Here is a 57,671-nt window from a genome sequence, read left to right as displayed (position 1 = left end):
CAGGCAACAGAACACGTTCGTGTAGGCGATCGAATCGATGCCGTTGTGCAGGTACTCGGCGTAAGACCAGCGTCCCGCCCCTGCCGCCTGCGCGTGTCCGGCGCGCAGCGCCGCGCAGTAGCACCGGGTATCGTCGAGAAGCTGAGCATAGTCGCGACGATCGTAGGCGAGCGCGGCCAGCGAAGCGCGCAGCACAGCGCAGCCCTCGAATCCTGGGAGCGCGCACGGCACGCCCTGCCCCAGTGCCTGCTCCACCGCGGCGAGCTGCTCCGGCGCGATCAGACCAAGGTCGTTGCAATCGTCAAGCCAGAACAGCAGCGCCAGTTCGCGATAGAACGCCACGGTCAGTGTTTCGTCCTGCGGATCGCGGCCGGTGCGGGCGCTGATGTCGTGCAGGCTCGGGTGGATGCGCTGCAGGATGTACTGGCCGCCCCTGACCGCTTCCACGGCGTGCTCATCGGCGAACCCGGTCAGGGAACGACCCCACTCCAGCACCTGCTGCAGCGCGCGTTCGGTCTGAATCATGGTGCCGCTCCTGCTCCCTCGGCCAGGACGCGCCGCCCCCAAAAAAGCGCCAGCCACAACCCTGCGAGTTCGGCCACGCGCACGACCCGGGTGGGGCAATACAGTTCCTTGCCGATCCACAGCGGAGTCTGCGGCAATGCGTGCGCCGCATGGCGGGCGAGCATCCACTCCAGCGCACGCGCCACCGCCTGCGCAATGCGCCGCCGCCCTGTCGGCTCTTCGCTCCCGTCCATCACGTGCAACGCGAACAGCGCATAGGCAGTTTCCTCGAATGTGGACGCGCGACCGGCGCCCCAGCCGCCGTCGTCGCGCTGCGCCTGCAGCAGCGCCGCCAGCGCGCGCTCGTCGCGCCACCGGGGCTTGCCTTGCGCCAGCGCTGCGACCGCATGCGCGGTGGGATACAGCCACGAAACGTGCCATTTTTCGTTGTCCCAGAGACCGTGCGGGTTGCGATTGTCCTCGACGTAGGCGCTGGTGCCGGCGGCGGGCTTTCCCAACAGTCGCAGCGCATGCAGGGCATGGATGTTGGTCGACACCGAAGCATTGCGCTCGCCGGGGAAGGTGACGAACAGCTCGCCGATTTCGAAATGGCGCAACGCATCGACCGCCCGGGCCCGGCCTGCAAGGCGCAGGACACACAACGCAACGGCGGTGTCGTCCGCATCTGCCGCAAAGTGCACGGCCGGGCCCAGACCTCGCACGCCCAGGCGGGCGTCGAGCTGCGCGACGATCACGCGCACCGCCCCGGCGAGCGCGGGATGCGCGAACAGACCGGCTAGATGCAAGGTGTACAGCGACCAGCATGGCTCGAACACATTGATCGGCCAGACGTTGGGAACGACACCTTCGATGCCGCTGCGCGTCGCTCGCGCTGCCGCCTGCAGATACGCGTCGGCGCGCCCGACTTGCGGCGTGCTCCCCTGTTTCACGGCCTGCGCACGCCACGCGGCGGTGGACGCCGGACTGATGCCGATGCTGCCGTCATCATCTGGCCATGCGGTGGTCGGCGACGTCCCCCAGGCTTCCCAGGAGTGCAGCAACGGATGGCCGCTCGGCAACGTTGCCACGGCCGCCAACTTGACCCGCGCTTGCCGCAACGGCAACAGCGCCGGGTGGCGCGGAAACGCCACGCCGCCAGGCAAGAATGCGGCCTCGTCGCAAAACCGCGGCAGGATCAGCTCCGCGCCGATCGGCGCGTCGTCCGGCACCGCATGCGCATAGGGATCGGGCTGACGCTGGAGGAACCGCGTTGCAGCCTGGACAGCGTCGGCAGCGCCGGGAAGAGCGTCGACACGCTGCAATGCCAGCAACGCCGCCCATGTCGGCACATGACGGAACAGGGGGAAGTCCGCACTTCCCCATCCGCCATCGGCCTGTTGCTGCGCGATGAGCCACGCGTATGCGTCCTGCCGCCCGGCAACGTTGCCGTGGAACTGCAGAGCTCGCGCCGTGTCGTAGACGGATGGACCGACGCTGCCGCCATCGCGCATCTCGCTCAGCAGGTGGCGCAATTCGGAAAGGATCTGTTCAGCCAGCGCGTTCACGCGGGATGTTCCTTCTGCAGTCGGTTGACGGGAACCAGGATCGGGCGGACGCCGCGTACGTCGCCGCAGGCCCGTCGCGGCCGTGCTGGGCAATCGCTGCGATCGGCGCCGCGGACTCGGACACAGTGCAGCATGCACCGCTACCGCCGCCCGATCGCAGCGGCACAGGGGCGACTCCATGCGGACGGGCGCTCTTATGCGCATGGCGCGTGCTTGAACAGATACGCGTTGGCCCGTTGCAGGATCTGCGCCAACCGTTCCCCACCCGGTCCCAACGGGGCGACGGCCTCCCCGGCGTCGCGCAACAGATCCAGCACGAACTGGCGCGCTGCCTGCAGCCCCATGATGGACGCGCAGGTCGGCTTCCGGGCCGCCGCGTCCTTGCCGGGGGTCTTGCCCAGCGTCGCGGCATCCGCTGTCGCGTCGAGAATGTCGTCGATCACCTGCAACGCCAGGCCGAAACAGGCGCTGTAGCGATCGAGCGCACAATACAGCGCAGCGTGCGCGGCATCCTCCGCGATGGCGCATAGCGCGCCCATGCGAACGGATGCGCGCACGAGCGCTCCGCACTTCATCCGGTGCATCACCAGGATCCTGTCCAGCTCGACGTGCTTTCCAACCAGCGACAGATCCATGGCCTGCCCGCCCGCGGCACCCTCGGCGGACACCGCCTGCGCCAGTTCGCGCACGAGCGCGATACGGTTGTCGCCCGGCGCATCCAGGCTCGCCAGGGTCAGGAAGGCGTGCGCCTGCAGCGCATCACCGACCAGGATCGCGGTGGCTTCGCCGAACTTGACGTGCACGGTCGGAAGGCCGCGGCGAAGCACGTCGTCGTCCATCGCGGGCAGATCGTCGTGGACCAACGTACAGGCGTGCATCATCTCGATGGCGGCACCGACGTCGTCGAGGATGTGCGCCGGCGTGTCCGCCAGTGCGCCGGCAGCCAAACAGAGCAAGGCGCGGGTGCGCTTGCCGCCATGCAAGGTGGCGTAGCGCATCGCCGCCATCAGCTCGGTCTCACCGTCGTCTTCGGCGCAGAGAAGACGCGCCAGCGCCTGTTCGACCCGCTTTGCGCCGTCCTGCATCCAGATCTCGGGCAGCAGCCTGCCCGATGCGCCGCGCGCCTGTGCGTCCAATCCGCCGTTCGCGGAAACGCCAGCTCCGTCTTCGTGTGGCGTGGAACCGGTCTGCATGTTGTTCATGTCCTTGTACCTGCCAGGAGACCGCCCCGGCGAGCGGCGAGCCGCGGTGTAGCCGGCCTCGCACCGAGCGCGCGCGCCGAGTGCAGCAATGCCGCGCGTCGCTGGCGCCGCTGCCTCACCACGCGGGGCATGCGATGCCAGCTCATGAGAATCCGATGCGGACAGTCATGGACGGATGTGCGGTCGGGTAATAGCGCCGGCCTTTTTCGACGCCGCTCAGCAACCGCGGCCGCACCCCAGCCTCGTGCATGGTCAGCGCCAAGGCGATACAGAACTGCACCAGTTCCAGCCATGCCAGGTGGTAGCCCATGCAGACGTGTGGGCCTGTACCGAACTGCAGCATGTCCACCGGCCGGATCGGCTGGGTGCGTTGCAGCCACCGCGCCAGCCGAAACTGATCAGGCGCCTCGTGCAGCAGCGCCGAGGTCGAGAAATGCAGCAGCGGGATGCACAGATCGGTACCCGTAGGAATGCGCAGTTGGCCGAGTCGCAATTCACGCACTGCGCGACGCACTAGGAGCGGCGTCGCCGGATGCAGGCGCAGCGTCTCGCGGAACAGCGCCTCGGCGACCGGACACTGCGCCAGGTCCGCGTGCCGGGTCGGCACCGCGCCTACGCGTTGCGCCTCCTCAACCAGGGTTTCCCACAGCCCAGGCTGCCGCGCTAGCTCGATCACCATCCAGGCCATCGTCGAGGCGGTGGTGTCATGACCACCAAGCAGCAGCAAGCGGATATTGGCGACCAGGACGTCGTCGGAAAGCGCATCGTCGCTGCGATCGAAGGCGCTCACCATGTCGTTGATCAACCCGGTGCGCGAGGCATGTTCGCGAGCGGCGCGGACGAACTCGCGCAACCGCGCATCGATCCAGTCGCGGGCGGCGCGGCCGCGCCGCAAGGGCAGTCCGGGCAGGTCGACCGGAGGCGCGACGATCAACTGCAGCAGTTGCCGGTACTTGCGATGCCATCCCGGCAGGTCCTGTGCGGGGATTCCCATGAGACTGAAGATGAGCTTGAGCATCAGATCGCCGGTTTCGCGCAGGATGGTGACGTCGCCCCGGTCGCGCCACCTCTGCACGCGCGTCCGGATGACGGGCGCGAACAGCTCGCCGATGCCGGCCTCGGTCAGCCCCTTGGGCAGAAGCGCCGCCTGGATCGCATCGCGCGCCTGCCGGTGCGCGATGCCGTCCTGGGCGACCAGCGTTCCGCCGAACAATTCGGGCGCGATGTCTTCGATCAGCGCCGAGGACACGTCCTTGTGCCGGAGCAGTGCGAGAGCATCCGGATCAAGACTGGTCATCAGGTGTCCGGCAGGGCCGAAATCCAGCCAGAAGTGGCTGCCCAACGTCCGTTCCGCGCGCCGCAGCAGGCGCGGCAGGTCGCAGACGACGGCGGGAAGATGCCCGACCAAGGGAAAAGCGCCGGGCAGGACCGGGATGTCGTGCCGCAGCCGATGCCGACGGTTCAGCGGGTTGAGCAGCATGTCCATCAGCAGCGCGGCGCCGCGTCCGCTTCGGCGGCCTTGCCGGCAGGCCGCGCGGCGCGGCTGTTGCCACCGTCGGCGTATGTCGGCACATGCGCCAGCATGCCTCCGTCGATGCACACGACCTGGCCGGTGATGAATGCAGCATCGTCGGAGAGCAGGAACGCCACCAGCGCGGCCACGTCGTCGGGGCGGCCGACGCGCGGCAGGAGCTGGTGCCGGCGCAGATGGGTTTGCATGCGCGCGTCTAGCTTGGCGAGGAGACGCTCGGTCATGATGAGACCGGGCGCAACCGCATTGCAGCGGATCTGCGCATGACCGTACTGGGTGGCGAGCGAGGCCGACAGCATGTTCATCGCGGCCTTCGATGCGGCGCAGGATGTCAGCGCGGTGTCCCCGCTGAGCCCCTGGCACGACGACATGTTGACGATCGCGCCACCGCCGCGGGCCATCATCCGTGGGATGGCCTGCCGGCAGCAGAGCAGCGTGCCACGCAGATTGGTGGCCATGGTCTGATCCCAGACCGCCAGGTCCAGCTCGAGGATCGCGCGGTCGCGCGGAGTGAGATGCATCGCGCTCGCGTTGTTCACCAGCAGGTCGACCCCACCGAAGTGCCGCTCCGCCGTCTCGAACAGCGCTACCACCGCCTGCGCATCGGCGATGTCGATCGCCAGGGTTAGCGCGTGGCCCGCTTCGGCCGCGATCTGCGCGGTGCAGGCGATAGCCGCCGAGCCATCAATGTCGGCCACCACCACTCTGCCGCCCTCGCGGGCGATGACCAGGGCGCATGCCTTGCCGATGCCGGCGCCGGCGCCGGTCACCACGGCCACTTTGCCTTCAAACCGTCCCATCGTGTCATCCTAGATTGTGTTGGTCTTTCGCGGCATGCCGCTCGGCGTCCGCTGGAGAAGGCGCAGGGTCGGCGCTGGCGCGCTCGCCATCGCAGCGTCGCTTTCGATGACCCGAATGGCGGCGACTGGGCACTGGCTCGCCGCGAGCCTCACGGCGGCGTGCAGCGCCTGCGGGACCGTCGCCACGCACACTTCGGCCACGCCGTCCAGCTCGCGCTGGCGAAAGGTACCCGGCAGCGTCAGCACGCACTGCCCGCTGGTTCCGCACAGATCCTGGTCGACCATGACGCGCATCTCAGCTCCCCTGGGTATGCAGCCGCACCGGCAGCGCGCGGAACGTCCGCAGGAACGCCGAGGGCTCCCGGGGCGGCTGCTCGGCCAATGCCAGCGTGGGGAAGCGGTCCTGGATCCGCGGCAGGCTCTCGGCCAACTGCACCCGGGCCAGTTGCGCACCGAGGCAGAAGTGAATGCCATGGCCGAAGCTCAGCATGATCTTCCCGTCCGTCGACATGCCTGGACTGGTGCCGTAGAACCGCGCGGGATCGAAGCGATCGGGATCGGCGAAGGCGTCCGGATCGCGATTGCCGGACGCGATCAGCACGCGCACGTCTGCGTTCTTCGGGATCACCGTGCCGCCCAGTTCGATGTCGCGCTGGGCGATACGCGGAATGGAGCTGAACATCGCGGGCGCGTCGTAGCGCAGGACTTCTTCGACGAATGCCTTCACCACCACAGCGTCTCCCTGCAGCCAGTGCCGCTGTTGGGGATACGCCAGCATCGCCAGGACCGCATGGTCGATGGTCGCAGCAGTGGTAGCGAAGCCGCCCAGCAGCATGCCCCACAACATGCTGATCAACTCGGTATCCGACAGCGTGTCGGCATCATCGTCATGTGCGCCGACCAGCATCGACACAATGTCGTGGCGGGGATCGGTGCGCTTGCGCTGTATGAGGCAGCTGAAGTAGGCCTTCACTTTGGCACTGGCCGCGTCCGCCGCGGCGAGCTGGGAATCGCTGGCGTGCGGGCTCAGGCCTTCCAGAATGCCGCCGATGCCGGCGGCGAGCCCGAAAATGTCGTCCTGGGGCATGCCAAAAAGTTCGGCGAAGACCAGCATGGGCAAGGTCAGCGCGAATTCCCGATGCAGGTCCACCGCCTCCCCGCGCTCCAGCGCGGGCGCCATGTCGTCCAGTCGCGCAGCGACAATGCGCGCGATGCTCGGCCGCAGGTTGTCGATCTGGCGCATGGTGAAATCGCGCGAGATGAGCCGGCGCAGACGCGTATGCGTCGGTGGGTCCTTCATGGCCAGCGTGGACGCCAGCAGATTGAGCGACAAGCTTCGCGCCGCACGCGGGAAATAGCGCGCCAGTTCGCCCGGCGCCGGTCCCCGAAACGCATCGCCCGTGGCCTTGAACGCCCAGGAGATATCGGCGTGGCGGCTCAACAGAAAGAGGCCCGACGCCGCGCGATGCACCGGATCGTGCTCGCGCAACCACCTCATGAACGGGTACGGGTCGTGGATGCAGGTTGGCGACGCCAGTTCGGCGAAGGCGTCCCGGCATGCTGCCGTGGTTTCTTGCACGTCGATGGTTACCTGTTGGTTGGCTGATCTGACGGGCGTGCGCCAGGCGCGCTGGCAGTTGCGGAGAAGATCGCGATCCCCCGGCGGCGTCCGCGCCTCACCAGAGCACCGGCAACTCCTCGAACCCACCGGTGATGATCTCCTTGCGCAACTTCAATTCTTCGGGCGAGACGGCCAGGCGCAGCGCGGGAAAGCGCTGGAAGATCGAACCGAACACCACCTTGAGTTCCAGCCTGGCCAGCGCCGCGCCGATGCAGGAGTGCGACCCGGAAGAGAACGCCAGGTGCGCCTCTTCGTCGCGTCCGATGTCGAAGATTTCCGGGTCGACGAAATGGCGCGTATCGAACGACGTCGCCGGCAGGCCGACCAGCACCTTGCTTTCCGGGGGAATATGCACGCCCGCGATGGTCACGTCGGTCCTCGGATAGCGCATGATGCCGTCCCAGCCCGCGCCCGGCGGGTACATACGCAGGATTTCCTCCACCGCCTTGTCCACCAGGGATGGATCGCCGACCAGGCGTTCGCGCTGTTGCGGATGGCGGAACAAGGCCAGCAGGCCGAATTCGATCTGCGCGACGGTGCTCTCGTGGCCCGCCACCAGCATGCCCGCCGCAAGGCCGATCGCCTCTTCCTCGGTCGCCTTGCCCTGGTCAACCGCCGCGAGCAGATCCGTTAGCAGGTTGTCGCCCGGATCCTGGCGCTTGCCCCGCATCTTGCCGCGAATGTAGGCGCGCAGTTCTTCCCAAGCCAGGCGCGACGCGGTGCGCGGGCCGCTTTCATGCTGGTGCGTCATCACCTCGTCGGACAGCCCGGCGAAAAAGGCGTGATCCTCGTAGAGCACGCCCATCAGCACGCTGATGACCCTGGCCGGAAGGGGAAATGAGAGATGGCGCCGCAGGTCGGCGGGCTGGGGCTGGGCCGCCAACGTCTTGAACAACTGCGCGGCGATCGCCTCGACCTGCCGGGCGAGCGGCTTCACCCTGTGGTTGCCGAAGGCCGGCGCCACGATCGTGCGTAACCGGGCATGCTCGCAACCCTCGTGCGAGACCAGCCAGCCCGGCGAACCCAGAATCACCGAATCGGGGGTGAATGCCGCCGGCGGCATTCCCGCGGGCCGGAACGCCGCGTCAGACAGCACCGCCTTGGCCTCGTCGTAGCCTGTCACCCACCAACCTTCGTGCCCGGACGGGAAGCGCACGCGGTGGATCGGACCGTTGGCGCGTAGCACCAACATCTCGGGCGAGGGCTCGATGTGATCGACGCGCCACATCGGCAGCATCGGCAAGGGTTGCTCGGACATGGTGGCACTTCACTCTCTAAGCGATGGAAGGGCGGAAGGTGACCAGCGCGCGCTGCGGGCAGCGAATGACGTAAGACGGCATGTAGACGACGTCCTCCGTGGCGATGGTCAGCGCTAGATCCTCCAGCCGCACGGACAGCGCGGGGAAGGCGCATCGCAATTGCAGGAGCGCCAGCGCAGCGCCCAAGCAGAAATGCCGCCCTTGGCCAATCGACAGGTTCGGGTTGTGCCGGGTGACATCGAACCTGTCGGCATCGCCATAGGTCGACTGACCGGTGAAGGAGGTTCGACCGTACCTGTCCGCCAATATAGCCTCCGGACCAGTCCCATACCGCCGGTGGCAGTTTCAATCCTGGCTCAAGGTTCGCCGTTTTGGTTGCACCGCTCGCGACGGGCGCAATTGTTGTGGCTCCCAAAAGAAGCACTCTAGATCGCATCCAACACTTGCCTACATTTTCTCGGTCAACACCGAGCGCCAAGTCACTTCCACAGCAAACCGTCGGAGGGGACCAGACGCGAACGCGGCGGTCCGTCCCGAAGACCATCGCAGTGCGATTGACGACGATGCCGTGAACGGAGCAAATCGCGTGCCGAAGTGAATTTGCAGGCTCAGCAGACACTTCGTAGCGACGCGTAGTGTCAGGTTTCTGGCATTGAGTCTTAATGTCGACAAGCGGCGCAGCAAGTACCCGACAAAGGCCTACTCTCGTGCTTAGTTTGTGGGGCAGCCCTTGCGCAATCGTTCAAGCATTCGGATTGGCTGCAGCAAGTGTGGTTCGCCGGAAACCACTCCGATGTCGGCGGTAGCTACTGAAAACGAAGCCCGCCTCTCCTCGCGCTAGCCGTTGCGCTGCGCCAGCCGCTCGGGATTCTTCTCGCGGTAGGCCGCTCCGGTTTGGCCTTCCACTTCCAGCTCCAAGTCGCTGGGCGGCAAAGCGATCATCTCGCCCCCAGCTGTTTCCGGGATGGCATCTCCGCTTGCGCGAAGAGCGCCGCCGACGGCCGCCGCGCAAGTGATGCTTCGCATCATTGAGACCACCGCGGCCGAGCATGATGTCGCGTTGTTCCGCCGTTTCGAAATTCATGCGCTACTGGCATGTCAAACGTGGTATCCCGATCGATCAGATGATCCGTCATTTCGACGAGGCTGCATCAGAATGATTGGAGCTACAACTGCATAGCTCAAGCCCTCTGTGTGATGGCTTGGCCGAAGCGGCGGTCCGCGGTCTATCTGCAGGCAATACATACCCCTCCTATCCTTGGGATGCTCGACGTCGACAAGCTGATGAACCTTTGCACGGCTACAGCCAAAGCGATTTGACACAAATCCGCGCCATCGCGGAAGAGATCAGCGCCGAACCGGTCGCATCGAAAGTCAGCGCGCCCTCGGCAACGCCCCGCCCGTCCCATGATTAGGATAGCGCGAAGCGCTCGCCGGCGTGATCAATCTGAGGCGGAGCCGGCCGGGTCAGTTCTCAGATCAGTGCGAAGCCCTCGTTATGGCCATACTGCGCCAGCGGATCTTGGCGGCCCTCGAAATAGGACGAGGTCACGTCATAAAGCACCAGCATGCCGTTCTTGAGATGCCGCTTGGCCAAGCCGTTCTCTATCCGGGCCTGGCGCGCAAGGAGCCAATCCAGCGCCTCGTAGGCCTCGCGGTCCTTGACATGGCCAAGACCTAACACATCGCCCAGGCTCGTCGCCGCCCTCTCCTGATCCACCGCACGCACAAAGCCCAGCTTCGAGTGCGGCGCGATCAGCCGGTCGACGATCATCGCCACGATAAGATCGCAACAGCGGCGCGCTTCGGCATCCTTCGACGTGCTCTGGATCAGCTGGTCGAGCGAATCTTGCGGATCATCCCCAAGACCGCCGCGACATGACCGTGCGGCAAAGACCGCCCGATTGATAGCTCCCTTGGCTCCCCACGCAGCAACGTCCCACCTTTGAGCAGCGTCTTCAGCGCCTCGATCACCTCCCAAGGCAACTTGCTTAGATTAGCAAATGTTCGCTTCTGCGGCCGCCCCCGCTCGTCGCGATAGACCTCCCGCAGCAAGACCGCGGGCGGAGACTCTCGGTTTGGCACGAGGTCAATGAACATTGACGCATCGAATCACACCGATCGACTTGGGAATCCCCTTAGACGGATACGAACGGGATGGCCAATCGCGGCTAACCCCTTGGCGCGATTCGCTCTTCAAGTAACGCTAAATGAAAGCTTCGGTTTAACGCGCACGGGTTTCTTACCGCACGCCGAGAAACTTATGCGTCTGAATGCTGACACGCCAGTCGCGCAGTCGTCTCCTGAATGCAAAGCTTCGTCGCCTTCGGGCTTTGGCTCAAGGGCTGCGGCTATATCATCGGCATTAACTCGCGCGGGATGTTGAGGGCCAGGAGCTTCTCGATGTCAGCAGGCTTGCCACGAAACGTTTGATCTCGTTGCCACGCAGCAGTGCTTCATCCTAAATAACGAGCCCGCCGGGCATGCCAACTTTCGGGCTGATGGTCACCCACGTGCAGGGGTGCACCTGAATGGCATGGATGCCCGATGTCTCCACCTGCACCGAGAAGCCAGACTTGAGAAGTAGCGCCGTCAATGGCTGAAGGTCGTACGCTGCGGGTTCGCCACCTGTGATCACGACATGCCGAGCCCCAACACTCCTGCACGGCGAGCAGTATTTCCTCCGGCAACATCATAGGCCAGGTGTTGGCGAAACTTGTCCGTGATCTCGGCTATCGACACTTGGCGTGCTGGATCTGCGACCCAGGTGTGCTTGCTGTCGCACCAGGGCCAACCAACTGGGGCAGGCCTGTAGCCGCAGGAACACGGACGGCGTGCCGCTCTTGCAGCCTTCGCCCTGGATACTTTCAAAGATCTCGTTGACCGGCAGCACGGCTCGTTCCCCGATAGATCGCGCTGTTCGCACCGTGCTCTTTGACTTCGACAGATGCAAGCCGGCAACGCGGAGCAAGTCGCTCTGTCAGCAGCCACTTGCTCGCGATGCCGTAGACGTGCTCGGCAAACTTTTCGCAGCCGACAGCAGGTAGCACAACGATATCCGCCACGCCGCGTCGCGCCGCTTCGTGGAACCATTCAAGCTCCGGATCGTCCGCAGCTACGACCGTCTTATGGTCAAACGTGTCTTCAAGGATCGCTTTCAGCTCTTTGAGGCCGCCAAAATCGACGACCCAATTCTTGTCGTCTAGGGAGTCGGCCTCGAACTCGAAGCGAAATGACAACGAGTAACCGTGCAGCAGACGACAGTGTGATAGCGCGCGCCACTGGCGAAATGTAGTAGATAGTCCGATTTCATGACCGTATGTCTTCGTCGATAGGTACGTCACGGTTGGTCCTTGATCAGTGCCATAAATTCGCTGCGCAATGTCCTGTCGTCGCGGAAAGCGCCGCGCATGATGCTGGTTATCATGATGGTGTCAGTCTCGCGAACACCACGCCAGACCATGCATTGGTGCTGCGCCCTAACGATAACGGCCAATCCCTTCGGCAGGATACGGCGTTCCAGTTCGTCCGCCAGCATAACAGCGGCCTCCTCCTGGATGTGCGGGCGCGACATGATCCAGTTGGCGAGGCGCACAAATTTGCTGATACCGATCACTTTTTCGCCGGGCACCACGCCAACCCATATGCGGCCAGTCATGGGTGCGAGGTGATGCGAGCACGTCGAGCGCACGGTAATTGGACCCAACGTGTAGAGTTCGTCCAGGCCGCTCGCGTTCGGGAAGTCCGCAACCTCGGGCCCGCGCTCAAAGCGCCCGGCAAAAACCTCGCGCACGTACATCCTGGCAATGCGCTTCGCGGTCGCTTTGGTGTTGTGGTCGCGGCTGGTGTCGATAACCAGGGCTTCAAGCACAGCCTGCACGTGCTGCTCGACCTCGGCTTGGATCACCTCAATGTCACCAGGCTGCAGGTATTCTGCGATATTGTCGTTTGCCGCAAACGACGCGCCGGCGTCGCGCAGGCGCTCACGAATTGCTTGCGTTGAGCTCATCAAAACTCCTGTGTCGGGAGCTTCGCTTTTAGTTTGCGTGAACGACATGATCCGCGGTGGTCGTGAAAACGATGGGGGACCCGCGATAAGCCAAGCTTCGATTGGGGAAGTGCTTTACCAGGGGCAGTGTTTGGTATCAATTTGCATACGATCGAGAACTTTCATCTCTCCTGCGCCATTGACCGAGAGACCACGATTGTCGAAAAGGCCCTTGATCGTCGCATTGCAATCAGCATGCCGCAAAAGTATCTGTGCGAGACTTGCTTGAGGAAGAGAAAATCAATGCACTGTGCCGCGCCCGCCGATCATTTGCGCCTTCGTGTCGGGATTTAGACATACACGCCGACAAGCGGACACAATTGAAGCGCCAGAAAAAGCAGCCAAATCTTGCCCGCCCCGAAGTCATCGGACAGTTAACCGACCCGGCGATCGGCGCGAAGAACCGAAGAACGGGATACCCGAACGCATCAAGGTTTTTGTCGCCTCACGCGAGAACAAGAGATCTATACAGGCGTTGCAGCACGCCAGCAGCTGCTCTCGCCAAATCGAGAAGGTCGTGGCCGGACCGCTTCTTTGTTGACGCGGTACATACCGCCGAGGATGTCGGTGTCAAAGCGACCCGACCGGCAAGCCGAGATCATCGTCGAAAATTCCCACACGGTCGAGCAACGCTTGATCGGCGCGGCGTAATGGCCTGACGGCAAAGCTCCGACGCGTGCTGCGAACCTGTGCGCGGGCCTTTTTTGTAGCAAGAGCGCACCAAGCGAGGCGATTCCGGTGCAAATCGACTTTGCCGCGGAGCTAAGGAGTGATTTTCGCGCAGAGCGCGCGGGCAAGGCGTACTGCAAATGGGGGGGATTTGCAGATTTCATTTGTTCGAGCGGGCTTACTGGGCATTCTAATCTCGGCGACTCGCTTGCTGTGCTGACGCATGGTATATTCGGTGCCGGATCCGTGGTGACCGGCTTGTTGCTGGCCTGTCCTGTGACGCTCCTGGTCGCGCTGGGTGAGGGACACGTTGTTGGCTCGTTCAACCTGTGCGATGGGCTGTTCGTCGCCTTTATGGTGACGGTTGGCGTGTCGCTTTTTATCAATGGTCATGGAAGCGACCTCGAGGAGCTGGCGCTTCTGGTGATCACGCTGGGCGGCTACCTCGCGAGGCGCCTTTGCGGCGAGCGCGAGACCCGGCGGAGAGATGATTATCAGGTCCGCGGCGATGGCGGCCGCCGCGCTGGCGACGTTGGTTGCCTTAGTCGAGCAGTGGTTGGCAACGGTGAAATGCGAATAGGGATTTATCGTCTCGAGAGCCGATCGCTCGAGGACCGAGAGGATCCTGTCATTGGCTGTCGAATCCTAGCGGTCCTTCTGGCTGAGGGATTCATGGCTACCATTCCTGAGAGCTAGTCTCCAAACACGTGGCTGGTAAAGGGTTCAGCACCGAGGAAGGAGATGGCAAATATCTATAGACTGCGATCAGAGAGAGATTGAGCTCGGTTCCCGAGCGTCAAAATGCGGTAAGTGCATACACGTCTGAACGGTTTCCTTCTATGTACCGACATCCATCGGCTTTTGGCCTGGAATACGTGATCATCTGATCGGATTGTCGACTCAAGGTCAGCGGCCGCTCGAAGGACCGTTCGACAACGAAGTTCGCGATGATCATGGTCCTATCTTGGAGAGGCGAGCTTTAGCTTCGTGATGAAATGCGACGTGAAAGCCAACGAATGCATCGAAATTCAGTTGTGGACGCTGATTGACAGCTGATATCGCGGGTCATCAGGCGTTTTCATACAACCAAGACCCTCAGCAGAGATCAGCTGATTGGAAAGTGCTCCAATCGGCTCTGGTTCGAGATGTTCGGGAACCTTAGCTAGCCTTGTCTCGGTCTAGCGGATCACTAATGTCACGACGACGCTCGTGGCGCAGAGTGTTTCAATTCCGATACGGAGCAGACAGGAAAGAAAGATGCCGGTCATATCCACACGCCGCGCTGAAGTCACAGATGCCGGAACCGTAGCCCGCTTCGTTCATGCTCTCCAAGTCGAGCTCTTGGGCCGGATGGCCCCGGGGATCGAAATCGTCACGCAAAGCGCGGCGACAGTTCTTGTGGATGTCAGCGTCGTCGCGGTGATCGCCTGCGGAGACAATGAGCCGGTTGGCGTCATGGTTCTAAACGAATGCACTGCGATCTACGCGGGCGGCAAGTTCGGAGAAATTTCGGAGCTCTATGTTCGTCCCGACATGAGATCGCAGGGCATTGCGCCTCATCTGATCGCGGTCGCTCTGTCCGAAGGACGCGAGCGAGGATGGAAGCGGCTGGAGGTCGGAGCCCCGTGGCAGCCGAAATGGAAGCGCACCCTCGACTTCTATCTGCGCAACGGCTTCGAGGAAGTCGGCCCCAGGCTTTGCCGCATGATATGAGCCGGTGGGGTCAACTTAGAATAGTCGTCCCGGAATGACCAAGAAGCTGAGCGGATCAATCATCCAAACGACTCCCGCCTCGGGAAGCGAATCGGCGCTAGCTTGGAACCCAATGTTCTTCGTTAGGGCATTGACCGGAACGAGTAATTGTCTGCGCGTTCTAGACCTATGTTTATATTTTTGTAATGGGCTAATGGCACTGCTATATTTGCCTGTGAGAACGAGGACACTGTCTCTGGTGTGTTCCGTCGGGTAACTGGCATTACAGTTGCAACTTTTGCCTGAGCTGGGCTTTGCGCGTTGGCCCGATGAGCCCTGCGCAACGACTACCATGCGAGAACTTAGGCGTGCGAGATGCGCCGCTGGGCAGCCTTCATGGGATGCGGCGGATTTCCTTGGTCGACAAGCGGATCAAGAACGATGCTTCGGTCGAGGCCGCGGTCGCGTTTTTTTGAGCGACGTCCAGATAGCGAAGGCCAGCATGACGAGTGAGACATGGCGATGCCAGCCAATCGCCATGGTAGTTCTCCTTGATCTCTTTGTTTCCGAGGCCGGACCTTGTTTCGCGAGGGATGACGGCGCAGCCGGCGGGGGATGAAAGTTGCGAGGCCGCTGTTGCCATAGGCGGTCGAGGCTTCTTAGCCGGCCTTCGACCTGATCCATCCATCGAAGAGGCCGTTCGTGCGCTCGATCCGAAACAGAGTTGTCATCAACGAGAACGTGGCGATCCTCGCGTCCCGCAAAGACCGGCGAGCGAATTCAACGGAGACCGGATCTCGGCCGCGTGGCTACGACGGATCAAAACCTCCGCGACCGCACTCGAGCAATACGCCCGCCAACTCGAGTCGGCCGCATTTGTGATCCGCCGCTATTCGGTCGATCGCTCACGACATTCGCCACGTATCTGCCTCACTGCGGTCGAACCGCTACGCTTGCACTGCCCTGAATGTCACCCCAAAAGACGCTGACGGCGTGCGCTCCGGCTGCGTGGTCACGTCAACCTCACGCGACGTGACGTTATCAGCCCATCGCCAAGCCTTGCCCTGCTGGTTCGGACGCGGTCAGTCGCCGGCCTCTGCATGGACAAATCCGTCCACAGCTCGGCTGTCTCGATCATGCAGCTGCCTGGCGCGCGATCACCGTGCGAAACAGGCAATTTCCTGTGGCTGCGCCACATACGCATCCTGTCAGAATACAAGCGCGCTTCATGTCCGAAATCAGCCTCCACCTGTTTTCGAAAGTCACATTGCGCCAAAGGACGCGAGCGTGCCCGTTCTACAGTGCTGGCCCAAATCCTGCACCGCCTCTCCACGTCAGGGCGGCGGCAGCAAGATGGGAGTCGTGTTTGGGCCTCGATCTGTCAATCGACAATGTGGTGGCCGCACCGGAGGTCGCCTGTCTGCACCCCTCTCGGGGAACGGAAGACGCTCCTGCTTGCCACGCCTCGCGCGGATGACGGTTGCTTGCTCACGCTGAAGAGAGGCGTCAATACATGGTCGATGAATTGGATCTGCGAACCTTCACGCCACATCCGCAACGCGATGCCGTGCTCGGCGAAGTGCACGCGCGCCCTTTCACGCGCCTTGTTTCGCCATTCAGCGTGATCCACTTGGCTTTTCTTGCGCAGGGTGAGGCGGCCACAGGCGATCGCTGCCGTTTTATCGATTTTTGTCTCGAGCGCAATCTTCCGCCGCCCGAGCAATCGGCGAAACTTCATCAGATTGTCATCGGGCCCGCTACGCTACGCTGGGAGCAGCATTCGGAATTCACAACATTCACTTGGATCTGGAGTAACACAAATGGTTCTGCCGCAGACCGATTCGACAAAGTTGATAGTACCGTCCGATCGCTGATCCGCGCGTTGCGTCAAACCGGACAGTTGCTGGTCGCGATCCGGCTAGAAGTGGAGCAGGACGCCTCGCCGACCAGGCGCGCCGAACAGGTTTTTGACAAGAACAGCCTGGCCATGGTTGCCACAAAGAGCGGCGCAGGCGTTGCCGCCTCAGACTTCCGCGTAGACGAAAAAGGCTTTACGAAAATCCTCGTCTGCGACCTCGGATTGACGTCGCACGATCTCGGAGCGCTGGTGCAACGGCTCCTGGAGATCGAGACCTATCGTCCACTGGCGCTGCTTGGCCTGTCGGCGGCCCTTGAGCTTGCACCTTCCGTTGATCGTATCGACCGCCGTCTTGTTGAGGCGCTCGAAAAAATGCAAAGCGGTGAGGGGCTGCAGTTCAACAACCATCTGCTTGCCGAGTTGACGGCGCTGGCCGCCTCCTTCGAAAAAGGCGCGACCGGCAGCCTGTTTCGCTTCGGCGCCAGCAGGGCCTACAACGAGCTGGTTCAATCGCGACTGTCCATCATTGAAGGCAACGATGTCTCGGGCTATCCAACCTGGTCGTCGTTTCTGGCGCGCCGCATGGCGCCCGCAATGCGGACCTGCGCGACCGTAGAGGATCGTCAGGCGGCTCTGTCGGTCAAGCTCGCGCGTGCCGCCGATCTGTTGCGAACCCGTGTCGACGTCGAAATCGAACGACAACATCGTGACTTGTTGCAGGCTATCAACGAGCGCGCGAGACAGCAACTTCGGCTGCAGTGCACGGTAGAAGGATTGTCGGTCGGGGCGATAGGATATTATGTGGTCAGCTTGTTTAGCTATCTTGCCAAGGGCGCGCATGATGTTGGACTGCAAGTTGAGCCCTCGTTCCTGACCGCAGCCTTCGTGCCAATCGCGATCGGCGTGATCTGGATGGTGAGTTACAATGTCCGAAAGCGACACCTCAAGCACGACGACGCGACCTCGGTTGTTTGCGACTGAAGCTCCTTGAGGGAAATCAGTGCGTCCATCCTGCGAAGCTCGCATCATCGTGGCGCAGCGCGGGCAGCTCGCGATCTATGGCAAACAGGCCTCTGCAACGCGCGATACAATAGAGCAGGTTGCGAGGCTTGCTGACCGAAACCTTCGCCATCAGCGCGTCCTGCTGAACGAGCTCACGGCGGCTGGCGGATTTCCCCNCCCCGCCTCGAGCCGGCTGGCTGGCGGACGTTCCTGGCCTGGAGCGAGAGGGTGACGATTTCGCCGTTGAACTCGTTGTTGCCGATATTCTTTAAGAGGCATCTTATGGCGACTTGGAAGCGACGATACTCGACGGTGCCCATTGCTAAATGGCAGCAGAAGGCGAACCTCATCGGAAAAGAGACGAATAGGCTCAGCGCCGCCGCAGCACGCGATGATCTCAACCAGATGGATTATTTGGACGACGCGATCATCGAAGCGCTTTCTGACTTTGACGGCTGGGTCCAACAGCAGATCGACCGGGCGCGGGGCAAGTGAGCTGTCGGATCGGTCCCCATGCCAAGCGATGAAAGCCTCACCCCCAGTCCAGGTTCCGGCGCTCATTCCACTGGCATGCAGCGGGTAAGCTCGGGTATCCCGGCTCGTTCATCGCGACTTCTGAGGACTGGGCAACTGCGAAGATATGTTTACGGATCATTCTGCTGCGTAAGATCTGTTAACGTTTCCTCTTGACGCGTCGGATTGATCTGTTTAGGTATCATTTTTTCTGTGCTGGTCCGAGAACATATCATGGTTCGTACTCCAAATCCACTCCTCAGGGAACTCGGCTTGCACTTTCGAAAGGCCCGGATGGCTGCGGGCTTGTCCCAAGAGCAAATCGCCCTTCGAGCGAACATTAGCAGACCCCGCTATCGCGACATTGAAACGGGCGCCGCTGCCGCCCGCGCAACGACACTCGTCAATGTCGCCCGCGCCCTTGGGATGGAGATGATGTTGATCCCGCAGGCGATGGTGCCCGCCATTCAGTCGATGTTGCAGCCCGTGGCCGACGATGATGATCGCCCCGCATTCACGTCAGATGCCGAAGAGGAGGAACAGTCGTGAATCAGGCTGTCCTCCCGGCTGAACGAATCCAGTCGCTTGATATCTCATTGAACGATCTTCCCATTGGCACCCTTGTCCGCACGCCGGGTGACTACAACGCGTTCAACCTTTTGCCCACTTACCGGAGCATGAACAACCCGCCGATCTTCAGCCTGTCGCTTCGCTCAGCGGACGGCGGCCTCCGGCGAGATCCCAAACCTATACGCGGGGCGCTGCCTCCGTTCTTTGCCAACCTGCTGCCCGAAGAGAAACTGCGCGAGGCGATGGAAAAGCACCACGCCGCGTCAGTCAGACCGGGAAACGACTTCGATCTCCTGGCTGCGCTCGGAACCAATCTGCCAGGAGCGGTACGCGCCCTGCCAAGTGGCGGTATCCCCGTTCCAGCCGACCCCGAGGCCGAGGGCAAGAAGAAAGCACGTTTTTCGCTCGCCGGCGTTCAGATGAAGCTTTCTGTGATGAAGAACACTGGAAAGGAGGGCGGGATCACGCTCGCCGTCGATGACGAGCAAGGACAGTACATTGCCAAATTTGCGTCCCTCACGCACATTGGACTTTCGGAAAGCGAATTCGCGATCTTGGCCTTGGCGGAAGCGTTGGGGATGGAAGTCCCGGCGCGCGAACTCGTCGAGAAGACGGAGTTCGCCGGCATTCCGGAAGAGTTTAACACCATATCCACGGGCAAGGTGCTGCTGGTCCGCCGCTTCGACCGCGGCGCTGACGGCGCGCGCGTGCATATGGAGGACTTCGCGCAGGTCTTCGGCCGCTATCCGTCCGAGAAATATACTGGCGCAGCGTATCACAATATCGCGGCAGCGCTTACCAGCGGCGTCTCCTTCGATTCCGCAATAGAGTTTGTTCGGCGTCTCGCACTCACCGCGATCACTGGAAATGGCGATATGCATCTCAAGAATTGGTCGCTGCTTTATCCCGGAGATGGCCGGACGCCAACGCTGTCGCCTATCTACGATGTGCTTTCGACAATTCCTTACATTCCAAAGGACGGGCTAGCCTTGAGTCTCGCCGGCGAAAAGTCGTTCAAGGCGCTGACTCCAGAACGCTGGCGCAGTTTCGCAAACCGCAGCCGTCTTCCGGAAGGAGCTGTGGTGACGGCTGTAGCTGAAACCGCGGCGGCCGTGCGCGACAAGTGGTCAGTTCTTCCAGAGCGCGACGTCGTGCCTGCGCAGGTCCTCGCTCGGATCGATGCGCATATCGATGAAATGGCATCCATCCTTGACCCCTAGGGTTGGCAGGTCGCGAAATGCACATCACCCGATCCCGCCGTCGTATGAGGGATGTTTGACGAATGCGCTTCCTTACGGATTTCCTAGCTGGCCTTCCAGGCCCATCAAGACGCGACGGCTCGTTCTCGAAGGTAGGCTCCTGTCGGCCGAGCGCAGCGACATTCGCTCGCGCGACAGGTCGTTTCTCGATCTCGTCCTAGAAGTCGGGCCAGATGCAGCGGCGGCAATCCTAGCCGCATACAAGAATGGGCGTCTGCACCTTGCGCGCAAGTTAGAAACAGAACACGAACTCTCGTAAGCCTTTCGCGGAAGAAGCGGCGGTCAATCGTCCCCCCCTTGCGCCGGTGGATATGCCTTACGTCGCCTACAAAATTGCTGCTGCTACACGGAGATCGAGCTGTTTCCGGCGCAACGAGGGCAAATCGCGGCGGCAGACCTGGCGGGGCAACGGGTGCTGCCCCAAGCCAATCGTGTGTGTTTCTTACCGCGCGAAGTTGTTCGGCCTTCTTCGTGATGCACTCACCCGTTCGAAGACGATAAGGGCAAGATCACTGTTGCAGGCCTTGTACGCGCGCATCCAAGGATATGCTGGGGCGGTTCTGCGCGTAATCCTCGTGCGCTTTCGAGGGACAATCCCTAGCGCATGTTCGCTAAATGCACCGCGCAGCATTTCTCGCTCTTATGTATCCAGTACCGAAAGTGATTGGGCCCTCTTCGCTGCCGCGGGAATTCAGTCGCGGGCGCGCGGCTCCGCGGCTTGGCTACAGCGTCGCGCGTCACTGCTCTTCGGCTTCGCCCCCTGGACAAATATTCGCCCTTGCCCTCTCTTGAAGAAGCCGAGCACATTCTACTGCATCGCATTGAAGCAATCGCAATTGCGGCCACAGAGCAATTAGCAGCAGATCTCATCGGCTCCCAAGGACGTTCCTAACGAGAGACGCACATTCGCTCTGAATGAAGTCTCACATCAGCGGAACAGCAGCCGCGACGGTCCCGGCGCCCATCACATGACAGCGAGAGGAATGAGGCACAGAACTGCCAAGACACGCTAAATGATCTCGAAGTATCTCAGACGTTCAAAGTCGGTCACTCGATGCTGAACAGCTTCCCACTCCCAACGGCGTGAGCAAGAAAACGCTTCAACAAACCTTTCTCCAAAGACATCGTTGGCCGCTGCAGACTGTGCAAAAAGAGATGTTGCCTCTGATAGGCTTTGAGGCAGTCTCGCGGACGGAAGGCACATTTCTACGCTTGCATCACCGGCGATCGAAGCGGGGAGTGCCACACCTGTCTCGATTCCCAATATTCCCGAACCAATGGCACATGCGAGCGCGAGATATGGGTTCACGTCTGCGCCAGCCAGCCTATATTCCAGACGATGGACAGATGGCTCTCCCGGAATGGCGCGAACCGCGCACGAGCGGTTGTCAACTCCCCAGCTTGGACAGACTGGCGCCCAGCAGCCAGGCACCAGTCTTTTGTAGCTATTGAAGTTCGGCGCGGCGAGCACACAGAACTCATTCATGTATTTTAGTTGTCCGGCGATGAATTGCCTCATAAGCTTTGAGAAGTTGCCGAGCGCGTTGCTGTCGTAAAACGCATTCTGACCATCCGAGGACATCGAGATGTGAATATGGCCGGACTGGCCGGGCCAATTCTCGGAAACCTTGGCCATGAATGTAGCCATCATGCCTCGCCTTTGCGCCCATGCTTTTATCATCGACTTGAAAATGGTTGCTCGGTCGGCAGCTTCCAGCGCATCACAATGACGAAGAGACGCTTCGACGACACCCGGTCCCGTTTCGAAGTGTAGTCCGCTGAGAGGTATTCTAGCTTTCTCACAAAGCGACAAGATTTCATCGAACAGCTCATGTTGAGCGACAGAGCGTACAATCGAGTAGCCGAAGGGGCCCCGTGTTAAGGTAGCCCACTCGCGGAACTGCTTTTGCTCGATTGTGTCGGCATTCTCCTTGAACAACATAAATTCAAACTCGAACCCGACAGCGCATCTGTATCCGTGGTTAGCAGCCCTTCTTAGGACCCTACGCAGAATACCCCGCGGACAGATGTTCTCATGTGCGCCGGTGAACTCGGCGAGGTAGAGACATCGATTCCCGACATGAGACACCGAACGACCGGTAGCTGACAGAATACGCAAATCGGCATCCCCGAATGCTGATAGCGGATTCAGCGTGAAACTGATCGGAACGATCCGATCCGAACAATCCCACGCGAGCACCGCTTCAGAGAACTTGATGACCTTATCTCGATCAGACAGATCTTCACCTAAGACGTGTTTGCCTCGCAGCACACCGTCGAAATCGCTTACGCCGATCATCGACGCGCGAGCTGGCTCCGCTCCGGTCAACATTGCATCAGTAGGCATTAGTCGCTATCTCGCGTTCACTAACTCGAAAACTTGGTCCATCCGCATTGCTCGCAGCTTGCGATAGTCATCATTAAGTTGAGTCATGTCGCTATTCACGAGATAAACGATGCCGGGCGTCGATGCCAAGTCGATGGTCGGAACTAGCTCTTCACCAATCGGGACGAATGCAATGGCATCCGCGAAGCTCGGGAGCTTCCGTATTGCTTCGAGTCCGGGGTAACCGGCAACGACACCGCCCCTATCGGAGATCAGCGAGACGCATAGTGCGTGAGCCTTCCGCTTGTAGGGGCCGCGCAGCCTCATGTACTCACGAAAGGTCGTGACATCTGCGTAACGCCAGGCCGTCAGCGTCATATGGTTATGCCCCAACGCCATGGTTCGTGCTTTTGCCGACATAGTCCCTTGAAGCCTCGCGCCGAAGTCGACCAGAACCGGCCCGCGATGATCGATAATGATCTCAGCGTGAGCCGGTCCGTTGACGATCTGAAGCGCCTGCAACGCACGCTCCAGGTACTCGGACAGCTCCTGAACGATTGGTTCGCTACCCTCCAACAATCTTTCAAGTGAGCAGACCGATGATGCCCCCTCGACGCGAATGGTGTCATAAGTCCAGGCCTCCGTAATGAAGGCTTTCGCGTCGATCGAGACGGCATTTACGGTGTATTGCTGGCCTTTTATTTTTTCCTGCCCGAGGGCAAACCGATTCAACGCTCCGACACGGTTCGTCTTCCCGACAATTACGCCTAGAGCCCGCTGAATATCAGCATCCGTCGAGCAAAAGAAGACATCCTCGGTGCCCGTACTGTTCAGAGGCTTGATCACGATCTCATCGAACTTCGCTTCACGCTTCCAGTTTGCGATCTCTACAGCATTATCGGACACGACTTGTCTGATCGATCGCACGCCAGCAGAGGCGAGCGCGCAAGACAATCGCGCCTTGTCACGCCGAGCAGCCGATAGCGCGGTCCCATTTGAAGGCAAGCCCAGCCGCTCCGATAAAGAATCGGCAAGCTCAACTCCGGTTTCACAGCCCGCGAGAACGAACTCCAATTCTCTGCCATGGAGAGCATGAAGATGGTACTCGACGATGTCCTCATACCCCATGCTCTCGGGGGGACGAATGACTTCATCGTAAAGATCCGCATTGAAATGCGCTTGGAATATGGATGGAATCTGTGCGGCCGACATCACATGCACGGTTCCAATTCCATAACGCTTGAATTCGCCCGGTAGGTATCGGCCAGTAGAGTATGCGTCTACGATTACACAGTTTCGTTCTTTCATGCGGATCTCCGATACTGCAAGCAAATGTTGACGAGAGCGACAACCGTAATGAGAAGATTCCCAACGAGCGTATGCGACGAAGGCACGATGCGAGAATCGAAGTACTGGAACAGGAAGGTGATGATGGGAGCGGTGGACAGGACCATGTTGACGGTGAAGGGCTCTACGAGGCGGATGCCCTGCTGGATCAAGAGCAAAGGAACAATCATTGTCGAAAGACAAATCGCTGCGATCGCAAACCAATGCCGCGAGATCTCAGGCACGATAGATGAATGGTCGACCAGTCCCAGCAGCAAGAGAATGGTTCCATAGAAGCGATGCGCCAGCACTTGCCGGCCGGAAAACCCACGGTCGAACAGGAGTTTGACAAGTATATTCGTGAGGGACAGTGACAGGCCGGCCACGATGGCCAAAACGATGCCAAAGGACGAGCGAGCTCCCCACGCCACGCCCGCGTTGCCGCTGGCCGAGATCCAGATCATGTAACTCCCGATCGTCGCGATCGTAACGCTTACGACAATATCGGATGCTGGAGGGGCACCCTGGCGCCTGATCAGTGCGTTTAACCACACAGTTGCGGTGGGTCCCAACGCCCCTATGAACGCGACGACGATCGCAGGCTCAACGTATTTCAAGCCGACAAATAAGCCGATCCAGCTGATCGCTGTCACCACGTTGAGCGCGACGAAGACGAGGAGCGACCATTTTCCAACTCTTGCCTCGCCTCTGTCGTGACGAGCCAGGAGATTGAACGTCAGACAGACCACGGCGAAGGACAGCAGGAGCGCGACGAACACATCCGCTTGCTGAAGATATGATGCAGCATAAACGTCGCCGGCCGCGCTCACGACGACATAAAGCGCCACAAACAATACTCCTAGAGCGAAGTGGTTCGTCAATAGCCCGCAGTTCCTGTGCCCGCGCGGCGGCGCACGGCCTCCGCAGGACCAGGCGCGTGCACCGGCTTCGAGGGAGCCCTCTTTTGAGTTGCACGGACCACGTTTCGTTTGAATTGTCACAGTCAGCCTCTACTACTTCTTTGTTCGGCAGTACCGAACACACGCCTCTCCAAATGCCTTGAACAGCTGCTTGCTGAGGGGATCGGTTGAGACATGCCATTCAGGGTGCCATTGCACACCGATTTGCAGCGTCGGGGCGCCAACTACCGAAGCCGCCTCGACCAAACCGTCAGGCGCCCAGGCCTCCCGCCTCAGCGCCGAGGCAAGCGCCTCGATGCCTTGATTGTGCAGCGAGTTGACTTGCGCCTCGACCGTCCCCGCGATTGGGAAGAGCGCGCCATCGGAAGATATCCTGACGCTGTGCGCGGCATCGTACTGACGGTCTCTGGGACGATCTGGCTTCTCGGCATGCATGGCGCCACTTTCGTGGCTCCACTCCGCAAGCGATGGGCGGAGTGTGCCCCCGAAATAGACGTTGAGTTCCTGAAGCCCGCGGCAGATGCCTAGAATAGGCATTCCGAGCGCGATGGCGCTCTCTATGGCCACGGCAGAGAGCCTGTCCCGTGGACGGTCAAGGATCGCAGCCTCAACATCCTGCCGATCGGGCCCCGTCAAGGACGCAGGCGCTATCAGAACGGCGGGGTCGATGTTCGATTCATCACCTGTCAACACGAGGCCGTCGAGCCGGCCCATGATGGCCGGAGCGACCTCCTCCCTAGCATCCTCCGCGTCGACGGTCGGCAAAATGACGCAAGCCACTCCCGCATGACGCTGGAGTGCCTGCACGTACTTACGCCGCAACCAGTCACGATGCACACCATCGACCAAAAGACGGTTCGAAGTGACGCCGACCACGGCTCGAGCAGGCACGGACTGTTGCAAGGTCATGCCACCTGGCCTCGCGTGCGAACGGCGGCAACGGACTGCTCGTACAACCGTCGATTTCGCTCTTTCAGCTGAGTTATGACGCTAGGTTGACCTTGGGGTCCCTTGACAAAGAGCCCGCCCCAGGTGGCAGCGACCTGCGCATAGTTCGGATCCTGCATTCGGATTATCTGAGCTTTGCGCAACAGCCAAAACGGGATACCCGGCGAAAGGTGATGCTCAAGGTGGTACTCATCCAGATTCTGTCCGAGGATGACCCGCTCGAGGAAGCTTCCTTTCCGATTCCTGGTGAGATAGACGTTCTGCGTCTCCGTTTCACACATGGGTGAGTGTTCAGCGAGTTCGATAAACCAGCCGAGGACCTGAAACGTGGTGAGATAGGGCACGATCCAGAACAGGACGACGATATGGAGCAGGCCAAGGGCATATGACCCGGCCAGGATGCTGATCCAGAAGAGATAGAAGCCATATCTGTCGATAAGGATGCCTGTGCGGCTCTGGTCTCCGGCATCTTCGATCGAAAACCGATTAGTCCAGAGATACTTCAGATACGCCACTGTCGCGCCACCGAAGATCGGCTTCCAGATGATGTTGAAAGCGTACCGCCCAGGAGGCTGCACGTCATAAACGCCGGTGGCCAGGAAGAACTTCAGGTCAGGATCCTTGTCCGGGTCGCCGAGATAGGGATGATGCAAGTAGACATGTGAGATGCGATACGCCCAGTGGCGCTGGAACAAGGGATAGGAAGCGAAGAGAATGCCGAGGACATAGTTCCAAGTCGTGTTCTTCGCCAGCGTGCGGTGAGCCGCATCGTGAGCGACGGTTGTCAATCCGCGCTGGTAGGCACCAATCAGAAGAACGGCCAGCGGGTAGAACCACCATGTGACCGACAATGTCGCAAGGGTGCATGCTGTGATGATAGCGTAATCTTTAGCAATGTAGGCGGCTCCCGTGATGTTATCGGGCCTTAGCTCCGAGAGCTGCTTGTTGATCTCGCGACTGAATTGAACGCTCTCATAGCGTGTTGACCTCAGTTTCCAAGCGTCAGCCTGATTCATGAGAACCTCTTTTTGATCGCCTTGCGGTTTGTCAGATTGCGGAGAGCGCTTTGTCCAGATCGCGCAGGATGTCGTTAACATCTTCGATGCCGACGCAAAGCCGGATCGACCCGCCAAATATGCCGGCGGCTTCGCGCTTTTCCCGCGGGACCGTGGTGTGTGTCGTCGACACGGGATGAGTTACGAGCGTGCGGGCATCCCCTACATTCGAAACGTGATACATCAAGTCGACGTTCTGGATGAACTTTCGCCCAGCCTGTTCGTCCTCCACTTCGAACATGACCATCGCCCCGTGTCCGTATGCGGTATTGAGTGTCTGTTCGACGGTTTCCCGATCGACGCCTTCAAAGAGACCCGGGTAGAAAACCCGTCGCACTTTAGGATGCTGCTTGAGTACGTCGGCCACGATCCTGGCGTTCGTGCAGTGCTGCTTCATGCGAAGGGGCAGCGTTTCAAGCCCCTGGATCAGTTGAAAGCTCGCGAACGGGGAGATGGCCGCGCCGGTATCGCGCAACCAGGTCATGCGAGCCTTGAGGAGAAACTCGCTTTTTCCTAGATCATCGACATCGCGCACAGCGCTGTGCCAGACAATTCCGCCATGCGCTTCGTCGGGACGGTTGAACACCGGAAAGCGAGAGGCTCCCCGATAGCTAAATTTTCCGCTGTCAACGATTAGTCCGCCGAGGGTCGTGCCATGGCCGGATATATATTTGGTTGCAGAGTACGTCGTAACCGCGGCGCCCAGGTCTGACGGCCGGCATACCAGTGGCGTGGTCGTATTGTCCACGACCAGAGGCACGCCGTACTTTCGGCCGATCTCCGCCAGCTGTGCGACGGGGAGTGGAACCAGACAGGGATTCGAAATCACCTCTCCGAACAGGCATATCGTGCGGTCATCAATGGCACGTTCGAACGTCTCGGGCCTTCGAGGATCTGCTGTCCTCACGGTGATTCCCAAACGCTTTAATGTGTTGTGGAGCAGGTTCCAGGTATTGCCATATAGATACGGCGAGGCAACGATATTGTCCCCTACCTCGCCACTTGAGAGATTGATGATAGCGAGGAAGGTCGCCGCTTGACCTGACGCAACGGCGAGCGAGTCACTGCCCATATCGACGGCGGCATAGCGCTTCTCTAGCGCGCGGGTCGTCGGATTGATAATCCTCGTGTAGGTAAACCCATCGGCCTTGACGTTGTACACGTCAGCAATGTGGTTTAGATCGCCATCGAGTTCATACGCTGTATTCTGGTAAATCGGCACTGCGACGGCTTTCGTCACAGGGTCGCGTCGATAGCCCGCATGCAGAACAGCAGTCTCGGCGGAAAACGGCAGCTGCCGGTCCTCAGCTGCTTGAGCCGGCGACTTTACGCGCGCCCCAAATGCCTCTTGGCGCGACGTCGGCGTCGCTGACCGAGCCTGACCGGACCGGAAATATGAACGAAAAGCGCATCCCAACTGCTCAATCCAGCTGGATTGGATTTCCCCAATGCAACCGACGCGAAAGCTTCGCGTCGCAAGATGCAGCTTCGAGTAGACGTAAAGATTGTGGGCTGCCAAGTGGCGATACAGCCCATCAAATCCTGGCTGGTCCACCATTCCGGGCGGCGCACTGAACGCAACGCAGACCGGCGACTGCAGCTCGGGAGACAGCAGCGGAGACACGATCCCTTCGAGCTCTTTGATGAGATCGTCTCTAACCTTCTCGTACCTGAAGCGTCTAGCGTCGATGCCCTCCTCGTGCAGAATCTTTAAGGCCATGGTCGTTGCCTGAACGATGTGGGTGGGAGGGGTCGACCGCCACTCACCCGTGCGCTCGAGCGAGCGCCATTGATCTCTCACATCGAGCACAAACGACCTTGGTTCTTGAGTCGCATTCTCCAGGAGCTCGCGAGACGCAATTACAAACGCTACTCCCGGCGGCCCTTCTATGCACTTGTTGCTCGATGTGACCAGTACGTCAGGTCCTCGCTGGCTCAGGTCGATATTAAGGGCGCCAAAGGAACTCATCCCATCGATGATGGTCTTTACGCCACGTCGCCTTGCCTCCTCCACGATCTCGTATAACGGATTAACGATTCCGGTTGTCGTCTCACAGTGCACGAAACACAGGTGCGTAACGCCAGGATTTCGGCTCAGATAATCGCCGATTTCTTGCGGATCCAAAGGATCGGTCGCGCGCTTGACAAGCTTCAGCGCTTCGACACCCCACAGTCGCAAGATTTGCAGAATGCGCTCGCCATAGATGCCGTTTATGCAAACGAGCGGCCTGTGGGCTCGGGACACAAAGGAAGAGAGAGCGGCCTCCATTGCAAAGGAGCCACCTCCCTGAATAGGCACCACCGAATAGTCGTCATCACTTCCCAGCAAGCTGAGCATCAACCGCCTCATGCAAGCGGTCACTTCTTTGAACTCGCAATCGCGCGACGCGAGATCAAGCTGCATCTGGCTCCTGACCGCCAACGATAACGACAATGGGCCGGGCGTCAGCAAAGACCGCTGTCTTGTCAAACCATTCCTCCTAAGTTGTATTCGTCGATGACCTGGAGTACGCCGACCAGGGAACCCCGTGGCGCACGCCCCCTTCCTCATCAACAGCTTCGAATGAAGCGCCATAGATCGCGGGCGCGTTTTACGTCGGCGGTCCGAAAAGGCTGCCAGATCACAACCTTCACATCGCCGATGGAGAGCGCTCTTTCACAAAGCTCCCCGTTGATGCGTTTCAGACCTCCCAAATAGCGCTCGGGCGCAACTGGCGCCGACAAACGCTCTCATCCAACCGTCACGCATATGCAGGCGTGAGCGCCCTCGCCTTCTAGCGCCATGAAGCGCCAGTCGGCCGACGATTCACATGTGAGCCTGTCCCAGTCAGGCAAGCTTTACGTCAGGAAGGCGATGCAGCCGGGATCGTCGCGCCAGGATGATAGGCATCGCACACGCGAATCGTCGTTCGCAGCGGGCGTCCAATGCGTTTGCTTGCGACTTGATACATTTGCACTCCGCCGCTCGTTGGAAGATTTGGGACGTTGATGACTGTTTTGGCCATGTCGGAGATCGTACAACTTGACGTTACAGGCGTTTCAACCCCTCTCCGCGGATTTTCTCGCGTGAATTTTTCCTCCCGTACTCCCGTGGGGGCGACAAGCCGACGTAAGCAGCGGAGTACGGAGGATTCACAGCAGGTTCGATAGTTTGAGAGTTCAAATTGGACCTATCGTAAGCATTCCGCCTGCGAGCGCGATTCCTGCAGCAAGGTGGAGGCTAATCGCTCCGTCACGTACGATCCTGACCAAAGCGCCACATGGAGGTACGGAGCTTGTCCATGGCGCCGGCGAGATCCTCCCGGATGCCGGTGCCTGAACGTTTGCCCCCTCGTGGAATAGCTGCTGTCACGTCGTTGCGCTCGAATGGAGCGGCCTTGGCAGCCTGCGATCGAGTCCGATTGATGGCGATTGAGCGATCTTGGATGTTGGCCGCTTAGTAAGGATCAGTTCGACATCGTTCGGCGAGCGGCAGTGAGTCAGAGCATGTCGTCCTGATTTGCTTGGAGCACGTCAAGCCGAGTCCAGTTGAGTGGCATGTATCCATCTTTGAGAGCGATCGCTGGGCTGCAAGCATCTCGGCACGCCGCTTCGCGGCGAAGCGTCTCACCTAGCGATATGGCGGCGGTGAGCCATGCCGTGGTTTACGGCGGCTGCAAAGCGTGAGCCGGCAAGCAGGAGTTCCGCGCATCACCGCACTCGGTGCGCACAAGTACCTCGCCGATGAGGCACTCTGGCTCGGCGATAGTCGCACTTCCGAGCCGCTCCGCTCTTTTCTCCTCTGCAGGCCCGCTCGTTGATGTGAGCTCGCGTCCGACACGGTCTACAGCGCGGTTGAGCACGTAGACGGCTGACCAGAGCAGATCATCAAGAGATCATTCTTTGTCGCCATCCAAGGATGAGCTCCTTTTCAGCCGCGCCCATCGCCGCCTTCGTGCCGATCAACGATGGAGGGCGGAACGGGGCATGGCCCGAACGCGCGGCGGAGCTCGGTAGCGCAGGATGGCTAATGTTCGCGGCGGCGTTGCCTCGCGATGCGAAGGTGCGGGGCGTGCGCCGAGGTGCTCGCCGACGAGCGGCGGCCAAAAGCAAGCAAGCTTGCCGGACGTTACCATCGTCACGACAAATGAATCGTGACCGATTGGTCGGTTCAGACTCGTCAATATACGCAAGCTCGCCGCATAGCCGGCCCTGAAGACCGCGGCCGAACCTTCGTCATGCGCGGCAGATTGAAGCAGGCCTAGTCGCGGCCCCGGCCCGGCTCTAACGCGAGCTCGGCGTGTCTTTTGGCCGCACGCGCAGCAATAAGCGCCAGGCGAAAACTCAACCTAGTGGATGTCGGACTTCCTCTCTGGCCTTTCTCACCGCGTCGTAGATTCTGATCTGCGGCATGGGACGGGTTCTCTTGAGCTCCTCCGCCTTTGACCATGCTCCATCTTTGCTCGCCTACTCGGTTTTGAATTGACCATCCACTTCGAGCACATAACCGGAAGCTGGCAATACTCGAGTGGATGCGACCATTTTATTCCTTTAGAGCGAAACGGTCGATCGCAGCCACAGCCTGAGCCAAATCGCCTGAGTCACGCCAGCAGGATGGATCAGGCGATGCGGGGGCACATCTAACCATCAAGAATTGAGCGCGCCATCAAGACATCCACTACCGCTTTTGCTGAATGCTCTAAGGTCTGTTCCATGGTCCTGAGATGAATGTCCGGTGTTGCTGGTGCTTCGTACGGCGCGTGGATTCCGGTGAAGTTCTTGATCTTGCGTGATTTCACCTTTGAGTACAGCCCTTTTGGGTCTCGCCGCGCGCATTCCTCGATCGGCGTATCGACAAAGACTTCTATGAACTCTTCCTTGCCAACCAGGATGCGCACCCTGTCCCGTTCGGCCCTAGTGGGCGAGATGAACGAGCAGATCACGATCAAGCCGCTGTCTGCCATCAACTTGGCAACTTCACCGATACGCCGAATGTTCTCCGCGCGGTCTGCCAACGAGAAGCCGAGATCCGCGCTTAATCCGTGCCGGAGATTGTCGCCATCCAGCAGCATTGTATGCCGCGACATCGCAAACAGCTTTTGATCAACGAGGTCGGCAATCGCCGACTTTCCCGCGCCAGACAGGCCGGTGAACCAGATGACGCAAGGCTTCTGATTCTTGAGCGCGGCGCGCTCCCTCCTACCCACGGATAGCACTTGCCTAGTAATATTGGTGGCCCGCCGAAGCGGAAAGGCAATCATGCCGGCGCCGGCCGTACGATTCGTGTAGCGATCAATGAAGATAAATGAGCCGGTCTTCCGATTGACATCGTAAGGATCGAATACTGCGGGCATTGTGGTAGCAACATTGCAGAAGGCGATCTCGTTGAAGGAAACCATCCCGGCGGCCAGATGCTCACCAGTGTTGACGTCGATCCGGTGCCTAATTTCGGTGATGCTACCCGAAATCGTCTGCGATCCAATCCGCAGGACGTAGTTACGTCCGGGAGCGAGTGGCTCCTCGTCCATCCAGATCACATAAGCAGCGAACTGGTCTGCGATCTTCGGTCGATCGTCCAGCCGCGACAGAATGTCGCCACGGCCGATATCGATTTCGTCTTCCAGTGTAATAGTCACGGCATCCCCGGCTTCGGCGCCGCCGAGGTCGCCAGCCTGGGTCACGATCCGCTTGACCCGGGTGGTCCGTCCCGACGCGGCGACAATGATCTCGTCCCCGGCTGAGATCTTCCCGGAAGCCACCGTCCCGGCATAGCCCCGAAAATCCGGATTTGGCCGGTTCACCCATTGTACCGGGAAGCGGAAAGCCTGGTTTGGGGTGCCGGATTGGATGTCAATGCTCTCCAAATATTCAAGCAGGCAGGGGCCATGATACCAGTTGGCACGCGCGGAGCGGTCTACGACGTTGTCGCCGTAGCGGGCCGAGATCGGGATCGGAACGATCGAGGTGAAGCCGAGACCGGCGGCAAAGGCCAGATAGTCACGAGCGATCCGATCGAAGCACTCCTTGTCGTATGCGACAAGATCGATCTTATTCACTGCCAGCACGATATGACGAATACCGAGCAACGCACAGATGAAGGAGTGGCGGCGCGTCTGAACCATCACGCCTTTGCGGGCATCGATCAGGATCACGGCGAGCTGGGCTTGCGAGGCGCCGGTAGCCATATTGCGGGTATACTGCTCGTGGCCGGGAGTGTCGGCCACCATGAAGGAGCGGCGCGGCGTAGTGAAGAAGCGGTAGGCAACATCGATCGTGATGCCCTGCTCCCGTTCGGCCTCAAGCCCGTCCACAAGCAGCGCGAAGTCGATGTTGTTCCCGGTGCTACCGTACTTGATGCTGTCGCGTTCCAGCGCTGTGATCTGATCGTGGTAGATCATCTTGCTGTCGTGCAGTAGTCGGCCGATCAGCGTCGATTTGCCGTCGTCCACCGAGCCACATGTGATGAATCGCAGCTGATCCTTCGACCGGGCCGAGGCCGGTAGCGTTGTCGGCTTTGTAAACATCAAAAGTAACCTTCCCGCTTCTTCTTCTCCATTGAAGCGGCTTCATCGGTATCAATTAGGCGTCCCTGGCGCTCCGACACAGTCGCAGTCTGCATTTCTGCGACGATACCTTCGATCGACGTCGCATCGGATTCAATAGCCCCACTCAAAGGATAACATCCAAGGGTGCGAAAGCGGATCATCCGCATTTCCGGAGTCTCGTCGCAGTTAAGCGGCAGTCGCTCGTCGTCAACCATGATCATCGCGCCATTTCGATGCACTATCGGTCTTTGCTTTGCGAAGTAGAGCGGAACGACCGGAATTTTCTCGAACATGATGTATTCCCACACCTCAAGCTCGGTCCAGTTTGACATCGCAAACACGCGCATGGTTTCGCCCTGGCGAATGCGTGTGTTGAACAGGCTCCAGAGCTCCGGCCGTTGGTTACGGGGGTCCCATACGTGTCCGGCCGAACGGAGGGAGAGTATCCGTTCTTTTGCGCGACTCCTTTCCTCATCGCGCCGGGCTCCGCCAAAGGCAGCATCAAATCCGTGGAGGTCGAGCGCCTGCTTCAGGGCGTCGGTCTTCATCACTTGGGTATGGAGCGCGGATCCGGAATCGATCGGATTGATCCCGCGCGCGATGCCGTCCTTGTTCACATGGACAATCAAGTCGAGGCCGAGCCGCCTGGCTGTCGCGTCTCGGAAGCCGATCATCTCGCGGAACTTCCAGGTCGTATCGACGTGAAGCAGGGGGAAAGGTAATTTTGCCGGATAGAACGCCTTTAGCGCAATGTGCAGCATCACGCTTGAATCTTTTCCGATGGAGTAAAGCATGACCGGCCTTTTGAACTCGGCGACCACATCACGCATGATTTCAATCGATTCAGCTTCGAGACGACGCAGATGTTTCGGCAGCATATATCTTGTTTTCGGTGCAGGATTTCTGTTCTTGGCCATTCTATGCTCCAGCCCGGAATGGGGAAATACCGCGGCAGAAACGGCAGGCCAAGGCGCATGGCTCGTCCATGGGGTCACCCCCCTTGGACAGCAGACTTCCAGACGCGCCAGCTTGTCGCACTCTGCAGCTGGTGTCGGCGGCGCCTGCGTCACCTGATCGGCAGATCAGCGTGCGAGTTGAGGATTGGCTAAATCAACCAGCGTGTCTTTGATCGCAAGCATTCAGATCCTTAGGCGATGTTGATGATTTGCTCAAGCCGCGCCACCTCGCCTCCGGATAATGCTCCCGCCTTGGTACTTCGCAAATCCCACCAAGTTCGGAATACCCGGCGATAGAGTTCGGTTACCTCCCGCCCCCTGTCCAGAACTCCGGCTTGCTGCGCATGCAGCAATTCCTGCTCATATCCGAGTTCTATCAAAAGCTCGGCACCGACCAGATCGGTCACGGTTTGCATCTCTTCGACGCTCAATTGAGATTGCCATGACTTGACAGAGCTTGCGTCGACGGCGTTTCGTTCGAGAATCTTTCGATCGCCAAAGCTGCTGGATTGGAGATAGTCTGCTCGTCCCATGCTCGACGATGCGACGCCTCCTTGATCACAGCCGAGCCCTGTCAGAAGACGCTGGATTTCCTCGTCCGGATGCGCCACGAGCAGTTCGTATTGCACCAACTGAGTCCGCGGGCGAGTACGTTTCGCAGCCAGCCTAGGAAGACCCAAAACCAAATCGGCGAGTGAAGATATTATGCCATCGGGTAGACGAAGCATCAAATCAGCGAGACTGGATACGCTGACCGGCTGCGAGCTTTCTGCCCGCAGAGGGATACCCCACGTTGATTTCAGTGAAGCGGCGATGGCGTAGGGATTGCGCATCAGAAGGATGTGTGGCGCTTCTGGATAGATAGATTCAAGAAACTCAAGGGCCGTCCAATAGCGTGGTGTCTTGTCTATGATGATGCGCTTGCCCGCTTTTGCCAGATACTGATCGTATGCAGCGTCCGCAAAAGCGCGGCTAGCGATCGTGCGATCTATCCGCCCTAAGAATTCGGAGGTCGCGGCCTCAATCAGTGAGCTGCCCGCCGGATGGCGCCGGTCCACCCTGCCAAATGCTTCAAGCGCCAGCATCAACCAGGGTTCAGGCGGAGCCACAATGTCGGGATGGTGCTGCAGCAAATGTGCCAGGAGTGTGGTCCCGGATCGTGGAAGACCGAGGAGAAAGCACACCTCAGGTGGACGACCAAGACGTTCGCTCATGGTTCAGACACTCGCTTGGCAAGCGCCCCCTCGCGACGCTAGCTCAATTGGGCGAAACAAAGCCAGCCGCCGGATCACATGAGGGCAACCGCTTGCGTACAAAGAGTCAAAACCGCTAGAATTTCGCCTGGCGTTCATGACTTGAGACCCGTTCAGTTCGATCGGGCGGCATCACAGCAGGATAACTGCAATCGCTTCCTCGATTGCTCGACAAATAAACCGAAGTCAAGCAACAGCTCAATTGCACGAAGATTGATTGCGGATATGGGAAGGTTGAAAAGAACTATACGGACGTTTGCCGAAGACCGCGCGCGGCACATGGAAGCTTACTGCGTATAGTCACGGGATGCATATGCTGGGGCATTGAAGAGGTAAATGCGATATGCACGTCGCTGAGGCTGGGATGCTTGAAACAATTTCGCCAGAAGAGGGGACAGCTTGGCTGAATGCGGCAAGAGGCAGACTATATCGTCATAGGCCCAGCGCGCAGCAATCCAGCCATAACGAATCGACCCAGACGCAAATCTCCCGTGGGCGCTGCCGTTAACCGGTCATCATGCTGAATTATAGTCCTCGCCAGCTTGCTCTCCGCGAGCCCATCCGTCCAAACTGTACCAAGTATCTGAGTTAGCTGATCTTGCCGCGTAGCGCCGCGAATCGGCGCTAAGGAGATTTGCAAAAGCTGGAACCTAATTATGCCGCCGGATTACCCGATCCAGCAAGCGACCTTGGCCGCCGCTCTCTGACGGAGACGAGGTTGTCCAGCCGTTCTTATGGGAGATCCTTCGGACAAGGCTTCACCGACAATCGTGGATCCCAAGTGGTCATAGCGGTTGAGACCCTATTCTAAGAAACTCCATCGGGGATGAGAGAGTGCTGGAGCCCGTACCGCGATATTGAAAGACCATCCAGCACCTGCGGAAAAACGCTCTCTCAGCGCGGATCGGCAAAGCACATTTGCGACAAGCTTCTATGGCCGAAGAGGGCGGCCCTGCGAGCCGCCCTACCGCGCCAGTAGCAGCGCTGGCGACAACTAGCGCTGATGTCCGAGTCCAATTCCAAGATTCAAGGCCTTCTGGCGGAGCGCGCCGGCGCTGCGCTTGGTCATCTTTGCTAGTTTAATGACGGGGGTTCGGGCCTTCGAATGGACTTTGAGCTCCTTGATATCTGCCTTCGTCCATTCGCGCCGCTTAACGCGTTTCTTGGTTGCTTTCTTCACGATGAATGCTCCTTTTGAGAGGAGCGGCTTGTAACATAGTTTTTTCAGCGCGACGACCTTAAAAAACGGCAATATCGAAGGAAGTCGCGCAAGGGTATTAGCTCGGTTATGTCTTACGAACGGGAGCCGTCTGGACAGGTGCAGCTTTGGAATTGCAACCTTCGTACAGACGTCGCGCTCTGAAAGGATTCGTGGTAAAAGAGTGCAGCCCCAATCGACACCTTTCTATTCAAGCTAAAGCATGCTGAACGATACGTTCTGAAATCAGCAAATCAACTCGCAGTGAAGCTGAACAACTTCAATCGGGGAGGTTCGGACGGAGAGCGGAAAGAGATCGTGCTTAAGCGCCTGCGGTGATTTCTCAGAGAGCGGCGGCCAACGTGAAGAAGCACAAGCCACGCTTAAGCTTTGATCGCACTCTCTTGGGGAACTTCCCTCTTATGTGAGGTATCCAATTTCGCCTGGAGAGACCGCGGCCGCTAGCATTGCCGACAGCCAGTTGCGAGGGCCCAATCGCTTTCCCCGGGGGCGCTCTGTACGCGCGGTCCTTCAAAACTGCGACGCCAGCAGGGACGGCTGCTCATCTTCGTCCTTGCGCGATCTCGTGATCAACCTGAGACTGCATAACAATCTACCGTTTGACCGTCTCAAGAGCCCTCCTTCCTCCGTGATAATCGGGCTCCCGCCCTCCCGCCCAATCTGCCTTTGGCCGAAAACATCGAGCTGAGACACGCGGCTCGCGATGCGCTTCATACGCGCAGGCCACTCTGGGCAGCTGCTACAAGATAACCACACTGCTTGACGACTTGGATGCCCTCCCGTGCGGCTGGCCAGCACCTATCTTCAGTATGCCCGCCTTTTGAAATAAGCTTTCCTCCTTACGACTAATGCAGCACACCTCGTTGCCCTCGAGACGGTAAGCAACGTTCTCGACGGCTCGAGCCCGAGCTCCGAGGAGCTGGTCCGGCGGAGTTAGCCTTTTTGGTCAAGACTCTGACGAAGTCTCAACTGCCGCCCAATGCCGATTCGAGATCAAACTACGTCCGTGTTAACCGCCCTGCCGCACGTCTTGACGAATGACATTTCTCACTGAAGGCAGCGCCCGCTTCTTTCACTTCGAGTTGCCGTCCAATCTCGCGGCGATCGAAAGCATCTCGGAACAACCAAAACGCCGTGTCTTCCGCTCAAATAAACATCGCACATATCGCTCTTCATTTTGGCACGAGCGTAGATCGCGGGTTCATCTAATGGTTACGTCGAAGCAACAGCCCCGCTTGATGTCACTGGAGACCCAAATGATGGTCGGGGAGCTCGCGTTCCATTCGATGACGAGGACAGTCGCGCGCGAATGCTGCCGGCGGAGGTGAGCGCGTTCACGTCCCAACTTACGGCCCACGGGTCGTGGAACACCGATACTGAGTATATACCCGGACGCGGTATGCGCTTGTGATGACGTGGTATGCTTCTCGGTCCAGCTTGTGGGCGGGACGCCTGACCCTTGGCGGACGTGAAGAAAACACAGATCAGTCTTCGTGACATCGACACCGTGACAGTTATCCGGATCTTAAGAATATTGCCGCTCTTGCCGCAAATAGACGAGAGCAGGCGGAGCGATCTCACTCTTTAGAGTCGAGCCTGTCTAAAATGCGCCTTGCCCTTGAGACCATACAGGTGGTCATCCTACGACCACAGTACCATCATCAGAGGCCTCTGATCGAACCTAAGTGTAGTCCAGGCGACCTTTGATCTCCTCGGGCGGTAGTCGCACCGACCGTTCACAATGGAGATTGAGGTTGAAGCCGATGGCGGCCAAAGCGACGGAGAGAGCCAGCAATGCGCAGAGGGCGCACGCCGGATGTGTGCCATCGCTGCGGCAAACAGGAAACGTGGGAAGAAGCCGAAGACACACGGAAGGCATGCTGTGGATTTCGAGGGGGCAAGCTAGTTTCGTGTTGGCCTTCTTTGAACGCGAGCTCTCAGGGCGACGATTGTCGGCGAGGGACTGATCGAGCCCGATCGATCCCGCCAAAGAGCAGAGGGTGTATTCGCACGGCGGAGCGCGCACGGCCTGTTGTTTGGGCAATCCGTAAGCTGACCTGCATCGTTTTGCCTCTGGATGTCGGCGGAGCAGCGGGTCTCGGCTTGACGCAAGACACACACATTACATCCGCAATACATCTGGATGGCAGCCAGCAAGCGCAATCTTGGAGAAGCCCACAAGTCCGAGGCCCTTGTTTAACGATTCAGCAGAGCGCGGCGTTTGCGGGATGGTCGAAACGCTGATGTGGACGGATTAAGCTCCTGCGGGCGGAGTTCGAAGCTCCATCACATCGGCGACGACTGTCCAATCGCGGACACTCTTTTGCTTGCAGAAATCGATCTCCGCCTGCTGTGCAGCAGCACTCAGTGAGGTAGCATCGACCTTGAACGCTGCTTCACAGGCACGATGCTCGCGGCCGGTATCGTCACAAACAGTCTTAATGAACCGAACGCTAAATGAAGGCATGCTTAGCCCTCTCTTCCTGTGAGTTTCCAGTATTCTGCCAATTCGCGCCACAAGAGTTTTTGATTTGCCTCAAGCAGCATCCAGTTTTCCGCTCCTTCGCCAGATAAGGTCGAGATTTTTGGCCGTGTCGCGCGAGGCTCATGTTATCCCTAAGAACCGCATGAAAGCAGCATGCGCTATTACGCTCGAGATGTTGCTACTGATCTCTATGTCGCACCTAACCGACGGCAACATGGACGCTCGAGATACCGCGAACTTGCGCTACTCGGTCGCCTCAACGAGCCACTGCCGCAAGCATCGATCATTGTGCCAATCACCTGGCAGAGCCATTTCTGAAGTGTCCCGGCGGCGGAGCTAGCCACAGCGATATCGAACACGTGATCGTGGGGCATGAAGCGAGGCGCCCAGACTTGCTTCAGACGGTCCACTCTGCCGCTGTGACAGCAAAGCCGATCATCAGGCTTGTCGCAGCCAACGTTCCGATCAGACTAGGGTCGGAGACTTCAGCGCCAAAGCTTATGGCTGGCATGGGCGCCCGCAAGCTACCGATGACCATTGTAGGTGATCGATCAATTAGCCACCTACCGGCCGCTATCCCAGCAATGCTGTCGTGGCCCATTCGCACGCGATGCGGCTCAAATCAAGCCTGGCTACACCCTGGCATGTTTCAGGCCAACGCGAGGTCCTCGTAGACCGCCGGAACTCGGACATGTCGACTACCAGCGCCCATCTCTGCGGCTCGTAGACGTCGCTCGAGCTCAACCATTCTCTGACGCGCTTCAGCTTTTTGACCTGTATCAATGCTGCGGCCGCGACGTCCTGACAGAAGTGAGATTATCGATTGGCAGACAGAAAGTCTTAGCGCCCATGATGCTTTCATGTCCAAATACCGGCGACCGATTTCAAGGATTGCTTCCGAGCGCGCCGGAGCCGCGTGTCGGTGACCTGCACATGATAAGCTGCCCGCTTGCGATGGCGTCTTCTTGATCAAGATGCGGAGGGGCCCGATGAAGGGCGCCGAACGCTGCTAGGCCCACCGCAACGGTGTCGAGCGACGTTCGAAGTCTTGCCGTTCTCGCTTGAGGATGTGGCCCCTCTCGCAAGGGCTCGGCTGAGGTCTTTGCAAACCTAATGTCCCAGGCTGACGCGGAAGGACGAGGAGCCCTCGCAGCAACAAAGGATGTTCGACATGACATAACAAGGGACCATTTGCCCTGCCGCAGGCCAGCTTTCTGGAGCCGCAGTCCAGTCTAATTTGTGCAGAAAGTGATCAACAACAAACGAAGAGGTCTTGGGCTGAGATCTAGATCGATTCGACGGCAGCTCAGGAGTGGTTTGGCGGCGGCAATCCTCACAGTTCGGTTGGCGAGCGGGTCATGTTACGGCGGGACAGATTCAACGGCGCTACGGCGAATAAACCCTCTGCCCCGGCTGACGGCATCAAGACCGCGCGCCTCCCCGGCGATACTGACCTGAGCCTGTCCGCGCGCAGGCCAAGCGATGTCGTCCCTAGTGTTCACAAGGTTAACTGACTTTGCCAACTCGCAGCGATGAACTCCGTCCAGGAGGTAATGGTGATCTGACCTGGGAGCGGCTCGAAACGGCGCCACCCTTCGATCAGGATCTAGAGATTGCAGTGATCGAAGGTACTTCAATTCACCGGGTGGTCTTTCCTTGCCGCCGGATCTTCGGCCGATGGATCAACGCGAATACGGGAGAGTACGTCGCCGTGCAGCCGACCCATTGGCGCATCTGGCCGGGATAGCGGCGGCCATCCTGCACAATAGATTGGCGTGAATTGGGGCACAACGGCCTCCCTCGTCCTCTCGTCGGAAACAAGAGCCATCGAGACACACCTAGAGTGGAGATTTCTAGATCTCAGGCATCCGGTCGCATTCCACGGCATAATTGAGCTACGCTGAACTTGCGATTTATGTAGGCCCAGAATTTCGCGTGAATGTTCTCGCGTGATCGAGCCTTCGGCTATTCTCCCTCGGCCATAAGTGGCACGACGCCTCAGCGTCGTTCCTCCGAGACTTTACCTCTGCCCGGCCCACTCAGCAAGGCCGGGCAATTTTGGTTGGTCCGAAGGCTCGCCTTGAGATTATGGAGAGCGCAAATGATCGTAAGCGGATTAGCTTTATGAAGAACAGATCCAAGACCGGGACTAATAGCTTTGCGGACTGGAGGCAGCGCGCAGTTCGCGGGCGGCGGCGACCATGTTCGCTAGCGCCGGCCGCACCTCCTCCCATTTGCGCGTCTTCAGGCCGCAGTCCGGATTGACCCAGAGTTGCGAATCCAGCAGCCGTGTCCGGGCCAACGCCATCAGCTCCTTCATTTCGCTTGCCTCGGGAACGCGTGGAGAGTGGATGTCGTACACGCCCGGCCCGATCTGATTTGGATATTCGTACTTGCTGAACGCCTCGAGTAGCTCCATTTTCGAGCGCGACGTCTCGATTGAGATGACATCCGCATCCATTGCAGCGATCGCACCGATGATGTCGTTGAACTCCGAGTAGCACATGTGGGTATGAATTTGCGTTTGATCGGCAACGCCCGATGAGCAGATGCGAAAGCAATCGCAGGCCCAATCGAGATATGACTTCCACTGCGATCGGCGCAATGGCAATCCCTCGCGGAGTGCAGCTTCGTCGATCTGGATCATAGCCGCACCAGCATTCTCGAGATCGCGGACTTCGTCGCGGATCGCGAGCGCAAGCTGACGGCAGACCTCGCTTCTAGGAATGTCATCGCGAACAAAAGACCAATTCAGGATCGTCACCGGTCCGGTCAGCATCGCCTTCATCGGCTTCCTAGTTAGTGATTGGGCGTAACGCCACCAGTCCACAGTGATCGGCTTCGACCGCACTACATCGCCAAACAGGATCGGCGGCCTGACGCAGCGCGAACCATAGGATTGTACCCATCCGTTCCTGGTAAATGCGAAGCCGGCGAGTTGCTCTCCAAAGTACTGCACCATGTCATTTCGCTCAAATTCGCCGTGCACAAGGACGTCAAGACCTATGTCCTCCTGCCAACGTACGGCGCGCGCAGTCTCTTCCTTGAGGAATCCTTCGTACTGTTCGTCGGTCATCGCGCCTCGCGCATGCGCCGCACGAGCATTTCGGACCTCTGTGGTCTGCGGAAACGATCCGATCGTGGTGGTAGGAAAAGCCGGTAGTCCGAAGCGATTTCGTTGGATCTCGGAACGGCACGCAAATGGGCTAGCGCGCCGGCGCATGGTCTGATCGATCGCTCTCATCCGGATGCCGACATTGGCATCACGGATCTTCGGCGACGTCCGGCGAGCAGCCGCGGCGCAGTCTGAATCGGCAAGAGCTAGCCCAACATTCTGGTCGCCTGCGAGTACCCGTGCCAGGATCGCAAGCTCACGCATCTTCTGAACCGAGAACGCGAGCCAGCTCTTGACGTCGGAAGCGAGCCCTGTCTCAAGTTCAACATCGACCGGCACGTGAAGCAGCGAGCAGGATGGAGCGAGCTGTACCCGATCCTTGCCGAGCTTCGCAATCGCGGGTTCCAGCCGCTGGCGAATCGACGACAGGTCCGACCGCCATACGTTCCGGCCATCGACGACGCCGAGCGACATGACGAGATCACTTCGACTGTCAGCGATGATTCTATCCAATAGCTGTGGCGCTCGAACCAGATCGAGGTGCAGACCAGAAACCGGCAGGCTCAAGGCGGTATCCAGATTGTCGCCCAGGTCGCCGAAATAGGAGGCAACCATGATCTTGATGGCCGGAACCTCTTTTGCGAACCGGTTATAGGCACGTAGCAAAGCTTTTCGCACCGCCTCGTCCAGATCAAGGACCAGACAGGGCTCGTCAACCTGAACCCAATCTGCACCACGTTTTGCCAATTCCTGCAGAACCTCGATATACGCCGGCAAAAGATCATCCAACAGGGAGAGGGGCTGGAACGAACTGTCGGCACTCTTGCCGAGTTTTAGGAATGTGACCGGCCCGATCAAGACAGGGCGGGTCTGAAAGCCAAGAGCCTTTGCTTCCTCATACTCCTCAATGGGCTTGCGAGAGCACAGTCTGAACGCCTGTCCCCTGTAAAACTCGGGAACCATATAGTGATAGTTGGTATCGAACCACTTAGTCATCTCCTGCGCGAGCGCGCCAGATCCGCGCGCTCCGTGAGCGACAGTCGCATCCCGGTCGTCGCATTGTGAACCGCGGGCCATGGCGAAGTACGTCTTGAGCGAAACGGATTCTGCTTTCGAGGCGTAGATCTCCGGAATGGCGCCAGCCATGACGGTTGTATCAAGCACCTGGTCATACAGGGAGAAGTCGTTCGATGGAATGATCGAAACACCGATGGATTTCTGACGAGCCCAGTTCGCGGCGCGTAGGCCGGATGCGTCCTCGAGCAACTGCTGTTCGCTGATCTTTCCGGCCCAGTAGCTTTCTAGAGCGAGTTTGAGCTCACGCCTTGGACCGATGCGTGGCGTTCCGAGCGTAGCAACCGGAAGAGAGAGAAGAGACATAGCGTAACCCTTTGTGGGGGCAAAGCCATGGAGGACGCAGGCAGAGCAAGTCGCGTGTGCGACCGCTGCTTGGCGCGCCACCGAGACACCCCGCCCGTGGACCAATATATTGTCGGGGCAGGTCTCCTGGCTTGCTGGTCATCGCTGCTGCCCGGCCTTCCCGAAGCCCTTTAGGCTTCAGTGACATCGTTGGACAGTAGCTCGCCGCTCACAGTTGCGGGGGCAGCGCCGGCATTTGCACCGGCTTCCCTCTTAGCTCCGGATTAGATGGAAGCCGGAGAACCTCGACGATTTGGATTATCGGCAGGAGAGTTCTTCCGTCAACTATCAGATTATGTGCCAAGCTACTGCTGCTACATCCGCTACGCGAATGCTGTAGATCTCTCGGTTGCACTATCTAGAGACACTCTTTATTCAGAGATGTCTAACCAGCATCGGAGCTGCGTTTTGAGGCGCTAAACCCCAGATCGATGTGACAAATGCAGCCTGCGCGGCGAGGACCACCGCTATTTCGACCACAATGCTTTTCATGCGGCTCCCGACTTTCCTAGCGGTTCCCTCAGCACGTCCGCCAGCCATCCGTTGTCTCGACTAAAGGACTCGGAGGGATAAGCCCAACACACGGGGCGAAATCGAGCAACGTCCCGGGCGCGCACATTGATTTGGGTGCGAGTCAGACTCCCAAAACCGGCGATTAAGTTCGACTTCGTGCCGATAGGCCATCGTGTTATGTCGAACACCGACGTTCCGGCGACGATACGGAACCACAGGGTTCAATCCGGGCAAACGCACGCCCAATTCTCATCGGGCACTTGGCATCGAAGCGTTCAGCTCCTCGGCAAATTGTTCGGTACGTAACGAGAAGGCCCAAGCTCGGTGGATAACACCGATGGAAACATTTGAAACGTTCTCAAGTCGGAAAGTCGACAAGAGGACACAAAACCGGTGCGAATTCCCGCCCGCTGCCTGGCACGAAGAATGCAAGCTCACCGAACGCCCAGACCGCTCCTGCTGGGCATGTCCAGCTCAGCACATTGACGCTGTCGCTGGCCACTGAAGTTAGCGGCTCGAGCCATGGCGCTTGTTCGTGCGGGACAGTAGCAGTCGCCCCCGCGCGTCGCCGCTAACTTTTGTGCTCGCTCATAGCAGGTGCAAGGTTGCCCCCTTTGTGGATGAGACGCGATAGGCGTGGTTATGAAGAGAGTGCCTGGAAGAGCCGCGCTATGGTTTTGTCTCGGAAGATCACTTATTTGCCTGGCCTGGCTGGCTGCTATGAGCAACAGTGTTCGCTCCATTGACAGCCCCCTTGTCGAAAAACTCAAGTCAACTTGGCGAGCGCAAGATGGTGAGACGATAGAACAGGTTCTCTCAAACGTCTCGAAGGTGGCACAATTCGTCCCTCAAATGTGGGGCGTCGCCGAACTTGGCCAAGGTGACTTTGTTTTCGTTGCGTGGACCAGGCACCGGAATAACGAGTCTGCCGAACAGTACGTGATCACCTGGAAGATCGGGTCAGACGGTGCGATCGAACTTGCGTCAACCTATGCAAAGCCGATGGAATTGGGCTGGCGCGCCCTGGCGCTCTCGTTGATTGCCCGTGAAGTCGCGGATGGCGAAAGGGACGCAAATCTTCACTTTCTGCATGACCCAACCAATTTCAACTTTGTGACTACCCCGCAAGGCCAGCTCGGCGATCTTCTGCGGCAGGGTCGCTGCACTATTGTTGAACCTGTCGGAGTAGATTACTTGCCGAAGCGCAATGACAAGCCCAGCGAGAAGGGTGATCTGTGGCGCGTTCTACTTTTGGTGAACTGTAATATCCCGGGGCCCCGGTATTTTACGCAGAACGGGGTCATCACCTTCGAGAAGAGCATAGGACAAGGTTGGGAGCCGCAATCCAACTTTGCCAAGCGTATCGCTACCTTTCCTCCTGGTTCCTGGTTCCAACGCATGGAGCCAGATGAAGGGGACGAGTTACGGGACAGAAGGTACCGGTAAGCGATCGCTAACAGCAACATCGCGCCGCAGCTCCTTCAGTTACGTGCGTCTCGGAGCATCTGAAGGGCCTGCCCGCTCTAAGGTCGCGCTGTTTACTGCTCGAAGCAGTCGGCGAGCCTCGCGTGCGGCCTCCAGCGTCATACGAAGTTCGGGCAGCACGATTGCGCCTTTCCCGAGAAGGATCGAGCTCAGCGGCTAGTGATAACTTGCGAGAAGTGGTGCAGCGCTCCGTCTGCCAATGAAAGTTGGCACGAAGCAATCAAGGCTGCTCCTCCAGGCATGACTTCCGCGCGAGCGACGTATCTACACAGGCACCCCATTTTCACACGCGGAAGAATAGTGTTCCAACGTTTGGGTTCTCAGGCATCGCGGGTTCGGGCCGAGCGATGTGGATCTCCTCCTCAGATCAAGATGGTGCCATGAGAGAGGTGGCGATGCATGAAGGACACCGCGGCACGTACAACGGAAGAAACCGCTTGATCCTGACGCAGCGTCAGGTCGTAGATTCGAAATCACGAGCAAGCCTTTATGAAGTACAGGTCGAAAGATGCCGAGGAAAATATCGGACATATAGCGGGCGAATGTGGCGGCACACAATCCTTGTGAACCTGGATCGGGAGCGAAAGGTTATTGCTGCGATGAAACATCGCGCACTGATGGCCGGATTGCTCGCGCTCATCACATCTCCGGTCCACGCGGCGACTTTAACGCCGTTCCGCGCATCGTCGGCGTCAACACGATCAAGATGGAGCAAACCACAATTCAACTCTCAAGCACAGAAGCTCCTGAGACTGATCCGATTTGCGTCGCCGCCCACGGCTCGAAATCGGCTGGTGGCGTAGCTGCTCGCAACGCGCTTATCGAGCGCTCGAACGGACGAGCGTGGGGTTGTCATACGGAAGGTGTCGATGAGCACAGGCGGATCGTCGGCGCGCGTTCGCTCACGATCGACGCTCGGAAAGTCGTGCTCGCATCCGGCCCACTATCGAATCCGCCCTCGGCCGAGTGTCCGATAATAGGCAACGTCGGGCGCCGCGGCGAGCGCATTTATCACGTGCCCGGCCAACTCTAGGGACGATCAAAGTGCCAAAGAAGCGCGGCGAGCTAGCGCTGCAGCGAAGTGGATTCCGAGACCACCGGATGGAAGGCCGCGATGAGCAGATACCCATGCATGCAGACCATTCTCCGAAGATGCACCATCTAAATAAGATCGCGGCTTCGCGCCGGTCGCTGTTGCTATTGGCTGTTTCGACAGTTTTCCTGCGGCTTGGCCATAACATCGTCGATGCGAAGGAAGCAAAAGCGCTGCCCAAGCCAGACAACCTGCTCGCGCCGGATGCTGCCCTGAAGCGGCTGCTGAAAGGGAACGATCGATACGTCCAAGGCGCATCACGAGCCGACGATTTCAGGCGCGAGCGCTCGGTCTTGGTCGAGGGGCAAAATCCTTATGCGGCGGTTCTCAGCTGCGCCGACTCTCGCGTGGCGCCCGAACTTGTGTTCGACACCGGACTAGGTGATCTGTTTGTCTGCCGCGTCGCCGGCAACTTCGTTAACGAGGATACGCTCGCCAGTATGGAATATGCGGTCGCAGTACTGAACACGCCGCTGATCCTTGTACTTGGCCACGATCATTGTGGTGCTATAGACGCCACGATCAAATCGCTGCACAGCGATAAGCCGCCGCCGGGGCACATTTCATCTCTCGTCGCTGCACTTGCTCCTGCAGTAAACGCATCGCGCGAGCAAACCGGCGACCCATTAGCCAAAGCAACCCGACAAAATGTGATCGATAATGTCAACAAACTCAAATCGACAGGCCCGATTCTGGACGCGGCAGTCGAGCAAAACCGACTAAAGATCGTTGGGGGCCTTTATCGGATCGACACCGGCAAGGTCGATATTGTGAGCTGATGCTAGAACCTTCACACCCCGGCTAATCGTTTGTCGCCTGATATAGACCTTATGTTCCGCGCAATTTGCTCGTGCATCACCTGAAGGCAACGCGCCGAATCCGATCCACTCCACAATTGTCAATGCTCCGGGAAGACCTTCGGTATGCGTGGCCTCTTAATTCTCCTCGTGTTCTACGCACTCATGTTGGCAACGCGCGGCCCAGCATCAGAAACACTGATAGCGCGGCCGACGGCATTCATGCCTCCAGGTTGAGCCAACCCTATAGAGGTGGTTCAGGCAGCAGATCGCAATGGGAAGCATGCTGGCTCTGAACTCTCAGGCTCCCTACACGTGACGATTCCGAGAGCTTCTCAGCTCCAACCGGGCAAGCCATCTATGGTCCTGCTTTGATCACCAGGCTGAGCCAGAGCCGAAGATCACATCGGAGCGACCAAGTCGCTGTCGGGCCCCGGGCTGCAGCTGCCACCCGCATCAGTACCGGACGTCTTTCCTGCATAAACGCCGAGACCGCAGCATCGGAAGGCGCCCGCCCATCAATCATTCGTTAGATCGTCTCGTTTTCCGCCAAGGATGCGGCTCACATCGAAAATTGTCAGCGGAGCTTCCAGAATCGGGCTCTTCCGCAACGACCAGTCGCCTAGTCGTACAGAACGTGCGGTGCCTGGTCTCGCAAGACTCGCAGTGCGCGCCTAACTGCTGGGCGCGTTGGACAAGCTCGGTCAAGATCGGAAGCATTGGAAGGTCGAAGAAAGGGGCGCCGGCGCCCGCAAACGGGTAAACCAGCTCAAGGATGCGCGCGAATGTCTTTGTGTTCGGTACGACAGAACGCGGACAGACGTATCAATTGATGGCGAACCTCGGAAACTCTTAAAACCTGTTCGAAGCGTTTGTCGTGGCATGCATAAGCGGGAGCGCTCTTGCCGTGGCCTCGAACCAAACTTGATCGTCAATTGCAGGGTCTGAAGCCGCCGTCCGTTTGTTGAACAAGCCGTCTGGAGGTCCACTTCTAACAATGCGCTCACCCGCAGCCGCGCTAAATAGCACATCGGGCTGTGGGTAACGTCAGGAGATCGGAGCGGGCCCGTACTCTGAGCAGGTAACTCGAAGCCGGTCGGCCACGCTCAAGTTCATTGCTGTCGTCCACTTTCGCGCCTTGTTGGGTTGATGACATGTTGCGCCTGAAAGCAGACACGGAGGGCACGAGCATTGTGCTGGCATGGCATGGGCGGAGCGATCTCGCTCGAGTCAGACAAGACCGGCAGAGGTGCTTAATGGCACGTCGATTGCTGGGAAGATGGAAAAGAAGCCGCAGGCTTGGCCGCCCTCGTGATCACAACTCAGGAATTCAGAACTTGGTTGTACCCGCCTCAGCCCCAAGTGGGGCCATTCGTCCGTTGGAGAAGACATGACGAAGCACTCCCTCGCCCTCAATCGCCGGACACAAAGTGCAGCGAAGATCGATCGATGTCGCCATCGGGTATCGGCTGCTTTGCCGGCTCAACCTCAATCCAAGATCGACCGCTATCTCGCTCAGCCTTCCTACCCCTTAAGTTCGTGATGCGGTTTGGGAAGCTACCGCGTGCAATCTCATGGCATTCCATCTCAGCTGCGCCGGTTTGGCTGATGCCCTTCAGCTGGGTATCACACGACCTGGCCTCGCCATGCGTGCAGTCCATATGAATGATGTGCAGCGTCGATCCGCCCAAGGCACGGAGGACGATTTTATGAACGCTTCACCAGAAAAGATCACTCCCGAAACCTGCGCTTTGGCTGCGTCCTGGGCTAATCTGTCGCCATTACTGGTCGAGATCCGTGCGCGTCGCAGCGAGTTTGGCCGCGCGCAGAAGGTTCCAGAAGAGATCATCGAGGGCTTCAAGCGCGTTGGTGTCTATCGGGCCATGGTCGCCAAGCGATTCGGCGGCGAGGAACGAACGCCGGCCGATTTTTGTCGCCTGATCGAGCGGATTTCCGAAGCCGACGGGTCCGCCGGTTGGGTCGCCAGCTTCGGGGATGGGGCTCGCTACCTCGCTGCTCTTCCAGACGACACTCTTTGCAAAGTGTACGCGAATGGACCCGACGTGGTGTTGGCGGGTGCGCTGTTCCCGCTCCAGCCAGCCAAGCGAACCAGCGACGGATTTGTCGTGAACGGGGTATGGCCATTCGCTAGCGGCTCACCGGGGGCAGATCTGATAGGCGTTGGGATCACTGTGGAAGACGATCCGACCGGTGAGCTTCCGCGTGTAGCTGTGATGCCGGCCGAGAAGGTGACAATCCGGCCCAATTGGGACGTCATCGGACTGCGAGGCACCGGCAGCCACGACGTTGTTGTCAGCGATGTCATTGTGCCCGAGGAATGGACCTTGATCCGCGGCGGTCCGCCGACAATTGATGTGCCGCTCTATCATTATCCGTCTGTGGCTTTCGCTGCGCAGGCACATGCGATTGTCGGCATCGGGATTGCGCGCTCCGCGCTAGACGAGGTGGTTGCCATGGCCGGAAGCCGCGCCTCGATCACTGGAGCGCCCGTGATGGCTGAGCGCGGCTATATCCAGCTGGAGATCGCCAGAGCCGAAGCCATGCTGCGTTCCGCCCGATCCTTCTTCTACGAGGCCACGGAGGAGCTGTGGATGGAAGCGCTCAAAGGTGCGGCAACTCTGGGCACAACGACGCTGATGCGGCTCGCCGCAACAAATGCTGCGCGACAGGGCGCTGAGGTCTGTAGGATTGTGGGCGGTCTTGCTGGAACTGAGGCGCTCGATACCAACAGCAATCTAGCTCGCGCCATGTGCGACAGCTTCGTGGTTGCCCAGCACGCGGCCTTAAACGAGGGAACGCTGCAGAGCGCCGGCCGCTTCCTGCTCCAACGCGCAATACAGCCGGGCTTTCCATGAAGTGGTCCGCACGGGCAAGCCTCACGCCAAGCCAAAGGATCTCGGAGCCTGCGTCATGAGGTGGTCTGCCGCTTAGGACCTGGCGCGTTGTTTCAATGTGAGGAAAGAAGCCGCTGAGCTCCGCCCATCAAAAAAGTAGCATCTGTTCGTCGTCCAAACATAGCGACCCCTCATGGGTCTCTACGCCCCCTGCCTTGATCATTGACGTGTCGAGCGGAATTCAGCTGAATTTCGGTGCGATGGCTCGCGGTTCGAGTCACGAACCTTCCCTAAGCACCGCCCAGAAACGGTGACGCGACGTCCATCCGGTAAGCCCGTACAGGGAGAGATACGCGTTCTTCAACCACCACGACGGGAACGTCAATTCGAATACAGTGAACTATCCGACGCGGTCGGGCTCGAACCTCGGACGCCGGCATTACCGCATCGATGAGCCCCAGGGCCGATTGCTACGACAATGCCCCGATGGAGAGCTTCTTCCATACCCTGAAGGCCGAGCTCGTTCACCACCGCGACTACAAGACCCGCGCCGAGGCCCAAGGCGATATCTTCGCCTTCATCGACATTCCGCGATCGGCTATATCGCACCGATCGAGATGGAGCTAAAAGCCGCTCAAACCCGTCCACATTTTTCAGGGGAGATCAGAACCTCGTGACGTGGAGGCAACCTGGCGAAATGTCGTGAACTCCTCGATCTCTTCTCCCAAGAGAGTGCACCAACTATTTCAAAAACTGTGGCTATGTTTCGGTATAGAAACAGCACGCTCTAGCGAACCTGAACCGGCGGTAAGCGCGCCGCAGGCAAGCGGACGACAATCTGGCTGTCCGTGATGTCGACGACTTCCTTGCGCTTCCTTCCGTCATCGTACCGCAATTCGAACGTCACTCCCGATGCAGATGGGGCAAAGGGCTCAGGCGTAAGGCTGATCCGCCCCTCCCCCAAATTCAGAATGATCGGTCGATCCGCCTGGAACCGGGCGTCGAGCAGCACCAAGTCCAATCGGAGAGACTTGAGCCGCACGTTGAGGCGTCGCCGCACGCCATCACGTGGCCAGATACGCAGGGTGTGAGCGAACGTCTCCATGGTGCCACCGTAACAAACCTGCCCAAAGATGGGATCGTCGGCAACGATCGTCGCGGCAGCGCGGACCGCCCCACAAAATCCCAGGTCGATCTCGCACGAGTAATACCACGTTCCACGGTGATGCGGCTGACCGAGCCATGTGGTCCCGCTCGGCGCCGGCTCGAAGCCGCCACCGGCCGCACCGTCATTCTCCTCGCCCGGATACCAATAGCCATGACCGGCCGACGCAGGGCCGCTGTTCAGCAAAGCCCACGCGCTGAGTTGTGACGCATAGCCGAGACGAAGGAGCGGATGCGGGTCGTCTGCATCGTTCAGCGCATGATCAAGCAGCGCCCAGCCGCCCATCTGCGCCATGTAAGTCAGCGTATAGGCGTCGCCCGCAGTCCCGCGATAATCGCTGCCCAGGTAGTAATAAGTAGGTTCCAGCCAGCCACGGCAGAACAGATTTGCAGCGATCTGACGCTCCGCGAAGGCACGCGCTGCCGCCTTCGAAACCCCCATGGCGACAGGGTCGTCAAGGGCCGAGCGCGCCAGTGCCTGTGTTGATTCGAAGGCTGTGGAATCGAACGGATATTCCGACTTGAACAGGTCCGCCTTTGCATCGACGAAGGCGCGCACCTTACGCGCCCAGTGCGCCTCCAATGTCGCCCCCTCGCGCGTCAAGCCCGCAGTCGTAAGCGCCGAAACCAGTTCGGGGATCACACATTCGTTGTAGAAACCGGTGCGGTAGGCAGACCACATCACGACGCGCATCGGCACCGTGAACATGGCCAGCGCCGTACCGTAGGCGCGTACCAAATACTCTCGTGCGCTCTGGCGGGTGGGTATTGCAGGATGGTCACGGGCGATGCGGTGCATGGCCAAATACATCGCGAAGATGTGCGGATAGTCATAAGGCCGCCAGATATGCAGGCGGCCGTTTGGGCCGGGATCGCTGCTTTCCCGGTTCTGCTTCCAATCGGGTATGCCGTAGAGGCCGTAGGCGTATGCCTCCTGCGTGGTACGTTGCAGCCCACCCCAAACGAACGTATCGATATACCGGTCCAGCGCCGCCACTTCCGCCACATCAGGATGCTCGGCATTCTTGGTCGCGAGGTAAGCGGGCTTGCTCAGCCCGGGATCATCGCACGTCACCTCGTAGATGCGCCAGCCGTTGATCCGGTCGTAATTGTCCGGGCCAAGCAGGACCTGCGTCTCCATGTTCCACTCGCCAAACAAACCGTCGTACCATTTGGACGGGTCACGATGCTGCCGCTTCACGATGAAGGTTGCGCGCTTCTTCATCATCGTTTCGACGGGCTCAGTAGCGAAGAATTCAAGAAAGGTCTGGCGCGCACCCGGCTGGTGCAGGGTCAGCCGGTTCTCGCCCAATCGCAAAAACCGGACCCGCCACAATCGCCTGCCAGCCCGATCCGGCAACCGTTGCACCACCGTGTCGTCGGTAAACTCCGCTTCGATTCGCTCCACCGGAATGGAGGACCCGAGCGCGATGTCCACATGCAGGTCGTTGGGAACCGTCATGCCCGGCATTACTTCCACGTCCACCAGACCGGCGTCCGCGATAGCCCTGCGCGCCGCCTCGTAATCGGCAACCCACTGGAAGCGGAGACGGTACCGCCGTTCCTCGGCCGGTGACAGGGACAGGGAATGGGTCGGCTGTCGCCACCGAGTCCCGCCCGCCATCGCCTCGCCGGCGGCCGCCCCGCCCAAGATGTAGGCGCACCACGTCCCACTGGCTTCGGCCGACCCCTTGTAGACATCCCAATATTCCAGTGACGTGTCCGCTTCCGGTAAGAGCATGAGGAAGGGGCCGGTGCTGTTGCCGCGAATCCAGAAGATGTGCGATCCATGCCCCGAGACGAAGCTGTGCTTCAAAACAGCCGCTGACAACGGTTGACCTGCCGGAAATTCAGAGTTCATCGGCATCGGCAAATAGAGGTCGCCAACCTCCACGCTCGCCATGCCGTCATTCCGGAGCATGATCTCCCACGTCAATCCAACCTCGTCGACTGCGAGGCGGGTCGTGAGAACGACGCCGGCATCGCGGGCTGCTAGTTCAAGGGCCGCGCTATGCATCGGCTTCGTTGCATCAACGCCGGTTCGAAGCGTATGCCACTCGGATCCGGCACGCCGAACTCTAGCGTGAGCCGTCCCCAGCACAGCTCCAGGTAGGACATAATCCGTGTCATACGCATCGTTACGATAACGCAACGAGGTAATGCCGTCTTGTGTGCACCCAACGACGAAGGGAGAGTCGGCCGCCTTCAACACCATGGCAACCTTGCGCTGCGGCCGATTGGGTGTAGGCACCGTAACGCCCCCGAACAACGCGCTACCCAAGAAGCTACTGCCCAATAGGATCGTACGACGCGTATACGTCCAGACGTTAGACATGCCTTTGGTCTTCGTCATCAACCGTATCCGGTATCGCTACATACGGATGATCAAGGCGTGCCGTTTCCTGCCGTAAACGTCAACGCGACAAAGCGACATACGTTCTCAAGTACCGAGCGTTCGGTCGGGACCGCTTCGTCACCATCGGTCCTCACGGTGCCCTTGGACACCAGATCCTGCATGCAAGCAGGCCAAGCTGCTCTTGGGCCCGGTTATCAATGGCAAAGACCCGGTCGACGACAAAGCCGCGTCCATATAAGGATCATGATGCCAGTTCACCCCAATCAGCTGAAGCCATCAAGGGCGTCGATTATCCAATCCCATAGGCGACCGTCTTGCCATCCGCGCTCGCGCCGTCTCGGCAACCCCGACCAGCACCGACGACGCGAGCGCTACCAGCAGAGCACGCTGATCAAAGGGACCCTTTTCGATGCGATGGAGTTCCATTCAAGTGCCGATTGACACTCAAAGGCGTCGCGGCTGATGGGGCCATCGAGCACCCGAAGGACCGATGATGCCATGCGTGGCGAGAGCGGCGAAGCAGGTTGTCGTTTTCCAGTGGCCGTGAGGGATGCTGGCCCGCAGACGTTCGCACGAGCGGAACCGACGCGCGGCGCCAGCAGAGCGCAGATGCCGTCCCGCTATATCGGCCGTTCGATCAATCCCCCTGCCCCTGCCTTCTCGGGACGGCATGGACCTTGAGACTGCCATAGCTGGCCGCGCTCGCGATCGACCGGCCAACGTGCACGCCGGCTGCAATGGTGGCCCGAAGCCGAACTGCCGGTCCGGCTACCGAAACTCCGCTCGCCCCTGATGACTACCGTGGTGCAGCTGGGGGCGACATGAGCCCGCTGGTGAGGCCTTTCCAGCGATGAACGACACGCTCGATACGAGTAGTCACTACGCACGTGTATTTTTGAGCAATACATCACCTTCCACTGCACGCGGATAGTGGGCCGCCACTTCAAATGAAGGCAACAAGTCAAGAATGGCTTGCAGGGTCAACTGCCCTTCGTAGAGCTCGCGGTCGCTATATTCGGTGTAAATGAAGCCCGTGTTGCTCAAGGTCCGCATTCCGCCGGCAATAACATCGGCTTCGGCTCCCTGAACGTCCATCCAGATGAAATCGACTCTGTCCAGCTTGGCTTCGCTGCACCAGTCGTCCAGCCGCCGCGTTTCAACCGAGACAGGGCGATCGAACCGGACCCAATCGTACTCGGTAAGATGATTCTTTGGGCGGCGTATTGAACCGGATAGGTCCCATTCTTTGGCGTCCCCATCCGCATTGCTTGGATGGAAGTCGATCGCGCCGTTTCGATCACTGATGGCGATTTCAAGCAGCTTGACCTTATTGAGGGATGCGCCCAGCTTCTTCTTGAATCGTGCGATTGCTCGGGGGTCCGGCTCAAAGCAGTAGAGCTGAGCTTGCGGGCACAGCTCGAGAAACTTTTGCGTATCGGTCCCGTCATTGCAACCGATATCCAGGATGACGGGATTGGGTTTCTGAAGAAGTGAGACGATGTGCTGATGTACTTCTACGGACGACACAGCTGCTTTTCCATTGGCACGGAGATCGGGTGGATTTCAACGTTGAAGTCGCATCTCATGCCGGAAGCCGCGCCACAACTTATATCAAGGTATACAATTCATATATCCGCCCCCTTTAGCCACAACGGCTGCTTAATGCCGTAACATCAAAACGGACGTCTGTCGAACGCCGTGCACTGCAATCTCCAACCTAGCCTCGGCAGACGCGCCCTCAGCCAGAGAGCGCCGCCTGAATTTCTTTCGGTGGTCGAAAGATCGCCTTTTCGAATGCCACCTATCGGCTTCTCTCCGGAGCGTGGTCATCTCTCATGCGTGGCCAGTAATCTCAATCACAACTGCGCGCGCTCTGCCGACCGACAGCCGCCATCTCAGAGTCGCTGGCGCAAGTAGCTCCGGGCGATCCCTTCCTCGAGTCGTCTCCTCTTCGGAGAGGAACGAAGGCGGTCATAGCAGGATGCTCGCGTTGCTCGGCGCAAGCAAGCCTCCGCGGCGATCGCGGCACACTTCTTCATCGGAGTACGAACGATCAGGGTCTATTCATAAGCTTTGAGCGACCGTGCTGCGGCTGAACATCGTATGATAGTATGTCTTGCAGCACGCCGCGTCTTACCGAGAGCATCACCGAATTCTTTTGAGTCGCCGCACATTTATTCCTATGCACGACTACGGCAGCTTCAACAAGCCGCTCTTCGATCAGGCTTGCGGACGCGCGCCTCTGCGGCCTCAGCTGGTAGATGGTGCCGTCAGGTAAATCATCTGCGACTCAGACGCCGTCGCCGAAATGGGCGGCGCTTCGATTTTAACGCTCCAGGGGCTGAATGCGGGTGTATTGTCGAGACGCAATGTCATTTTCACAACAGCCTGGCGGGCAGTGCACCCCGAGGGTGTTTGCTTCCGGACAAAGATATGTGCAGGCAGAGCAAAGCTTCAGCAGAGCTGAAGGCATGGATCAGTCAGCTTATTTTGGCCTGACTCTTGCTGTGGTTGAGCTGGTCACAAGGTGCCTAACTCCAACTTGTTCAAACGCTCAGGAGACCTCTATGAAATTCCGTCCGCTTCACGACCGCGTCGTAGTTAAGCGCATCGACGCCGAAGAGAAGACTGCTGGTGGTATCATCATTCCGGACACAGCGCAGCAAAAGCCATCGCAGGGCGAAGTCATTGCAGTTGGCCCGGGCGGCCGCGATGAGAACGGCAAGTTGATTCCGATCGACATCGAAGTCGGCGACCAAGTGCTGTTTGGCAAGTGGTCCGGGACCGAAGTCAAGATCGATGGGCAAGACCTGTTGATCATGAAGGAGAGCGACGTTATGGGCATTCTCACCGATGTGTTCTCCAATAAGAAAGCCGCCTAATTCGGAGCTCGCAGCTCACCTCTCCTGAGCGGGCCCACCGGGCGCGCTAAAGGATAAACTGATACGAACTGAGGGACTTTTCTATGCCAGCCAAAGACGTCAAGTTCGGAGTAGACGCGCGCGACCGCATGTTGCGCGGCGTGGACATTCTCGCCAATGCCGTGCAGGTCACGCTAGGTCCGAAGGGCCGCAACGTCGTGCTCGATAAGTCGTTCGGTGCGCCGCGCATCACTAAGGACGGCGTTGCTGTCGCCAAGGACATCGAACTCGACGACAAGTTCGAGAACATGGGCGCCCAGATGGTGCGCGAAGTGGCTTCGAAGGCTGCGGATGCTGCCGGCGACGGCACCACCACCGCGACCGTTCTGGCCGCCGCGATCGTGCGTGAAGGCGCCAAGTCGGTTGCCGCCGGCATGAACCCGATGGACCTGAAGCGCGGTATCGACCTCGCGGTCGAGGCCGTCGTTGCGGACCTGCAGAAGAACTCCAAGAAGGTCACCTCGAATGAGGAGATCGCCCAGGTCGGCACCATCTCGGCCAACGGCGATGCAGAGATCGGCAAGTTTCTCGCCGACGCGGTGAAGAAGGTCGGCAACGAGGGTGTCATCTCCGTCGAGGAAGCCAAGTCGCTCGAGACCGAGCTCGACGTCGTCGAGGGCATGCAGTTCGACCGCGGCTACATTTCGTCCTACTTCGTCACGAACGTCGACAAGATGCGCGTTGAGATGGACGACGCCTACATCCTCATCAGCGAGAAGAAGCTCTCTTCGATGAAGGAGCTGCTGCCGCTGCTCGAGGCGGTTGCGAAGAGTGGAAGGCCGCCGCTGGTGGTGGTCGCTGAGGACGTGGAAGGCGACGCGCTCGCCTCGCTCGTCGTGAACCGCCTG

General features: G+C 59.3%; 35 protein-coding genes, 5 pseudogenes and 1 riboswitch (1 of these 41 running past the window's edge). Of the genes and pseudogenes, 13 read left to right on the top strand and 27 right to left on the bottom strand.

Annotated features, from left to right (window positions below):
• The 9 genes and pseudogenes from A5906_RS30495 to A5906_RS30455 all read right to left on the bottom strand — a co-directional run.
• Positions 1-525, bottom strand: a pseudogene (locus A5906_RS30495) (terpene synthase family protein); it reaches 379 nt to the left of the window's first position.
• On the bottom strand, positions 522-2,069 hold the full coding sequence (locus tag A5906_RS30490; RefSeq protein WP_080138897.1) for a hypothetical protein: 1,548 nt from the start codon (positions 2,067-2,069) through the stop codon (positions 522-524). The pseudogene A5906_RS30495 and the gene A5906_RS30490 overlap by 4 nt, the downstream one beginning before the upstream one ends.
• Before the next feature lie 194 nt (positions 2,070-2,263).
• Positions 2,264-3,262, bottom strand: a complete 999-nt coding sequence (locus A5906_RS30485) for a polyprenyl synthetase family protein (RefSeq protein WP_080138908.1) — start codon at positions 3,260-3,262, stop codon at positions 2,264-2,266.
• A 151-nt stretch (positions 3,263-3,413) separates the two neighbouring features.
• Positions 3,414-4,757 (bottom strand): cytochrome P450, encoded by a 1,344-nt coding sequence (locus tag A5906_RS30480; protein WP_080138896.1) that lies wholly within the window; start codon positions 4,755-4,757, stop codon positions 3,414-3,416.
• The gene (locus tag A5906_RS30475; protein ID WP_080138895.1) at positions 4,757-5,602 is read right to left on the bottom strand and encodes an SDR family oxidoreductase; all 846 of its coding nucleotides are present in this window, start codon (positions 5,600-5,602) and stop codon (positions 4,757-4,759) included. The genes A5906_RS30480 and A5906_RS30475 overlap by 1 nt, the downstream gene beginning before the upstream one ends.
• Positions 5,603-5,606: 4 nt before the next feature.
• Positions 5,607-5,896, bottom strand: a pseudogene (locus tag A5906_RS30470) (ferredoxin).
• Between the two features lies 1 nt (position 5,897).
• Positions 5,898-7,187 carry a cytochrome P450 gene (locus A5906_RS30465; protein ID WP_080138907.1) on the bottom strand — a complete coding sequence of 430 codons (1,290 nt, stop codon included), beginning with the start codon at positions 7,185-7,187 and terminating at the stop codon, positions 5,898-5,900.
• 91 nt (positions 7,188-7,278) lie between these two features.
• Positions 7,279-8,481 (bottom strand): cytochrome P450, encoded by a 1,203-nt coding sequence (locus A5906_RS30460; protein ID WP_080138894.1) that lies wholly within the window; start codon positions 8,479-8,481, stop codon positions 7,279-7,281.
• A gap of 16 nt (positions 8,482-8,497) precedes the next feature.
• Positions 8,498-8,788, bottom strand: a complete 291-nt coding sequence (locus tag A5906_RS30455) for a cytochrome (protein WP_080138893.1) — start codon at positions 8,786-8,788, stop codon at positions 8,498-8,500.
• A gap of 462 nt (positions 8,789-9,250) precedes the next feature.
• Between A5906_RS30455 and A5906_RS45330 the strand changes: the two genes are divergently transcribed.
• Positions 9,251-9,295: a DUF2235 domain-containing protein gene (locus tag A5906_RS45330; RefSeq protein ID WP_245326984.1), complete on the top strand. Its 45-nt coding sequence runs from the start codon at positions 9,251-9,253 to the stop codon at positions 9,293-9,295.
• 24 nt (positions 9,296-9,319) lie between these two features.
• Here the strand turns inward: A5906_RS45330 and A5906_RS41875 are convergent, their stop codons facing one another.
• From A5906_RS41875 to folE, 4 genes and pseudogenes are all read right to left on the bottom strand, one after another.
• Positions 9,320-9,511 carry a hypothetical protein gene (locus A5906_RS41875; RefSeq protein ID WP_136615595.1) on the bottom strand — a complete coding sequence of 64 codons (192 nt, stop codon included), beginning with the start codon at positions 9,509-9,511 and terminating at the stop codon, positions 9,320-9,322.
• A gap of 466 nt (positions 9,512-9,977) precedes the next feature.
• Positions 9,978-10,582 (bottom strand): annotated as a pseudogene (locus A5906_RS46475) (IS1634 family transposase); the annotation flags it as partial.
• Positions 10,583-11,349: 767 nt separating this feature from the next.
• Positions 11,350-11,826: a 6-pyruvoyl trahydropterin synthase family protein gene (locus A5906_RS30435; protein ID WP_080138890.1), complete on the bottom strand. Its 477-nt coding sequence runs from the start codon at positions 11,824-11,826 to the stop codon at positions 11,350-11,352.
• Positions 11,823-12,491, bottom strand: coding sequence for a GTP cyclohydrolase I (gene folE, locus A5906_RS30430; protein ID WP_201723804.1), 669 nt, complete (start codon positions 12,489-12,491; stop codon positions 11,823-11,825). Before folE ends, A5906_RS30435 begins: the two co-directional genes overlap by 4 nt.
• A gap of 777 nt (positions 12,492-13,268) precedes the next feature.
• Here folE and A5906_RS30425 point away from each other — a divergent pair.
• The 6 genes from A5906_RS30425 (at position 13,269) to A5906_RS30400 (ending at position 20,054) form a co-directional block, all read left to right on the top strand.
• Positions 13,269-13,895 (top strand): hypothetical protein, encoded by a 627-nt coding sequence (locus A5906_RS30425; RefSeq protein WP_080138888.1) that lies wholly within the window; start codon positions 13,269-13,271, stop codon positions 13,893-13,895.
• A gap of 561 nt (positions 13,896-14,456) precedes the next feature.
• On the top strand, positions 14,457-14,912 hold the full coding sequence (locus A5906_RS30420; RefSeq protein WP_080138887.1) for a GNAT family N-acetyltransferase: 456 nt from the start codon (positions 14,457-14,459) through the stop codon (positions 14,910-14,912).
• Between the two features lie 1,492 nt (positions 14,913-16,404).
• Entirely contained in the window at positions 16,405-17,730 is a 1,326-nt protein-coding gene (locus A5906_RS30415) for a DUF3422 family protein (RefSeq protein WP_080138886.1), read from the top strand.
• Between the two features lie 198 nt (positions 17,731-17,928).
• The coding region (locus A5906_RS30410; protein WP_210189986.1) for a hypothetical protein at positions 17,929-18,246 on the top strand (318 nt) is incomplete at its 5' end.
• Between the two features lie 252 nt (positions 18,247-18,498).
• Positions 18,499-18,813, top strand: a complete 315-nt coding sequence (locus A5906_RS30405; RefSeq protein WP_080138906.1) for a helix-turn-helix domain-containing protein — start codon at positions 18,499-18,501, stop codon at positions 18,811-18,813.
• Positions 18,810-20,054, top strand: a complete 1,245-nt coding sequence (locus tag A5906_RS30400; RefSeq protein ID WP_080138884.1) for a type II toxin-antitoxin system HipA family toxin — start codon at positions 18,810-18,812, stop codon at positions 20,052-20,054. The genes A5906_RS30405 and A5906_RS30400 overlap by 4 nt, the downstream gene beginning before the upstream one ends.
• A 1,048-nt stretch (positions 20,055-21,102) precedes the next feature.
• On the opposite strand, the gene A5906_RS30395 is transcribed toward A5906_RS30400, so the two are convergent.
• The 11 genes from A5906_RS30395 to metE all read right to left on the bottom strand — a co-directional run bounded on the left by A5906_RS30395 (position 21,103) and on the right by metE (position 43,600).
• The gene (locus A5906_RS30395; RefSeq protein ID WP_080138883.1) at positions 21,103-22,440 is read right to left on the bottom strand and encodes a glutamine synthetase family protein; all 1,338 of its coding nucleotides are present in this window, start codon (positions 22,438-22,440) and stop codon (positions 21,103-21,105) included.
• A 6-nt stretch (positions 22,441-22,446) separates the two neighbouring features.
• Positions 22,447-23,727, bottom strand: coding sequence for an ATP-grasp domain-containing protein (locus A5906_RS30390; RefSeq protein ID WP_080138882.1), 1,281 nt, complete (start codon positions 23,725-23,727; stop codon positions 22,447-22,449).
• Positions 23,724-24,593, bottom strand: coding sequence for a DMT family transporter (locus A5906_RS30385; protein WP_245326982.1), 870 nt, complete (start codon positions 24,591-24,593; stop codon positions 23,724-23,726). The genes A5906_RS30390 and A5906_RS30385 overlap by 4 nt, the downstream gene beginning before the upstream one ends.
• Positions 24,594-24,758: 165 nt before the next feature.
• Positions 24,759-25,574, bottom strand: a complete 816-nt coding sequence (locus A5906_RS30380; RefSeq protein ID WP_080138880.1) for a gamma-glutamyl-gamma-aminobutyrate hydrolase family protein — start codon at positions 25,572-25,574, stop codon at positions 24,759-24,761.
• The gene (gene rtxC, locus A5906_RS30375) at positions 25,571-26,629 is read right to left on the bottom strand and encodes a dhydrorhizobitoxine desaturase (protein ID WP_080138879.1); all 1,059 of its coding nucleotides are present in this window, start codon (positions 26,627-26,629) and stop codon (positions 25,571-25,573) included. Before rtxC ends, A5906_RS30380 begins: the two co-directional genes overlap by 4 nt.
• A gap of 31 nt (positions 26,630-26,660) precedes the next feature.
• Positions 26,661-29,072 carry a 2-aminoethylphosphonate--pyruvate transaminase gene (locus tag A5906_RS46225; RefSeq protein WP_430642428.1) on the bottom strand — a complete coding sequence of 804 codons (2,412 nt, stop codon included), beginning with the start codon at positions 29,070-29,072 and terminating at the stop codon, positions 26,661-26,663.
• Between the two features lie 2,215 nt (positions 29,073-31,287).
• Complete coding sequence (cysN, locus tag A5906_RS30360) at positions 31,288-33,171, bottom strand: sulfate adenylyltransferase subunit CysN (protein ID WP_080138878.1); 1,884 nt, start codon at positions 33,169-33,171, stop codon at positions 31,288-31,290.
• The gene (gene cysD, locus A5906_RS30355) at positions 33,171-34,109 is read right to left on the bottom strand and encodes a sulfate adenylyltransferase subunit CysD (RefSeq protein ID WP_080138877.1); all 939 of its coding nucleotides are present in this window, start codon (positions 34,107-34,109) and stop codon (positions 33,171-33,173) included. The genes cysN and cysD overlap by 1 nt, the downstream gene beginning before the upstream one ends.
• 230 nt (positions 34,110-34,339) lie before the next feature.
• Positions 34,340-35,362 (bottom strand): nodulation protein NoeE, encoded by a 1,023-nt coding sequence (gene noeE, locus A5906_RS30350; protein ID WP_080138876.1) that lies wholly within the window; start codon positions 35,360-35,362, stop codon positions 34,340-34,342.
• A gap of 1,033 nt (positions 35,363-36,395) precedes the next feature.
• Entirely contained in the window at positions 36,396-36,581 is a 186-nt protein-coding gene (locus tag A5906_RS30345) for a hypothetical protein (RefSeq protein ID WP_080138904.1), read from the bottom strand.
• A 4,673-nt stretch (positions 36,582-41,254) separates the two neighbouring features.
• On the bottom strand, positions 41,255-43,600 hold the full coding sequence (gene metE / locus A5906_RS30325; protein ID WP_080138874.1) for a 5-methyltetrahydropteroyltriglutamate--homocysteine S-methyltransferase: 2,346 nt from the start codon (positions 43,598-43,600) through the stop codon (positions 41,255-41,257).
• A gap of 99 nt (positions 43,601-43,699) precedes the next feature.
• Positions 43,700-43,902: riboswitch (cobalamin riboswitch) on the bottom strand.
• 970 nt (positions 43,903-44,872) lie between these two features.
• Between metE and A5906_RS30320 the strand changes: the two genes are divergently transcribed.
• From A5906_RS30320 to A5906_RS46470, 4 genes and pseudogenes are all read left to right on the top strand, one after another.
• A complete protein-coding gene (locus tag A5906_RS30320) occupies positions 44,873-45,598 on the top strand; it encodes a nodulate formation efficiency C protein (RefSeq protein WP_245326981.1) in 726 nt (241 codons plus the stop codon).
• Between the two features lie 1,167 nt (positions 45,599-46,765).
• Positions 46,766-47,509, top strand: a complete 744-nt coding sequence (locus A5906_RS30310) for a carbonic anhydrase (protein ID WP_080138902.1) — start codon at positions 46,766-46,768, stop codon at positions 47,507-47,509.
• Positions 47,510-49,101: 1,592 nt separating this feature from the next.
• A complete protein-coding gene (locus A5906_RS30305) occupies positions 49,102-50,403 on the top strand; it encodes an acyl-CoA dehydrogenase family protein (protein WP_245326980.1) in 1,302 nt (433 codons plus the stop codon).
• Positions 50,404-50,829: 426 nt separating this feature from the next.
• A pseudogene (locus tag A5906_RS46470) lies at positions 50,830-50,964 on the top strand (IS3 family transposase); the annotation flags it as partial.
• A 205-nt stretch (positions 50,965-51,169) separates the two neighbouring features.
• Here A5906_RS46470 and A5906_RS30295 read toward each other — a convergent pair.
• From A5906_RS30295 to A5906_RS30290, 3 genes and pseudogenes are all read right to left on the bottom strand, one after another.
• Positions 51,170-53,899, bottom strand: coding sequence for a DUF5695 domain-containing protein (locus tag A5906_RS30295; RefSeq protein WP_245326979.1), 2,730 nt, complete (start codon positions 53,897-53,899; stop codon positions 51,170-51,172).
• Between the two features lie 446 nt (positions 53,900-54,345).
• A pseudogene (locus tag A5906_RS45310) lies at positions 54,346-54,472 on the bottom strand (IS630 family transposase); the annotation flags it as partial.
• Between the two features lie 309 nt (positions 54,473-54,781).
• Positions 54,782-55,429 (bottom strand): FkbM family methyltransferase, encoded by a 648-nt coding sequence (locus A5906_RS30290; RefSeq protein WP_080138871.1) that lies wholly within the window; start codon positions 55,427-55,429, stop codon positions 54,782-54,784.
• A gap of 1,040 nt (positions 55,430-56,469) precedes the next feature.
• On the opposite strand from A5906_RS30290, the gene A5906_RS30285 reads away from it, so the two are divergent.
• Together A5906_RS30285 and groEL are read left to right on the top strand one after the other, a co-directional pair.
• On the top strand, positions 56,470-56,784 hold the full coding sequence (locus A5906_RS30285) for a co-chaperone GroES (RefSeq protein WP_080138870.1): 315 nt from the start codon (positions 56,470-56,472) through the stop codon (positions 56,782-56,784).
• An 83-nt stretch (positions 56,785-56,867) separates the two neighbouring features.
• Positions 56,868-57,671 (top strand): chaperonin GroEL (groEL, locus tag A5906_RS30280; protein ID WP_136615592.1); only part of this gene is annotated, 804 nt, incomplete at its 3' end.

The sequence above is a fragment of the Bradyrhizobium sacchari genome, from assembly GCF_002068095.1.
GTDB classification, from domain to species: domain Bacteria; phylum Pseudomonadota; class Alphaproteobacteria; order Rhizobiales; family Xanthobacteraceae; genus Bradyrhizobium; species Bradyrhizobium sacchari.
Note: the sequence above shows the minus strand (reverse complement) of the source record. Positions and strands in the feature narration are given on the sequence as shown.

Coding starts and splice junctions, on each gene's coding strand:
- A5906_RS30485 (WP_080138908.1), bottom strand. CDS start 3,262: ATGCAGACCGGTTCCACGCCACACGAAGACGGAGCTGGCGTTTCCGCG.
- A5906_RS30480 (WP_080138896.1), bottom strand. CDS start 4,757: ATGGACATGCTGCTCAACCCGCTGAACCGTCGGCATCGGCTGCGGCAC.
- A5906_RS30475 (WP_080138895.1), bottom strand. CDS start 5,602: ATGGGACGGTTTGAAGGCAAAGTGGCCGTGGTGACCGGCGCCGGCGCC.
- A5906_RS30460 (WP_080138894.1), bottom strand. CDS start 8,481: ATGTCCGAGCAACCCTTGCCGATGCTGCCGATGTGGCGCGTCGATCAC.
- A5906_RS41875 (WP_136615595.1), bottom strand. CDS start 9,511: ATGATGCGAAGCATCACTTGCGCGGCGGCCGTCGGCGGCGCTCTTCGC.
- folE (WP_201723804.1), bottom strand. CDS start 12,491: ATGAGCTCAACGCAAGCAATTCGTGAGCGCCTGCGCGACGCCGGCGCG.
- A5906_RS30420 (WP_080138887.1), top strand. CDS start 14,457: ATGCCGGTCATATCCACACGCCGCGCTGAAGTCACAGATGCCGGAACC.
- A5906_RS30415 (WP_080138886.1), top strand. CDS start 16,405: ATGGTCGATGAATTGGATCTGCGAACCTTCACGCCACATCCGCAACGC.
- A5906_RS30405 (WP_080138906.1), top strand. CDS start 18,499: ATGGTTCGTACTCCAAATCCACTCCTCAGGGAACTCGGCTTGCACTTT.
- A5906_RS30395 (WP_080138883.1), bottom strand. CDS start 22,440: ATGCCTACTGATGCAATGTTGACCGGAGCGGAGCCAGCTCGCGCGTCG.
- A5906_RS30390 (WP_080138882.1), bottom strand. CDS start 23,727: ATGAAAGAACGAAACTGTGTAATCGTAGACGCATACTCTACTGGCCGA.
- A5906_RS30380 (WP_080138880.1), bottom strand. CDS start 25,574: ATGACCTTGCAACAGTCCGTGCCTGCTCGAGCCGTGGTCGGCGTCACT.
- rtxC (WP_080138879.1), bottom strand. CDS start 26,629: ATGAATCAGGCTGACGCTTGGAAACTGAGGTCAACACGCTATGAGAGC.
- A5906_RS46225 (WP_430642428.1), bottom strand. CDS start 29,072: ATGCAGCTTGATCTCGCGTCGCGCGATTGCGAGTTCAAAGAAGTGACC.
- cysN (WP_080138878.1), bottom strand. CDS start 33,171: ATGTTTACAAAGCCGACAACGCTACCGGCCTCGGCCCGGTCGAAGGAT.
- cysD (WP_080138877.1), bottom strand. CDS start 34,109: ATGGCCAAGAACAGAAATCCTGCACCGAAAACAAGATATATGCTGCCG.
- noeE (WP_080138876.1), bottom strand. CDS start 35,362: ATGAGCGAACGTCTTGGTCGTCCACCTGAGGTGTGCTTTCTCCTCGGT.
- metE (WP_080138874.1), bottom strand. CDS start 43,600: ATGTCTCTTCTCTCTCTTCCGGTTGCTACGCTCGGAACGCCACGCATC.
- A5906_RS30320 (WP_245326981.1), top strand. CDS start 44,873: ATGAGCAACAGTGTTCGCTCCATTGACAGCCCCCTTGTCGAAAAACTC.
- A5906_RS30310 (WP_080138902.1), top strand. CDS start 46,766: ATGCATGCAGACCATTCTCCGAAGATGCACCATCTAAATAAGATCGCG.
- A5906_RS30305 (WP_245326980.1), top strand. CDS start 49,102: ATGGCATTCCATCTCAGCTGCGCCGGTTTGGCTGATGCCCTTCAGCTG.
- A5906_RS30295 (WP_245326979.1), bottom strand. CDS start 53,899: ATGACGAAGACCAAAGGCATGTCTAACGTCTGGACGTATACGCGTCGT.
- A5906_RS30285 (WP_080138870.1), top strand. CDS start 56,470: ATGAAATTCCGTCCGCTTCACGACCGCGTCGTAGTTAAGCGCATCGAC.